General features: G+C 35.1%; 48 protein-coding genes and 4 pseudogenes (1 of these 52 running past the window's edge). 9 read left to right on the top strand and 43 right to left on the bottom strand.

What is annotated here, in order from left to right; translation table 11 throughout:
• Together TX86_RS08335 and TX86_RS08330 are read right to left on the bottom strand one after the other, a co-directional pair.
• A protein-coding gene (locus TX86_RS08335; RefSeq protein ID WP_042347961.1) for a hypothetical protein crosses the window boundary here: on the bottom strand, window positions 1-1,073 show its 5' end (the start). Its footprint begins 1,192 nt before the window's first position; the window shows 1,073 of its 2,265 coding nt (coding positions 1-1,073); it begins with the start codon at window positions 1,071-1,073; its stop codon lies off the left edge, out of view.
• Between the two features lie 392 nt (window positions 1,074-1,465).
• Window positions 1,466-2,350 carry a YwqG family protein gene (locus TX86_RS08330; RefSeq protein WP_042347960.1) on the bottom strand — a complete coding sequence of 295 codons (885 nt, stop codon included), beginning with the start codon at window positions 2,348-2,350 and terminating at the stop codon, window positions 1,466-1,468.
• Window positions 2,351-2,511: 161 nt separating this feature from the next.
• Here TX86_RS08330 and TX86_RS08325 point away from each other — a divergent pair, with 161 nt between their 5' ends.
• Together TX86_RS08325 and TX86_RS08320 are read left to right on the top strand one after the other, a co-directional pair.
• On the top strand, window positions 2,512-2,958 hold the full coding sequence (locus tag TX86_RS08325; RefSeq protein WP_042347958.1) for a hypothetical protein: 447 nt from the start codon (window positions 2,512-2,514) through the stop codon (window positions 2,956-2,958).
• Between the two features lie 457 nt (window positions 2,959-3,415).
• Window positions 3,416-4,486 carry a hypothetical protein gene (locus TX86_RS08320; protein ID WP_042347955.1) on the top strand — a complete coding sequence of 357 codons (1,071 nt, stop codon included), beginning with the start codon at window positions 3,416-3,418 and terminating at the stop codon, window positions 4,484-4,486.
• Window positions 4,487-4,544: 58 nt separating this feature from the next.
• On the opposite strand, the pseudogene TX86_RS08315 reads toward TX86_RS08320, so the two are convergent.
• The 8 genes and pseudogenes from TX86_RS08315 to TX86_RS08285 form a co-directional block, all read right to left on the bottom strand.
• Window positions 4,545-5,299: pseudogene (locus tag TX86_RS08315) on the bottom strand (class I SAM-dependent methyltransferase).
• Between the two features lie 126 nt (window positions 5,300-5,425).
• Window positions 5,426-5,566: pseudogene (locus TX86_RS26645) on the bottom strand (MazG nucleotide pyrophosphohydrolase domain-containing protein); the annotation flags it as partial.
• Between the two features lie 101 nt (window positions 5,567-5,667).
• Window positions 5,668-6,873 carry an MFS transporter gene (locus TX86_RS08310; protein WP_042347952.1) on the bottom strand — a complete coding sequence of 402 codons (1,206 nt, stop codon included), beginning with the start codon at window positions 6,871-6,873 and terminating at the stop codon, window positions 5,668-5,670.
• Window positions 6,874-7,115: 242 nt separating this feature from the next.
• Window positions 7,116-7,577 carry a (2Fe-2S)-binding protein gene (locus TX86_RS08305; protein WP_042347949.1) on the bottom strand — a complete coding sequence of 154 codons (462 nt, stop codon included), beginning with the start codon at window positions 7,575-7,577 and terminating at the stop codon, window positions 7,116-7,118.
• 36 nt (window positions 7,578-7,613) lie between these two features.
• Window positions 7,614-8,465 carry an FAD binding domain-containing protein gene (locus TX86_RS08300; RefSeq protein ID WP_042347947.1) on the bottom strand — a complete coding sequence of 284 codons (852 nt, stop codon included), beginning with the start codon at window positions 8,463-8,465 and terminating at the stop codon, window positions 7,614-7,616.
• Window positions 8,465-10,789 (bottom strand): xanthine dehydrogenase family protein molybdopterin-binding subunit, encoded by a 2,325-nt coding sequence (locus TX86_RS08295; RefSeq protein ID WP_042347944.1) that lies wholly within the window; start codon window positions 10,787-10,789, stop codon window positions 8,465-8,467. Before TX86_RS08295 ends, TX86_RS08300 begins: the two co-directional genes overlap by 1 nt.
• Window positions 10,790-10,907: 118 nt before the next feature.
• Window positions 10,908-11,534 carry a nucleotidyltransferase family protein gene (locus tag TX86_RS08290; protein WP_042347941.1) on the bottom strand — a complete coding sequence of 209 codons (627 nt, stop codon included), beginning with the start codon at window positions 11,532-11,534 and terminating at the stop codon, window positions 10,908-10,910.
• Between the two features lie 7 nt (window positions 11,535-11,541).
• Window positions 11,542-12,525 carry an XdhC family protein gene (locus tag TX86_RS08285; RefSeq protein WP_042347938.1) on the bottom strand — a complete coding sequence of 328 codons (984 nt, stop codon included), beginning with the start codon at window positions 12,523-12,525 and terminating at the stop codon, window positions 11,542-11,544.
• Window positions 12,526-12,794: 269 nt separating this feature from the next.
• Between TX86_RS08285 and TX86_RS08280 the strand changes: the two genes are divergently transcribed.
• Complete coding sequence (locus TX86_RS08280; protein ID WP_052343594.1) at window positions 12,795-13,277, top strand: FUSC family protein; 483 nt, start codon at window positions 12,795-12,797, stop codon at window positions 13,275-13,277.
• A gap of 32 nt (window positions 13,278-13,309) precedes the next feature.
• On the opposite strand, the gene moaA is transcribed toward TX86_RS08280, so the two are convergent.
• From moaA to TX86_RS27200, 4 genes and pseudogenes are all read right to left on the bottom strand, one after another.
• Window positions 13,310-14,326: a GTP 3',8-cyclase MoaA gene (gene moaA, locus TX86_RS08275; RefSeq protein ID WP_042347935.1), complete on the bottom strand. Its 1,017-nt coding sequence runs from the start codon at window positions 14,324-14,326 to the stop codon at window positions 13,310-13,312.
• Entirely contained in the window at window positions 14,327-15,145 is an 819-nt protein-coding gene (gene fdhD / locus TX86_RS08270; RefSeq protein ID WP_042347933.1) for a formate dehydrogenase accessory sulfurtransferase FdhD, read from the bottom strand.
• A 20-nt stretch (window positions 15,146-15,165) separates the two neighbouring features.
• Window positions 15,166-15,423, bottom strand: coding sequence for a Na-translocating system protein MpsC family protein (locus TX86_RS08265; protein WP_230203593.1), 258 nt, complete (start codon window positions 15,421-15,423; stop codon window positions 15,166-15,168).
• Window positions 15,398-15,484, bottom strand: a pseudogene (locus TX86_RS27200) (Na-translocating system protein MpsC family protein); the annotation flags it as partial. The gene TX86_RS08265 and the pseudogene TX86_RS27200, both read right to left, overlap by 26 nt.
• A gap of 560 nt (window positions 15,485-16,044) precedes the next feature.
• Between TX86_RS27200 and fdhF the strand changes: the two are divergent.
• Together fdhF and TX86_RS08255 are read left to right on the top strand one after the other, a co-directional pair.
• Entirely contained in the window at window positions 16,045-18,981 is a 2,937-nt protein-coding gene (fdhF, locus tag TX86_RS08260) for a formate dehydrogenase subunit alpha (RefSeq protein WP_042347931.1), read from the top strand.
• A gap of 4 nt (window positions 18,982-18,985) precedes the next feature.
• The gene (locus tag TX86_RS08255) at window positions 18,986-19,465 is read left to right on the top strand and encodes a helical membrane plugin domain-containing protein (RefSeq protein WP_042347929.1); all 480 of its coding nucleotides are present in this window, start codon (window positions 18,986-18,988) and stop codon (window positions 19,463-19,465) included.
• A 140-nt stretch (window positions 19,466-19,605) separates the two neighbouring features.
• Here the strand turns inward: TX86_RS08255 and TX86_RS08250 are convergent, their stop codons facing one another.
• From TX86_RS08250 to TX86_RS08195, 12 genes are all read right to left on the bottom strand, one after another.
• Complete coding sequence (locus tag TX86_RS08250; RefSeq protein ID WP_042347926.1) at window positions 19,606-20,280, bottom strand: DUF6320 domain-containing protein; 675 nt, start codon at window positions 20,278-20,280, stop codon at window positions 19,606-19,608.
• Window positions 20,277-21,548: a hypothetical protein gene (locus TX86_RS08245; protein WP_042347924.1), complete on the bottom strand. Its 1,272-nt coding sequence runs from the start codon at window positions 21,546-21,548 to the stop codon at window positions 20,277-20,279. Before TX86_RS08245 ends, TX86_RS08250 begins: the two co-directional genes overlap by 4 nt.
• A gap of 23 nt (window positions 21,549-21,571) precedes the next feature.
• The gene (locus TX86_RS08240) at window positions 21,572-22,150 is read right to left on the bottom strand and encodes a TetR/AcrR family transcriptional regulator (protein WP_042347922.1); all 579 of its coding nucleotides are present in this window, start codon (window positions 22,148-22,150) and stop codon (window positions 21,572-21,574) included.
• A gap of 182 nt (window positions 22,151-22,332) precedes the next feature.
• Window positions 22,333-23,436: a glycosyltransferase gene (locus tag TX86_RS08235; protein WP_042347919.1), complete on the bottom strand. Its 1,104-nt coding sequence runs from the start codon at window positions 23,434-23,436 to the stop codon at window positions 22,333-22,335.
• 243 nt (window positions 23,437-23,679) lie between these two features.
• Window positions 23,680-23,871 carry a YfhD family protein gene (locus tag TX86_RS08230; RefSeq protein WP_042347916.1) on the bottom strand — a complete coding sequence of 64 codons (192 nt, stop codon included), beginning with the start codon at window positions 23,869-23,871 and terminating at the stop codon, window positions 23,680-23,682.
• 287 nt (window positions 23,872-24,158) lie between these two features.
• A complete protein-coding gene (locus TX86_RS08225; protein ID WP_042347913.1) occupies window positions 24,159-24,920 on the bottom strand; it encodes an SDR family NAD(P)-dependent oxidoreductase in 762 nt (253 codons plus the stop codon).
• A 57-nt stretch (window positions 24,921-24,977) separates the two neighbouring features.
• On the bottom strand, window positions 24,978-25,304 hold the full coding sequence (locus TX86_RS26200; RefSeq protein WP_230203652.1) for an MFS transporter: 327 nt from the start codon (window positions 25,302-25,304) through the stop codon (window positions 24,978-24,980).
• Window positions 25,295-26,260 (bottom strand): MFS transporter, encoded by a 966-nt coding sequence (locus TX86_RS08215; RefSeq protein WP_042347909.1) that lies wholly within the window; start codon window positions 26,258-26,260, stop codon window positions 25,295-25,297. The genes TX86_RS26200 and TX86_RS08215 overlap by 10 nt, the downstream gene beginning before the upstream one ends.
• 250 nt (window positions 26,261-26,510) lie before the next feature.
• Window positions 26,511-27,929: an NAD-dependent succinate-semialdehyde dehydrogenase gene (locus tag TX86_RS08210; protein WP_042347907.1), complete on the bottom strand. Its 1,419-nt coding sequence runs from the start codon at window positions 27,927-27,929 to the stop codon at window positions 26,511-26,513.
• A 25-nt stretch (window positions 27,930-27,954) separates the two neighbouring features.
• Window positions 27,955-29,595 carry a flavin-containing monooxygenase gene (locus TX86_RS08205; protein ID WP_042347904.1) on the bottom strand — a complete coding sequence of 547 codons (1,641 nt, stop codon included), beginning with the start codon at window positions 29,593-29,595 and terminating at the stop codon, window positions 27,955-27,957.
• A gap of 69 nt (window positions 29,596-29,664) precedes the next feature.
• Window positions 29,665-30,603, bottom strand: a complete 939-nt coding sequence (gene lipP1, locus TX86_RS08200; protein WP_230203592.1) for a LipP1 family hormone-sensitive lipase — start codon at window positions 30,601-30,603, stop codon at window positions 29,665-29,667.
• Between the two features lie 28 nt (window positions 30,604-30,631).
• The gene (locus TX86_RS08195; RefSeq protein WP_230203591.1) at window positions 30,632-31,843 is read right to left on the bottom strand and encodes an iron-containing alcohol dehydrogenase; all 1,212 of its coding nucleotides are present in this window, start codon (window positions 31,841-31,843) and stop codon (window positions 30,632-30,634) included.
• Between the two features lie 232 nt (window positions 31,844-32,075).
• Between TX86_RS08195 and TX86_RS08190 the strand changes: the two genes are divergently transcribed.
• Complete coding sequence (locus TX86_RS08190) at window positions 32,076-32,759, top strand: LuxR C-terminal-related transcriptional regulator (RefSeq protein ID WP_042347899.1); 684 nt, start codon at window positions 32,076-32,078, stop codon at window positions 32,757-32,759.
• Between the two features lie 101 nt (window positions 32,760-32,860).
• Here TX86_RS08190 and TX86_RS08185 read toward each other — a convergent pair whose 3' ends face one another.
• The 3 genes from TX86_RS08185 to TX86_RS08175 form a co-directional block, all read right to left on the bottom strand.
• Entirely contained in the window at window positions 32,861-33,523 is a 663-nt protein-coding gene (locus TX86_RS08185) for a 2OG-Fe(II) oxygenase (RefSeq protein WP_439096760.1), read from the bottom strand.
• A gap of 159 nt (window positions 33,524-33,682) precedes the next feature.
• Window positions 33,683-34,459 (bottom strand): DnaA N-terminal domain-containing protein, encoded by a 777-nt coding sequence (locus TX86_RS08180; RefSeq protein ID WP_042347895.1) that lies wholly within the window; start codon window positions 34,457-34,459, stop codon window positions 33,683-33,685.
• The gene (locus TX86_RS08175; RefSeq protein ID WP_042347893.1) at window positions 34,440-35,078 is read right to left on the bottom strand and encodes a hypothetical protein; all 639 of its coding nucleotides are present in this window, start codon (window positions 35,076-35,078) and stop codon (window positions 34,440-34,442) included. Before TX86_RS08175 ends, TX86_RS08180 begins: the two co-directional genes overlap by 20 nt.
• 537 nt (window positions 35,079-35,615) lie before the next feature.
• Here TX86_RS08175 and TX86_RS08170 point away from each other — a divergent pair.
• Window positions 35,616-35,834, top strand: a complete 219-nt coding sequence (locus TX86_RS08170) for a hypothetical protein (RefSeq protein ID WP_042347891.1) — start codon at window positions 35,616-35,618, stop codon at window positions 35,832-35,834.
• A 133-nt stretch (window positions 35,835-35,967) separates the two neighbouring features.
• Here the strand turns inward: TX86_RS08170 and TX86_RS08165 are convergent, their stop codons facing one another.
• The 5 genes and pseudogenes from TX86_RS08165 to TX86_RS08145 all read right to left on the bottom strand — a co-directional run bounded on the left by TX86_RS08165 (window position 35,968) and on the right by TX86_RS08145 (window position 42,364).
• On the bottom strand, window positions 35,968-36,318 hold the full coding sequence (locus TX86_RS08165; RefSeq protein WP_042347889.1) for a hypothetical protein: 351 nt from the start codon (window positions 36,316-36,318) through the stop codon (window positions 35,968-35,970).
• Window positions 36,319-36,325: 7 nt separating this feature from the next.
• Window positions 36,326-37,714: a class II fumarate hydratase gene (gene fumC / locus TX86_RS08160; protein ID WP_042347887.1), complete on the bottom strand. Its 1,389-nt coding sequence runs from the start codon at window positions 37,712-37,714 to the stop codon at window positions 36,326-36,328.
• A gap of 231 nt (window positions 37,715-37,945) precedes the next feature.
• Window positions 37,946-38,467, bottom strand: a pseudogene (locus TX86_RS27790) (methyl-accepting chemotaxis protein); the annotation flags it as partial.
• 1,770 nt (window positions 38,468-40,237) lie between these two features.
• Complete coding sequence (locus TX86_RS08150) at window positions 40,238-40,687, bottom strand: SRPBCC family protein (RefSeq protein WP_042347884.1); 450 nt, start codon at window positions 40,685-40,687, stop codon at window positions 40,238-40,240.
• A 54-nt stretch (window positions 40,688-40,741) separates the two neighbouring features.
• Window positions 40,742-42,364 carry an FAD-binding protein gene (locus TX86_RS08145; protein WP_042347882.1) on the bottom strand — a complete coding sequence of 541 codons (1,623 nt, stop codon included), beginning with the start codon at window positions 42,362-42,364 and terminating at the stop codon, window positions 40,742-40,744.
• 283 nt (window positions 42,365-42,647) lie between these two features.
• On the opposite strand from TX86_RS08145, the gene TX86_RS08140 reads away from it, so the two are divergent.
• Window positions 42,648-43,286: a TetR/AcrR family transcriptional regulator gene (locus tag TX86_RS08140; RefSeq protein ID WP_042347880.1), complete on the top strand. Its 639-nt coding sequence runs from the start codon at window positions 42,648-42,650 to the stop codon at window positions 43,284-43,286.
• Between the two features lie 54 nt (window positions 43,287-43,340).
• On the opposite strand, the gene TX86_RS08135 is transcribed toward TX86_RS08140, so the two are convergent.
• The 9 genes from TX86_RS08135 to TX86_RS08095 form a co-directional block, all read right to left on the bottom strand.
• Window positions 43,341-44,108: an IclR family transcriptional regulator gene (locus TX86_RS08135; RefSeq protein WP_042350309.1), complete on the bottom strand. Its 768-nt coding sequence runs from the start codon at window positions 44,106-44,108 to the stop codon at window positions 43,341-43,343.
• A 135-nt stretch (window positions 44,109-44,243) separates the two neighbouring features.
• Entirely contained in the window at window positions 44,244-46,424 is a 2,181-nt protein-coding gene (locus TX86_RS08130; RefSeq protein ID WP_042347878.1) for a malate synthase G, read from the bottom strand.
• Window positions 46,425-46,917: 493 nt separating this feature from the next.
• Window positions 46,918-48,171, bottom strand: coding sequence for a coiled-coil domain-containing protein (locus TX86_RS08125; RefSeq protein ID WP_042347876.1), 1,254 nt, complete (start codon window positions 48,169-48,171; stop codon window positions 46,918-46,920).
• A 191-nt stretch (window positions 48,172-48,362) separates the two neighbouring features.
• A complete protein-coding gene (locus tag TX86_RS08120; RefSeq protein WP_042347874.1) occupies window positions 48,363-51,230 on the bottom strand; it encodes an ATP-binding protein in 2,868 nt (955 codons plus the stop codon).
• A complete protein-coding gene (locus tag TX86_RS08115; RefSeq protein WP_042347873.1) occupies window positions 51,223-51,585 on the bottom strand; it encodes a response regulator transcription factor in 363 nt (120 codons plus the stop codon). The genes TX86_RS08120 and TX86_RS08115 overlap by 8 nt, the downstream gene beginning before the upstream one ends.
• A gap of 24 nt (window positions 51,586-51,609) precedes the next feature.
• Window positions 51,610-53,244, bottom strand: coding sequence for a diguanylate cyclase (locus tag TX86_RS08110; RefSeq protein ID WP_042347871.1), 1,635 nt, complete (start codon window positions 53,242-53,244; stop codon window positions 51,610-51,612).
• A 336-nt stretch (window positions 53,245-53,580) separates the two neighbouring features.
• Window positions 53,581-54,966 (bottom strand): M28 family peptidase, encoded by a 1,386-nt coding sequence (locus TX86_RS08105; RefSeq protein ID WP_042347868.1) that lies wholly within the window; start codon window positions 54,964-54,966, stop codon window positions 53,581-53,583.
• 187 nt (window positions 54,967-55,153) lie between these two features.
• A complete protein-coding gene (gene spoIIP / locus TX86_RS08100) occupies window positions 55,154-56,050 on the bottom strand; it encodes a stage II sporulation protein P (RefSeq protein ID WP_042347866.1) in 897 nt (298 codons plus the stop codon).
• On the bottom strand, window positions 56,040-56,579 hold the full coding sequence (locus TX86_RS08095; protein WP_042347865.1) for an RNA polymerase sigma factor: 540 nt from the start codon (window positions 56,577-56,579) through the stop codon (window positions 56,040-56,042). The genes spoIIP and TX86_RS08095 overlap by 11 nt, the downstream gene beginning before the upstream one ends.
• 216 nt (window positions 56,580-56,795) lie before the next feature.
• On the opposite strand from TX86_RS08095, the gene TX86_RS08090 reads away from it, so the two are divergent.
• The gene (locus TX86_RS08090) at window positions 56,796-57,617 is read left to right on the top strand and encodes a Cof-type HAD-IIB family hydrolase (RefSeq protein ID WP_042347864.1); all 822 of its coding nucleotides are present in this window, start codon (window positions 56,796-56,798) and stop codon (window positions 57,615-57,617) included.
• The last annotated feature ends 54 nt before the right edge of the window (window positions 57,618-57,671 follow it).

Genomic DNA, 57,671 nt, shown 5'->3' with positions numbered 1-57,671 from the left:
ACGTTACTACCCAATTGCTTATGGAATTCAGTCTCGCTATTTTTTAGATTCTCGTAAGGCAGCTGCTCCAAAAGAACAGTGGCATCTTGAAATTTACCGGATTTCTCATTGAACACATATCCAATTACAGTTCCTTTTAATTCATCTTCTGCAGTAGATCCGGCGATCAGAACTTCTTCGTCATTCAAAAAGAATACACGGGCTTGATAAACTGGCTTTGGTGTAGGAAGCGCAGTTCCCCAATGCTTCTCATTCGCGTCATAAAATGATGCTTCTTCAGGGTAGTTCCCATTTTCGCGTACCAACTTGGCGTTATTGAAACCGAAGACATTGGAGAAGTGAGCGCCAGCCCGATCCTGTGCTGCAAAAGTCCCTTCATCCTTATTTTGAAGCAGCACAGATAAATCGCCATTTTTGTCTAGTATCCCGCTAACAAATGCAGTTCTATTGTCCTTTAAACTCACCGAAAATACTGGAACTGCCTGGTCGTTCTCAAAACTCCCATGCACTTCATCTATCCGAACAGGTCTGGCAGGAAGTAGACCTTCTTCGGCTAAATTCACTTTATCTAGCTTTCCATCTTTCACCTGCGCTACAAAAAATGCATGTGGCGATTCCCAAGCTACAATGAGTCTGCCACGCCAGGAATTAACCTTTGAACTCCATGCGGATGGAATTTCTATCGTTCCCTGAGCCAACTCTTCAAACTTTCCTGTTGAGTGGAAGTAATTTAATTGCAGCCCATGTGAATCGTCGTAGGTTGGGACGATGATTCCATCCTGCTGATAAGTCGCTGGCCCCAGTCCGGCTTGGAAGTTGGTATGTACAGTATTCTTATTAATTATAGTTTCCGTATCAGTATCAAAAAGATAAACATCATATTGTTCACGAAATCGGTCATCGTTTGAAAAGCCAATCAACTTTTTCCCCTCATCAAGCATATAAGCGCTCTCCAAGGATGGTGTTGAGACATCAATATATCTCATGTAATCTTTCCACATGTAAAAACTCAAAAATATTACCGGAATCAAAAACACCAAATTGCCGAGAGGTATCGCTCGCTTTTTTTTCATCCTGTTCCTCTCCCTTTACATCATATTAGTTCCACACTTTCAATGTAATGTGTTATGTATTGACCATGTTTATCCGATGGTAGGTATCACTTTAGTCTCTGTTCTCTTTCTTCATTACTGTTCCTTCAATTGCATCCTATCCTGTCGTGTTTTCTTCTTTAGTTATCCGCCTCCAACCTACATAGTTTAGAATTAACTAGATTCAATTGTACCAATGTTCATTTATATCTTTGAATTTAGCAAAGTCTTTTCTGTAATGTTCTAAATTGTAAAAGATGTGCACTTCTCACTCTTGCAATCTAATAAATTATACTAAAAATTGAAAGAATTAAAAAAGGCCACTGGTCCTAAAATCAGTGGCTTTTGTATATAACTATAGTACAATAATTGGCTTAACTTGAATACAGGGAGCAATAGGTGTTTGCAAAGTTGCCTGCAAGCAGATCTTCCTTTCGAATATAGAACTGCAATTCCCCAGCGTCCCACCAGCAGAATCCCACATCCTGATCGGAGTCTAGTGCGAGCAACACTAGAGTATCTTGCACTTCCTGCTTCGCTCTATCAGAATCACCTTTGAAATGATCCGTAATTTGCTTTAACGCTGAATCCATTGAATAGTCATACTTTTTGCCTGTCAACAGATGAAGAGCTGCTTCGTATTCACAATCACCATGCTGGGTAGATGGATAACCGAACATTACTGCCAGATTACTTGAGTCCCCTTCATTCAACTCGAAGCATAGCTCTTCATACTGATCATAATCATGCTCATCGTCTTCCACTATATCGTAATCTACATAACCATAATTGGGAATTTCCATCGTTGATCTGCCGCTCAATCGATATCCGGTAAACTCACCCTCAATGGCCGTCACTTCAGGAGAAGGGTAACGTTTAGCTTCCTGAAGCTTGTCTTCTGATAGATATATCACCTTGTGCTCGATTCCATAGGCAGGTTCATCAACTCCTACGAAAAAGTACAATATGCCTTTTACGGGTAGCAGTGCTGCTACATCATGATGTGTCAATTCACTTAAACGCAGCTGGGCCAGGAACGTCATGGAAGTTCCCTCTAAATCCACCGGCCACTCCACACTAGCAGGGAGATCTGGATCGCCTCCTATACGGGATAGGCATATTTCTTTGTATGTTTCGATCTCTTTCTTGGACAAGCGAATACCTTGACGTACAGACTCATTTAAGTAATCCATAATATGTTCGAGTTGATGCTCGCAAACAATTTGCTCGAGCTTATTTTGATTGTTACCACTTAGCAATCGATTCACCTTCCATATATAAAAATACGACGAGATTATAGATTTGCAATATTTAATACTACATAATTGTAACATATGGAAATGTAATGATATCATCTATTTAATGATGTTCATATTTCCTAGCAGTAACATCTTAATCATTGAATAAACGGGAGGAATCCATGACTTTTTTGCTTCTCATAGCAGGAATTGCTGTGAATACCATTCTTTGTGTATTTACGGGGGGGAGTGTTGTTATAGGCCTTGTTTTTTCCCTAATCGGACTGCCACATTCCAATTCCAAAAACAATTGGTTTTCGATGGACACGATTAAATTTGTACTGACCATTCTTTTCACATTGTTGACCTTGATTATATTCATGCTCATTACATATGCGAGTATTCGAACTGCGGGCACACTCGCATTCTCACGACTAGATTTATTTCAAGCCAAGAAGATGTTGCTGTTAGGGTTTATTCAGGGAGTCTTCTCTCTCACAGCATTTAAATGGCCTCTGCCTCGGTTTCTTGGGGCACTGAAATTAGATACTAAGCATAAGTGGGTCATTGCTAGCGGTTCTGTATTGAGTATTACGGGCGGTGGTATTACATGGTTGTACTTAATGTAAGACCATGATCTTACTGAAGAACGATCATTATTCCTAATGATTATGTGAAGGGTGAAATGAAACAAACGCTTATTGAACAACTGAATCAGTGGCATGAAGAAGCTGATCATCAGCAAATCGTAGATGTGCTGACAGCGATCTTAAGCGGAAAAGATCTAAATTAAGGTTCTGATTCCATACATCTCCCTGAGAGTCCACCTTACTTTTTATTGACACTGTTTGATTCGTTTGATCTCAACTTACATCAGCCCCTAACGCTTTAGATACGAAACTTATGGGGACCATTACTCGATTCAGTTATGAGAGTGGAAATGAATCTCTTTCAAAACGAAGCAGGAAATATATTTTATGCTATGTTATGATAAGAAACTCTTCTCTTAACTGATGTATAATTTTAATAGCGTGCTCTTTATTATTGCTTTAAACTACACCACCAATGAATTGAGGGAACAGACCGATGAAGCTTCAGTCGCTGTATGATGACTATTTAAATATAAAATTCAATAGAAAATTAACAACCGTTCAAACGGACAACTTTAAGTATGTATTATGTGAAGATGAAAGTTCAGAACTATTCTTGAATGGCTACGAGAACGAAACATTCAGCGCATGGATCTCTGAATTACAGCCGAGGGACCCCAATTACACGGCAAAGCCTGACTGGAATCCCGTACTTTCGAAGAACTTTACACAGTTAAATGTATACGATGAGTTAATCTTTTACTACCTGTTGTTTACGATTAATGCGACAACCTCAATTATTAAGATCAATCCGTACAATGTTATGAATGATTTCATGAAGGGTTATTCTTTTTTTCAGTTATCCCAACTGCCTAGTGTCACCGCATTAAATGAAAAACAACAAGCGGAGCTTAGAGATTTTTTCTTCTTTTTCTATCTCTATACGCATCCTGTTAACGAGGAAACCCTCCACTCCTTTTCATTCCGTGGGCAAGACTTAGTTCATACTAGAACAGGGATTAGAGTGGAACACTATCTTTCTAAATATCATGATTACTACCGAGACCATTTCGGCAATTATATGAATCAGATAGGTATATCCTCCGATGAAATCGATATGTGCAAGAATTTAACGAAGGAGCTGTTAAGGACAATCGAGGGTAAATCCAAGCTGACCATGCCCCTGGAGGAGGGTTTGGAGGGTCTATTACAGCTTATCAATAATGTTGATCTTTTGTTACATAAGTACCTAGAAAATAAATCAGAGGTTTTTAAAGTAATGGCGGAGTGTTTCACTATTGAGCGTTCAGGCCCTTATCGGGATCACTGCTTCAGAATGTTGCTACAGAATTATGTCACGTATATCCTTTACTTTAACTTTGATGAACTGAATGAGCTAGTGGATTACTTCAGCAATACTCCTTTATGGTGCGAAAAGATCATCAATACGATCTTTACCGATGCCATCTTTATTCAGAAGATTATACGGCAAAATCGTATAGACATAACGAAGTACAAAAATATAACAGATTTTTTCAATGAGAGCGCAAGGAGTATTTATCTTTAGTCAGATAATCTAAAATTCAAATGGAGACTTTAATTACAGCATCTTTATGTTCGGCTGCTTAGACATTGCCTAGATAGCTTCGCGTTATGTTTTGTAGAACAATTTTTCCATTCTTACTGTATTTTTCGAATAACTCTGACAGGAGAAAAACAAACCTTTTATACTCTTCATCATTTTTTTCGGAGCATAGGACGCTGATAAATTCCTTCCCAAAAAAGCATCATAATTAAAAAGTAAATCACTTTGATACTTTTTAAATTCATACTTTCCATCCTTAAAAAAGCTGTTGAATACTTCTGGAGTTTCCTCTATTCCACCGCTAAATCCATTGAAATTTGAACAGGTCTTTTGGCAAATTTCTGCATTCTCTTTAATAATCGGACTAGTTAAATCTCTGCTATTCCATACAAGAGCAACATTTGCCTGTTGTTTCAAAATCCGTTGACATTCGATTTTGAATATTTTTTTATCAAACCAATGAAATGCCTGGGCAACAGTTACTAAATCCACACTATTCCCTTTCAAAGTGGTATTTTCAGCAGTTGCTTTTATTGATTTAAAACGAGAATATAGTTTTAACGATTGCTCAGCCACCTTTCTCATTTCATCATTTGGCTCGACTCCAATAACATTTAAACCTCTTTCAAGCAGCTGGTGGCTAAATATCCCCGTACCTGAACCAATATCGGCCACAATCCGATCCTCTTTCAGTTGGTTAGCTGTAAACAAATAATCAATATATTCATTAGGGTAACTAGGCCGATATTTCGCATATATATCGGCTTTGTCGTTGAAATTTCCTGTTGTTTTCACAGTAATACCTTCTTCCTCACTATATTATGTACAGAAATAGGAACCAAATAGTTATATTTCATAAAATCACCTACTCTTTTAAGCTATTTTAGCATATTTCTTATTGAGCTAACCTACACAGACAGCCATGTTCAGCTCTCTTATTGCGCGAGCAACTTCTCCAGTTTCCTCTGCTAAGAATCCTATATGAATGAAAATATCTAGTTTCGACCATCCTCTCTCTTCATAATAGTCTTTAAACCATCGCTGAAATTCGTTAACGTTCATATCATGATCCCTTTTAGTTTAAAAAAGTTTAAATAATTTGTAATGATCTAGTCATAATAAGAGGGACTTTGTGGTTACAAAGCCCTTCCTTTCTATATTTATTATTCTGTAACATTTCTAACAAACAATTGCTTATTTTTATAAATAATTGTACTTACAATTGCAAGCATTAGCCCTGAAATAGCGAATACAATTCTAATTCCTAACAAATCTGCTAATAGTCCCATAACAAGAGAACCAACACCAAAAATACCCGTTCCAATAGTACCTAATGAGATATAAACAGTTGCCAAGTGTTCTTTTGTTACACTAGTTTGTATAATTGTTTGTTGTGGAATGTTTTTTATTTGTCCAAAAAATCCTATACAAAGAGACAAAAATAAAGCCACAATAGGAATACTATTCAAACTAAACAATATTGAAACTAGACTGCTAACAATTGAGCCATTAAAAATAAAGGTACTTAATTTCTTTTCAATAAAAGAAGAATATTTTATACAATAGATGCTTCCTAAAATCAAACCCAAAAAGAAAGTGCCATTGATAAATCCCCACCATTTTTCATCAACGTTTAAAGCATCGCTGACAAAAACAAGTAAAACAGCTGCAATCCATACCGTTCCTGCAATGGTATCGAAAAATTCTATACAAGCAATCCTTCTCAATACGGGAGTGTTAGATAAAGTTTTCCACCCTTCTTTGATCTGTTCTAGCTTGCCCTTAGGCTCAGTCATTTGATGACTTACATTTTCTAAAAGACATAACAACATACTTGATACAACAAACAAACATCCAACAAACCAAATGAGTTGTTGCGAACTTAAAATAATTAAAAACAAACTACCTACGAACCACATTACAGATTGAATAATTTGTGTAACAGTTTCAGCAATTCCATTAGCTTTTATTAAATATTTTGGCTTAACATAGTACGGAATCAATGCCTGTCTTATTGGATTTGCACAGCCATCAAGAAAGGCAATTAACCCTAAAATAAAAAAGATTAGATAATAGTTAGATACTGTAATGCCAATTAACAAAAAACCTAGAATAACAAGTAAAATTGTTTTTCCAATTTGAGACCAAGCCATTAACCATTTTAAATTTACTTTTCCAATCAAAAGAGGTGTAATTAGGCTAGAAATAAACATTGAAGAAGCAATTGTAAAGGGAACGAAAGCTGATGCAGTTGCAGAACCTGTTAAAACAAAAATAGTACTTATAATACTGACTATATATAATACATCACCTATATTAGCAAGTGACTGACCCCATAGTAATAAAGAAAAATCTCTATTCAATTTCATTATATATCCCCCAATATTTCAATAGAATTTGATTTATCATGGAGATATTAAATTGGACTATTCAATTAATAATTTCCTCCTTTCATATTTCGGATAATCTGGGGGATTTAGAATTATCACATTATTTTATCACCGTATTTGTATATATGAATTTTATTAGATTAAAACACCTAGTTTATTTATATTTGTAATTTAACATGAAGACCGATACGCTCATCCTGAGATTTACTTCTGGATATCAATCATTGCTCATTGTTTTTTAGTACGGATTTAACTGCTGTTTCGATTTCGGCGTACCCTGTACAGCGGCAAATATTCGAACCAAGCCATTCTTTAATTGTTTTATCATCAGCATTTGGATGCTGCTCGATAAGCGAATGACAATTCATAATAAAACCAGGAGTACAGTAACCACACTGAAACGCGAAGTTTTTAACAAACGCCTGCTGAATATCTGTGTTCTTCAACCCCTCAATGGTCGTAATATTTTTTTCAACGGCTTCGACTGCAAGCATCAAACACGATTTCATTGGCCAGCCATCAACATTCACCGTACATGCCCCACAGTCACCGTTTAAACAACCCGGTTTTGCCCCTGTTAAACCAAGCTTTCCTCTTATTACATATAGAAGTGTATCTGCCGACCTGACTATCACTGTGCGAATATCACCATTTATATTTAAAACAATCGTATGGGATTTCATGCTTATGGCACCCTTTCTTCAAACGAGTTCGCTAGTCTAATAAAAAGTGTCAAACTCTTGTGGCATCAAACGCTCTAAGACATCATGTAATAAATTCCGCAACACAAACAGCCTATATTCAGAAGACCCTTCCACATCATTTAAGATTGGACTTGGTAATGCTGCTAAAGCACCATCAATCCTATCTTCAATTGGCCATTCCTGATTATTTAAAGAAGCCTCCATTTTCTTGGATCTGAATGGAAATGGACATAGACCGCTCAAAGCAACACGCACTTCTTCACCTATTTTTAAAGCTGCAATCGTGATTAACGGATAACCAGTGTCCCATTGCTGGCGGTGTTTTATGCTGACAAAAGGGGCATCAATATATCTCTTATTCGTTACTAATTGAACGAGGAACTCGCTATTTTTTAGTTGAAGCGTTTCTTGAAAAATATCATTTATCGGTACCACTTTTATACCTTTAGGACCGGCAATAACCACTTGGCTTTCTGCTAATAAAAATGGTAGTACAGTCTCTCTGTAAAAAATTTGCGCACATATATTGCCACCAAGCGTAATTTTCCCGCGGGAAGTGTGATCGGCCACGCCTCTCGCCGTTTCTGTTAATAATGGAAAACGATTTGCTTCTTCAATTTTTGTAAGACTTAAAGTGCTTCCTAAAACAACAAAATCCCCATCAAACTGCATGACTTTACTTTCGGCAATGTCTTTCAAATCAATAACTGCTTCAGTAAAAGCAAGATTGATTCTTCCAAGGGTGATTAATTCCGTCCCACCCGAAATAAACATCGGCTTTTTCCCATTCATATCCATAGCTTGATAAAGATTCACCGCTTCTTTCAATGTAGCTGGCTTAAAATAATCAAAATCAAAAGCAAGCATTACCTTTTACCCTCCTTTGTTTTCCATATTAATTCTGGAATTAGAGGTAAATGATGAAGCGATACATCAGCAGCAACAGACAGTGCATTCCCTAGTGCACCTGGCATTCCAAGCAATCCGTGCTCTCCCACCCCACGTGCCCCGTATGGTGCTTGAAGGTCAGGAGTAAGAACAAAATCAACAAGATACTCAGGATTTTCACCATAATGAAGAGGTCGATAAGTACGGAGTTGAGGATTCAAAACCCGACCGAACTCATCGAAATAAAATGTTTCTCGTCCGGCAAACGCTAATCCCATACTCATTGCACCCATCACTTGTCCCAACGCGGCTTTTTGATTTAATACAGTACCAATATCAACAACCGTAGCCGCCTTGACTAATCGATACGTATAATCTCGTCGATCAAATTCCACTTCAACCCCGTACGCGGCAACCGTCCATTCTGGTCCAGGCCTCCCAGCTCCTGTCTCAGGATCCAAATGAGTCAAATGTCGTAAAATGAAATTTCCTTTGCCGATGATTTGGCCACCAATTGAGTTACCATTCGGATATTGATATCCATAGCATATATCTTTAAAATGAAGACCTGTGAAGGGGTTGTCACGCAAAAAAACCCGACTATGGGCCACTTCAAGATCTTCTTTTGGCACCCTTAGTACTGTTGAGGCAATTTCTTTTAGTTGATTGATGATATCGTCTGCAGCTTCTAGTAGGGCTCTACCCGCCATGTAGACTCCTCTACTTGCAACAGTCTTCCAATGTTCAGGTGTTGTTTGCGTATCAATCTCCATCCTGACATGAATTTTGTCCACATCTATTTGCAGCCTTTCCGCAAGAATCTGGGCAAGGATGGTTTTTGTCCCTGTTCCAATTTCAATGACACCTGACATTAAATTTATACTTCCATCCAGATTAAAAGTTAAAATCACACCTGAGGTGGCATTAGGATCAATCGTTGACGTTTTCCAGCTACAGCTAATTCCTTTCACCCTTACAAAACGGTCATTAATCTTCTTGATTTGTCCCTCGTCCCAACTAATTAATTCTCTTAATCTCACAATACACTTTTGCAAGTTACCAACATTACTTTTATTCAAAAGCACCCTCGTTGGCGTTGTATTTCCTGGCTTAATAGCATTTCGATAGCGCAGCTTAAGGGGATCAATCTGTAATTTTTGTGCTAGTAAATCCATGGTTCTTTCGATAGCAAATGAAAGTTCTGAATGACTAAAACCGCGATATGGTGCAGAATAAGGATGATTCGTGTACATACAGTACGAATCACACCATACATTTTCAATATTGTAGGGACCAGTGCAGTCAACTGCACCAGCTCTCGTCAAATCAATAGCTTTATCCGAATATGCCCCGCCATCCCATAAATAGCGAATCTCAGCTGCTTTGATTTTCCCAAAGTTGTCAGCACCAAATTTTATTTTTGCATCCAAGCCAATATGGCAAGGAGACATTAGAATATCTTCTTCTCTAGTATTTAATATTTTTACTGGCAACCCACCCACTGCTTTCGAACCTAAATAGGCGAGTATTTCGAGCTGCACAGATGCCTTTCCTCCAAACGCACCACCAACTAGAGGCGTTTCAACAATAATTTTACCAATATCCTCATTAAAATAACTCGCGATTAACTGTTTGACCATAAACGGCGCTTGTGATGATGTTATGATTTTTATGTTTCTATCAGGCGAAATCTCAGCAATGGAACATCTAGTCTCCATTGCGACATGGTCAGATGGAGCGAATGAAAAGTCTGCTTCTACTGTCATTTCACTTTCAGCCCAGCCATTTTCCATGTTGCCTTTACGGATTTTTATATGTGTGGCAATATTTGTTCCTGGGACCGGATAGGCATCTTCTTTTTTTTTATATTCATTTAAGCGTTCATGCACTAATGGTGCGTCCTTTTGAAAAGCTTGTGTCGGAGAATTAACTACCGGTAGCAATTCATAATCGACCATTATCCTGTCAGCAGCTTTTGCTGCTTGGCCTGGTGTATCAGCAACAACAAGGGCAACGGCTTCTCCATGGTAGCGTACCTTATCAACAGCGAGCGGCGGTCTGTCACGAATGTCCTCACCGATTAGCGGAAACTGTCCTCCAGTGAGAATCGCTCTAACCCCAGGCATTTTCTTCGCCTCAGCTGTGTCGATTTTAACAATTTTAGCATGTCCATAAGGGCTTATGACCACTTTTCCTGAGAGCATCGTGACCGAGTGATAATCGTGAGTGTATCTCGCTCTTCCTGTCACTTTATCCTGTGCCTCTTTACGAATGACACTTTTACCAATCACCTCCAAAACCATCCCTCCTTATTTTTTCATAGTTATTTATTAGGATTTGAAGATCTATTCCAATACTCGCGGATATTCCTTATGTTCATAAACAGTTTTAAAGGTTAATTACTAAAATGTAGATTTTACTTCATTGAAGCTTCTTTAAAAGAAAATGGTATTCTTCCTCTGTATCGATATCCAAAAAAGGAAGATCATCTGCAATCTCAATTTGTTTTCCTTGTTCCCTCATTTCTCCGCGTATAATAGCTCGCGCTCCTTGATCACCAGTTAATTTCATTAACATGTGAAATAGACGTCTCGTAAATAGGGCAGGTGGCTTTAAAATTCCATTGTTAGAATAAGAAATATAAGATACATTGTGCGATGATTGAAAATCATCAACTAGTCGATTAATCATTCCGCTTGTCACAAAGGGCTGATCTGCAAGCAAAACAACCACACCTGCTGCACCGATTTCCTCTGCCAGCCTTACACCTGCTTTAAGAGAAGCACTTTGGCCTCGATCTACTTGCGAACATTCCAAACAAATCCAACCTTTTTTATTTAAAAAAGGAGTCAACCACTGAAGTGACTCTCCCTTTCGAGTAACAACGATAATGGTACTAAGTTTTGATTCCAGTGCCGCATGGAAAGCCATACTTCCCAAATATTGATTACCAACTGGTAAATTAAGCTTAGCTCTGCCCATTCTGCTACTTTTTCCTGCTGCAAGGTAAATACCCACTAGTCCGTTCACTAGTCCGTTTTGATCCATAATTACATCACTCTTTCACAAGCAGGCTTTTTCTCCACACTTCAATCATTTCAGCGACCACGCTAATAGCAATTTCGACAGGACCTTTTGCTCCTATCGACTTGCCCACTGGAGAATGTATCCAATTTGGAATGGTTTCTTGCATTAGAAGCCGTTTTGTTCTTTCTTTTGGTCCTAATACTCCTAAGTAACAAATCCTTTTATTAATTAATGACAAGAGAATCTTTTGATCATGTTGAAAATGATGTGTCATAATTAAAACAAAATCATTGTAAGAAAACGAAATGTTTTTCATATAATCCGCTGGGGAACCGACAAAAAGCTGATTTGCTACTGGAAAATTCTTTTTCTGACAGAGCTCTTCACGCCAATCATAAACTGATACAGAAAATCCTGTTTCAGCTGCAAGAGAAACAAGCGGTATAGCATCAGGTCCTGCACCAAATACGATTAAACGTGGTTTCGGCTGATAGGTATGTTGGAAAATCGGATGAGCTCCCATTACTCCGCTTTTCATACTATAATCTATGTCAGGAATTTGTCCTGACCAACGTCCGAATGGTTCACCATCCATGGGAATAAACAAATATTCACCACTTTCATATTTTTTCAACACTGATACAGTTTTATTGGAAGCTAACAATTTCTTTACTAAAATCAAATCTTCATGAAGTTGTTCAGTGACTGGCTCAAGCAAAATATTAATCTTTCCATTACAGCCAGCCCCTTGACCCCATGCTAAGTCGGTTTCCTCGCTCATATCATACTGTAGAGAAATGACCATTTGTTTTTGCAAAACCTCCTGCGCTTGAATTGCCAAATCTATTTCTAAGCAGCCAGCACTTAACATGCCTATTTGTTTCTCATCTTCAAAAAATAGCATCGAAGAACCTTCTTTTTTATAGGCCGAGCCTTCAACATGAATAATGGTGGCTAATACTTTTTTCTTCGGATCTTCAATCACATCTAATATTCGGTAAATATCCTCCATGCCAACACCCCATTTTAAACAGAAGTCCTTTACTTATTTATATTCATGGTCGACCACTTCCTAGAATTGATAATTTTTTTAACAATCTTTTAGTTCATAGAAAAAAGCCAACGATTGCTCGTTGACTTCCATTAATACAAACACTTTTTATTCATCTACTAGGTGAAATTTAATCTAACTTAATTTCAATTAGTTATTGTAACTTCTTCGATAATTACATACATAATTCCATTCATGAGAAGAACAATAAAAAAGAAGCGAGGTTAACTATGATTAAAAATATACTATCTCAGAATGAAACAATGTCTAGCCTAATTTGGAAAATATCAATAGGTTCCGCTTTATCATGGGAATTATCACGACTCTTCGGTTCTGAACATCCTTACTTGGCTCCTTTGTCTGTCATTATATGTATTCAGGCAACGATGGATAAAACCATTTCGATAGGGATTCAGCGTATAATTGGTACAGTTATAGGTATTCCTATAATTGTTATAATTGCCAGCCACTTAAATATAAACGGATGGAATTTAGGGTTGTTGATACTTTTAGGAGGCTATATTTCAAAATGGTTAAAATTAGACCAAGGCACTTTGCATCAGGTTGTAATAACTATCTTATTAGTATTTGTATTCGAGAAACAAACAGAACATTATGCTTTAGATCGTATGAAAGATACTCTTATTGGCGTAATGATTGCCGTTTTTCTTCAATTCATTTGGTTTCCTTTTAAATTAAAGCAAAAACAATAGTATTTAGTTAATTTTCAGATATTCGTCACTTTTCAACCACCAATATGAGACATTTCAATTTTGAATTTTTTTCTTTTAGTCATCGTCTGTTCATTTCGTTCATCGGAATAGCGATCATTTCTACTTTCCCAAATATCTGAAATACGCTGGATGATGGCTGTATCATCCTTTTCTGCCCTTAATAACTCTCTTAAATCGATGCCATCTGTTGCAAATAAGCAAGTGTATAGTTTTCCTTCAGCAGAAAGGCGAACACGTGAGCAAGTTGAGCAGAAAGAATCAGTTACAGAAGATATCACACCAATCTCTCCTTGATCATCTTGATATTGATAACGTGTTGCTACTTCTCCTTTGTAATTAGGGACAATTTGTTGTAGAGGAGAAAGTTGATGGACTGATTCAATGATTTCTTGTTTTGGCACAACATCATTTAACCGCCAGCCATTTGAATTCCCAACATCCATATATTCAATGAAGCGTAAAATGTGCTGTTTTTCTTTAAAAAATTGTGCCATCGACACAATATCTTGGTCATTCTTTCCTTTTTGGACAACCATATTAATTTTTACTTGTAACCCTGCTTCAACGGCTTTTTCAATTCCCTCTAAAACCGTTAAAACCTTACCTCGATGTCCATTCATCTCGAAAAAACGCTCGTCATTAAGTGAATCTAGACTGACTGAGACTCGTGATAAGCCCGCTTTCGCTAGTTTAAGTGCAAATTTTTTTAATAAAGTTCCATTCGTTGTTAAAGCAATATCTTCTACACCAACTATGCGATGAATACGTTCAATTAATTCGGGCAGATTATGACGTAGTAAAGGCTCACCACCCGTAATGCGTACTTTTTTGACACCCAATGAAACGAAAACTTTTACTAATCTTTCAATCTCATCAAAATTCAATATTTTATCAGAGGGTAGAAATGCGTAATCTGGACCAAATATTTCTGCAGGCATGCAATAGCTACAACGAAAATTGCAGCGATCTGTCACTGATATCCTTAAATCCCTTAATGGTCTCTGTAATTGGTCTTGTAGAGTCGTCATTTAAGCTCCTCCTATCGGCATTTTACTTGATGGTAATAAAATTCTTTCTGGATGTGTATAAATATTCAATGTATGTTGTCGAATAAAGCCTACCGTTGTAATACCAAGTTGGTCCGCCAATTGTAATGCTAATTCAGTTGGTGCCGATTTAGATAATACGATTGAACAGCCGATTTTGGACACTTTTAATAAAATCTCCGATGAAATCCGTCCACTAAAAACGATGATTTTGTCCTGAATGTTAATATTATTACGTAGACAATAACCGTAAATTTTATCTAATGCATTATGACGTCCTATATCCATGCGATTTAGGATCATTCCATTTATATCACATAGCGCTGCATTATGTACCCCACCAGTTTGTTTAAATACCTCAGCAGAATCCTGCATAGCGTTCATTAAACGAAAGCAATCTTCGGTAGTAATTTGCACATGAATATTTTCCATTGTTTTTGCTATTAATGCATCATTCGCGAAAACAAAACTTTGTCGACTCATCCCACAGCAAGACGTTATGTAACGTTTGTTTTGTGTTTGTTGATAGTAAGGATTTACATGCTTAGTTTTAATATGAACAAAGCCTTCTTTTTCTTGGTGCCAAATGTCATCAATATCCTCGAAACTGCGTATTACCCGCTCCGAAGCTAAATACCCAATCACCATATCTTCTACATACTCTGGTGTGCAAACCATTGTCACAAATTCTTGCTGATTAATCTTCACTGTAACAGCATACTCTGAGACAACTAGATCATCTAATTTTTTCATTTGCTGACCTTCCACACGCAAAATTCCCCTTGTTATGACCCTATCCATAAGGCATCCCCTTTTCCCTTTTAATCACTTATATTCTTCTCGAAAACAAAAACCGAAATAGCAAAGTCTTCCTCCGTTTTTATATCTGAAAATAAGTGGAGCAATTTACTGCCCATTAATTCTTCCATGCCTTCAGGTGGTGATTTAGCATATAAATCTTGAATCATACTAGTACGTGCAGCGTGAACCATTTTTTTGTCCTTCAGGTGTACTCGCAATGAATTTTTCCGTTGGTGTAATGTTCCCATATAAAGTTGAAACAGCCATGTTCTCGACAAAGACGGTATGAATACGCTCGGGTCCTTTGCCGAATAACTCCTTTCGTAATTTCCGAATCATGTCGTTAAATTCATGTACTTTTTTTGACATATCATCTTTCCCCCATCGTAATTAAAACTTTTTATGCAACCGTTCCATGGTCACCCCTTATAGTTTGTTAATAATATAGCAACTTATAAAAAAATAAAAGAAAATAGCAACTTACCAGAAAACAAAAGTATTAAAGTGCATAAATATTGTTCATTCTGAAGGAAAAGGCTATAATTGTTTTTGAAATAAATGGAGTTAATGTATTATGACTCCTATGTCATGGTTTACACTAGGGGTGAAACCATTTGCATAGTGGTTTTGATATTTGAATTCTATTGATACTAAAATTTAAAAGTAGATTGAGTTTTTAGCAAGGTCTGTTAAGAATTTTATCCACCATGAATCATTAGCATGTCTAGGACGTGCCATTTCATGGTGGATTTTTTAATTTTCTTGGAAACTGAGGCCTGGACTTCTTATTACGATCTAGCAATTTCATTTTGGAATTACGTTAATATAGTTTTTCCTTCTAGTCTTAAGCCGTAATATATTGTCCGATTAGTCTCACAGTTCAAAAGGAGGAAGTCGCCTTGACTCAAATTAAAATTAATGGTGTACCGTATGAAGTAAAAGAAGGGGCTACAATCCTTGAAGTTATTAATCAAAATGACATTGCCCATCCGCAAATTTGTCATGTTCCCGCTGTTGATCCTATTGAAACGTGTGATACATGTATCGTTGAGGTAGATGGTAAACTAATTCGTTCTTGTTCAACAAAAGCAATAGATGGCATGGATGTTTTACTTACTTCTGAGAAAGCAAAAGCGGCGCAAACAGAGGCGATGGATCGTCTACTCGAAAATCACTTATTATACTGTACAGTTTGTGATAATAATAATGGGAATTGTAAATTACACAATACAGCTGAGCTGATGGAAATCGAACATCAAAAATATCCATACAAACCAAAAGTAGAACCCCATGAAGTGGACATGTCACATCCATTTTATCGCTATGATCCTAACCAGTGTATAGCGTGTGGCCAATGTGTGGAGGTTTGTCAAAGTTTACAGGTTAATGAAACAATATCTATAGATTGGGAAGCTGAAAGACCAAGAGTTATTTGGGATAAGGGTGTTGCGATTAATGACTCTTCCTGTGTTAGTTGTGGTCAATGCGTAACCATCTGTCCTTGTAATGCATTAATGGAAAAATCCATGCTTGGAGAGGCTGGGTTTATGACTGGACTTAAACAAGATACGTTAAATCCAATGATTAGCTTGATTAAAGAAGTTGAACCGGGATATAGCGGGATCTTCGCTGTTTCGGAAATTGAAGCAGCAATGCGTAGTAAACGTACTCGAAAAACAAAAACGGTTTGTACTTTCTGTGGTGTAGGTTGCTCTTTTGAAGTGTGGACAAAAGATAGAAAAATATTAAAAGTACAACCTTTCGACGGTCCAGTAAATGCTATTTCTACTTGTGTAAAAGGGAAATTTGGCTGGGACTTCATTAACTCTGAGGAACGTATTACAAAGCCCTTAATTCGCAAAAATAATGAATTTGTTGAATCATCATGGGATGAAGCACTAGATTTAATTACGACAAAGCTTGGTGGTATTCAACAACAGTATGGTTCTGGTTCTGTTGGTTTTATCTCTTCTTCTAAAATTACGAATGAAGAAAATTACTTAATTCAAAAAATGGCCCGTCAATTGTTTGAAACAAATGATGTAGATAATTGTTCACGTTATTGCCAATCACCAGCTACAGACGGCCTTTTACGTACAGTGGGTATGGGTGGTGATGCGGGAACAATTAAAGATATTGCAAAGGCTGGTCTTGTCATCATAATTGGTGCTAACCCCGCTGAAGGGCATCCTGTTTTGGCGACTCGTGTTAAACGTGCGCATAAATTACATGGTCAAAAATTAATTGTTGCCGATATTCGTAAACATGAAATGGCTGAGCGTTCAGATATCTTTATGCGTCCAAAGCAAGGAACTGACCAGGTTTGGTTAATGGCTGTCACGAAATATATGATTGACAAAGGTTGGCATGATGAAGCCTTTATTAAAGAAAATGTTCTTTTCTATGATGAATTTAAACGATTGCTTAAACAATACACACTAGATTATGCGGAAGAAATGACAGGTATTTCTAAAGAAAGATTAATTCAAGTTGCTGAAATGATTCGTGATGCAGACGGTACTTGTATTCTTTGGGGTATGGGCGTTACACAAAACACAGGTGGTTCTTATACATCAGCTGCCATTTCTAATCTTCTTTTAGCGACTGGTAACTATCGTCGTTCAGGCGCTGGTGCCTATCCACTTCGAGGTCATAACAACGTTCAAGGTGCATGTGATATGGGTACTCTCCCTAACCTTTTACCTGGCTATCAAAAAGTGACAGATGATGAGGTACGTGTAAAGTTTGAAAAAGCATACGGTGTAAAAATTCAACCCGAACCCGGTCGTAATAACATGCAAATGTTAGATGCTATTATGGAAGGTAAGATGAAAGCGATGTATTTAGTGGGAGAAGACATGGCTCTAGTTGACTGTAATGCCAACCATGTAGATGAAGTTCTTTCACAATTAGACTTTTTTGTTGTTCAAGATTGTTTCCTATCGCGCACAGCTCAATATGCAGATGTTATTTTACCAGCAGCACCATCTCTTGAAAAAGAAGGTACATTCACTAATACCGAACGACGCGTTCAGCGCCTGTATCAGGTCTTACCAACTCTTGATGAGTCGAAAGCAGATTGGGAAATCCTACAATCGGTTGCTCGTCGTTTAGGAGCAAATTGGAATTATAGCCATCCTAGTGAAATATTCGATGAAATGGCTAGCCTTTCTCCAATTTTCTCACAAGCTAATTATGATGTATTAGAAGGCTGGGGTAGCTTTTGTTGGGGTAGTCTTGATGGTAAAGATACTCCTTTACTTTATGAAGATGGTTTTAACTTTCCAGACAAAAAAGCCCGTTTTGCATTAAATGATTGGATGAAGCCTGTTGAATTTGAGGCACAGTACGATTGTCATATTAATAATGGAAGAATGCTAGAGCACTTCCATGAAGGAAACCTAACAAATAAATCAAAAGGTATTCAATCGAAAGTACCCGATATTTTCGTTGAAGTATCACCAGAATTAGCGAAAGAACGAGCCATTGAAGATGGAGCCTTATTGCGTTTAGTGTCTCCATATGGTGCATTAAAGTTAAATGCCCTCGTAACAGATCGTGTGCAAGGAAATGAATTATTCTTACCAATGAACTCTGTGAGCAAAGATTCAGCCATCAACTTTTTAACAGGACCTGCCGCAGATGTGAATACATCAACACCGGCCTATAAACAAACGAAAGTTCGAGTAGAAGTTTTAAAATCAAAAGGAAAAACACCACTTCCTCGAACAAATCCACGCTATAAACAGCGTCATCCTCAAAACGGTGTTGAGGTACAACGTAAATGGAATCGTCCTGGCTACGTTCCCTTAACGACAATTAACGAAAGAGAGTGAGAGCATGGCTGTACCTATAACAAGCATAAAAAAACAATCTGTAACGGAAGAACAATTAAAGGAACAAAAATTAGATAATCTAAAACAACTACTTTCGGAAAATGAAGAGGCTGTTAATCAAGTGTTTACGATTATGGCAGAATTAAACGATATTGGTGCACTAGAAGCAGCTACTAAACTACTTGAAGCAAAAGAAGAGGTCGCCCATATTGCATTAGGACAGTTAACTCGTAAGCCTGTTACGAATATTATTAATAATTTAATGGGTGTTGCTGGAGCTTTGTCTGAGCTTAATCCAGAAACAACAACGAAGCTAATTGAAAGTTTAAACTCCGGCGTAGATCAAGCCAACAAAACGCTAGAATCTGATGAAAAAGTGAGTGCCTTTAAGCTAGTAAAGATGTTAAATGATCCAGATGTTAATTGTGCTGTTAATTTTGGTATTCATTTCTTAAAAGGGTTTGGGAAAGGCTTAAAAGAGTAAGTTGCTTATACCCTAGCAAAAGAGAATATGTTAAACTCTTCTTTCCCTCTTAGCAAAAGAAAAATCATATCAATAAAACAAAAATCCCTTGTCTAGTTTTACATATGACAAGGGATTTTTAATATTTAACAAGTGTTCTTTTACAAATGAAATCGTTTCTTAATTTCAAAAGTGAATTGTCTATCAAAAAAGATGATCATACCAATAACAGTAATAAAGGAATATACGATACAAATAATACTTGGCCAACTTATAGTAGATAGTTTAAAAATAAAAAAAAGAAAGGGACATATATTAATAAATAGCATGGCTATAATATATCCAATATCATAATGCCAAAGGGATTTTTTTACTAAAGCAAATGTTGTTATAAGAATGGTTGCTCCAATACCTAATAACGGAATAACATAATTTATAGACCATTTATCAAAACCAATAGTTACATCTATTATGAATAAGAAAGCAGATAATGAAAGATATTGAAATAGAATTTTCTTCCCAATATGCGATTGTGAAACTAAAGTGTATTTCATTGAAAAAAAAGCGTAAAGTAAACCTGCTATAACGATAACTGACCAAAATTGCGAGTTAATATGTAAAGTAAGTAAATTAATCGTAAAAGATAAAATGATTGAGGTTAACGTTAAAAATGTATATAGTTTTTTAAAAGTAAAAACTTGATTATTCTGATAAAGTTTTAAATAGGATGGATATTTGGAAATACTAACCCCATCATTATTTAATGATTTAGTACATAATGGGCATATACTATGCTGACTATCGATAAATATATTGCAATACGTACATTTAATCATTGTACTATACCCCATTCATTAGAATATACGCATACATCAAGATTTGTGTCTTCAGCTAGAAATGTAAAAAAGTGTTGTAATATATCTGTTTCAATGATGTTTCTTGCAAAGGTAATTGTGAGCTTATCATTTACTGAGCAAATTCCACAACTAATAGGGCTTTTTGCTGATGGATAAACAACAGCTTCTATATGTTCAATATATTCATACATCTTCGTTGGTAGATTTATATTTCCTAAATTTGATAAGGTCATCGTTCTTTTATTCTCGCCTAATTTAGTAAATCCTAGTTGTACGAACCATTTTTTAATTATTAATGGTATAAATGGTGCAGCTTTTTTCTGTTCCATATTAACATTGTTATAAATAATATTTTGTAAGTTTTCTTTACTTGTTTTATATTTAAGCATTTCTGTTAGTTGGAGTGAAAGTCTTGAAATATCAGTCTTTTCATCTATTTTTGCGCCTAAGTTTACTACCCCGAAAAAATTACGTAATGTTCTCGAAGGAAATCTTTGACGTAAATTGACCGGTACTGAAACGACAATAGCTTCATTTTTCTTTTCATGTTTAACCCTTGAATGATAAATAGAATAGATCAATATTGCAGTTAAATAAGAAGTAATCGTTGCACCATGATTTTTTGCTATTTTATTTAATTTTGAAGCACTAACTATTCCATGTATTACATTATTTCCATATTGTTCAAATGGGGTGCCCTTAATTTGATACGACTTATCACTATGTAATGACTCAACATAACAATCTTTGTGATATTTTAGAAAACTATCCTCTAATTCGTACTTACCAACAACAGTATCGCCTAAAATGATTTTTTCTTCATGCTCAAGTGAATGTTCGTGATGTTTTAAATAATAATATAAAAGTGATTTTAGAAACTCTATAGCACCACTACCATCAGTAATCGAATGAAAAACCTCTATAGAAATACGATTTTCATAATAAAGTACTTTAAACAGGCTCTCTTTACCTGATTGAAAGTTTATAGCCTTACATGGATAATCTTGTTCTTCTTCAACTTCAATTATTTCATCACAAGAATCAAAATAGTTCCAAAAGACTCCTCTTCTTAAACTTACAGTAAACATTGGAAATCTTTCATAAATGCTATTTATTGATTGTTGTAAAATTACTTCATCCACTTTATCTTTTAACAGTACTGAAATACGAAAGACAGCCGAATATTTAAAATTAGTTACGGAAGGAAATAGTTTTGCAGCATTATCGAGCTTATACCATTTTTTCATATTCACACCTCAAGCTCGCTCTATTATTCGAAAATCTCGCCTATAACCTGATCTACTAAAAAGTCAAACACTTGAAAATGACCATAATGAACATTTTCTTTGTTTGAAATCGTTGATAAAAGTGTTCCAATAATAGCTTTGGCTTTATCTTCTTCGATTTTTAGTTGTAAATAAGGTCTAAAAATTGAAATACTTGCACCTTTAAGACTGTTCGATTTTAATTGATTCATTTGTTCTTTCGATAATTTATTTGTAAAAGCTATAAAATCTACATTGTTGCTATCATATAAAAATATACTTTTGTCGTATTCTCTATAAATCAATTTTAAAGCTTGAGCAACTCCGTCTTTGGTTGGGCTCTTTTCTAATGTATCTTCTATTAGTTGATAAAGCTTATTTTGAACCATTAGTAAGGTATCACAGAACAACTCTTCTTTAGACTGGAAAAACATATAAAATGCTCCTTTGGAAATCCCAGCACTTGTACATAAATCACTGATATTCGTTTTTTTATATCCATATTTAGACCAACTTAATTCACAAGCCTTCAAAAGATTCTCTCTAATATTGATTTTTTCATCATCAGTAAAACTTTTTGCCATTTCCTTCTCCTTTAGACTATATGACTTAAAAAACTTTTCCAGTCATAAGATAGCATGAATTTTTTAAAAATTCAATATTATAAATAAATACAACCTTCCTATTTCTTTCTTTGCAACAACAGAAAACCCCGAGTTAAATGTATTCAACATTTTTCCTTGGGGTTTTCTCTTATTTATAGATATTATATATTCTTTTTGTTTTGCTGAATTAGATTTTCTAATACTTTCAAATTGGTGTGTACATCTTGATCCTCTGGTTTGTACCGTAATACTTCTTGATTATGTTTATAAGATTGTTCATACTCTCCTAAAAAATAGTAGCACATCGCTAATTGTTTATGTGGTAGCCAAGTTTGAAAAATTTGTTGAGAAACAGACCATTCATAACGCTTTGGCAGCTCAACTGTAAGCGCTAATTTATACCAGAAAATAGCTTGTTCATATTGTTGATTTTTAATAAAAGATTCCCCCATTCTACAACAAAACACTGGCTGAGGGATATCGATTAAAAACGATTGTAATGTGATTTCCTGTTCTTTCTCAGGACGATTCGACATAGCGTAGCATGTAGCTAGTTGATGATAAATAAAGATTTGATTTTCTAGTGAAAGTTCTTTAGTATTTTTGAGACATAATTGATACATGTCAATTGCCTCTCTATATTTTTTATGAACTGTAAGTTCTCTGGCGTAATTAAAACGATCTTGTGTAGTTAAAAGGCGCCCTTTCTTCATAGCACGTTTATAAATTTCAATGTTCCGGGTAGAATTGGTAGGATTTTGCTTTGTATGTGTTACTATAATGTCACTCGTTTGATGTGAAAAAGACGATGAACACTTTAAGTCCTCATGAACGATTCCTTCCCACTTGAAACATTTATCACGTTTCACAAGCCTAATTCGTCTTACACTAGAAATGACCTGATGGTTTGAATCAAATAAGACATGGTACATCATAGAAACTGCATCCATAGATGAGGATAAATCCTTTTTTAAACTCATCAATTTATTCGCTTCATCTGGTTGTAATATATCGTCTGCATCTAACCATAAAATATATTCTTGCGTAGCATAGCGAAATGATTCATTTCGAGCGGCGGAAAAATCATCGATCCACGGAAAAGAATATACATGGTCCGTCCACTGTTTTGCAATTTCAACTGTTCTATCGGTTGAACCCGTATCAATCAAAATGATTTCATCGGGTATACCTTTTATAGATTGTAAACACTTCTCCAGTGTCTTTTCTTCATTTTTCACAATCATACATAAACTTATGGTAATCATCTACATTCACCACCTTCTCATCATTTCATGATATGCACAAAATGATAAATGTGCACGTCGTTATTTTTATCCAACTAACATAGGCACAGCGGGTGATTTTTAACATTATTTTTGGAATAGAAGGTGGACGGTACTACCAGGATGAAGAGGATTATCTTACATAAATATGTAAATTAAATATTAAAGCACAGTACGCTGATTGTTAAGCATACTGTGCTTTACTAAAAGAAATACTCCTGATTTTTATTCTTTTCTTCTTGCTTTTGCTCTTTGATCTGCTGCCTTTGAACGTTCTTGAGCAACTAGATCATCATGATCAGCTACTTCTTGTGAGAATTCAACATCTCGACCGTCTGATTGAGTAGCACCAGATTGAAAAGCTCCAGCTGTATTCGTAATTTGATCATTATTCTCGTTATTTATGTTTTGTGACATCTTAAAAAAACCTCCAATTGAAATATAGTACTCATATAGAATGTGTAATTTTGATTATGTTCATTCATTTTTTTGTTTAAGGGACATATATGTTCTTTACAAATTTACAATTTACCACGGGTAACACAAAAAGAACGCTATCCAAAAAGGATGGCGCACTTTTTGTGAAATATTTAGATTTACCTTACATCAAATTCTCATTATGTTCTTTTTTTATTGAATTCAAATAAAGAGAATGAATCGAAATATCCCCATTCATTATCATTTAATTTCTGTTTCAGGTGATCTTATGCCAAAATTCCACCATCAATCCCATAGTGACTCCCTGTAATGAATGATGCATTATTAGAAGCTAAAAACAAAACAAGATTTGCAACTTCTTTTGGTAGAGCATAGCGGCCCATCGGCACGCTTTCCATAGCCTTTTCTCTTGCTATCCTGCCTTGATTTGGTGCTTTTCCCTCCTCGATTTTCTTCATCATTTGTGTATCAACATAGCCGGGACAGATTGCATTTACGCGAATACCCATATTAGCTGTTTCTAAGGCCGCTGTTTTGGTCAATCCTAGCACCGCATGTTTAGAAGCGGAATAAGGAGCTAAGCCGATTGAGCCTCTTAACCCCGTAATGGATGCTGAATTGATGATACTGCCCGATTTTTGTTCCATCATAATAGCCATAACATGCTTTAGACCATAAAAGACACCTTTTATATTGACATTAAGGACTTTTTCTAAGTCCTCGGAAGTAGTCTCTATAATTGAAGCAACCTTCCCTTCTATTCCTGCATTATTAAAGAAAACGTCAATTCTACCGTACTTTGCCTTAGTTTGCTGTACAAAACTCTTTACTTGATCTTCGCTTGTCACATCGGCACTGTAAAGTAGATAATCCTCTAAATCTAGTTCTTTAGCAAGTGACGTTAATGCTTGGTAATCTAAATCAACTAACGCAAGCTTCGCTCCTTTGTTGGCAAATAAACGAGCAGTCTCCTTTCCAATTCCTCCTGTAGCGCCTGTGATTAATACAACTTTCCCTGTAAAATCCACCTTTGTTCCTCCTATTCCAAAGTTATTTATTTTCTCAAATATCGATTCTGTATTTCTTTAGATGCTATTTGGTGCTTTTTCTAAATTTGATATATCAAGTTTCTCCTTCTTCTTATCTGGATGAACAAAGAGTATAAATAGCACCGCAACTATCATAATAATGCCTGAAATCATCAAAAATGAATAATTAAATCCTTGAAGCACATTTTCTTTACCTTCATTTTGAATAATAATTCCTGTCGCAATCGGACTAATCATTGCTGCTACATTCTGAAAGGCAACAATTACCCCAGAAAGTGTCGACATCCGTTCAGGAAGTTGATGGCTTAAAATAATATGAGAGTTTGAAAGAACTAGAAATGATAGCCCATATGCTAAAGTAATCGCGATGATTGACCAGACTTGTGAGTGAATGACGCTAAGAGAGCCAAAAATAATGAACCAACCGCCATTCCAACTCCTGTTACGCCTACTCGTGCTATGCGATGATTCTGTGTTTTCTTAAATATACGGTCTGAAATGGTTGCCATTATAAATGAGATAACAACTGAAGATCCCCCAATAATCAATATAGAATTAGCCATTTGCATGTCAGAAATTTTGACTACCTGTACGAAGTAAACGGGCATCCATACTTGCATCCATGCGGAGAGGAAGAGGAAACCAAAAGTAGAGAATAAGGTGAAGATACAAGTCTTTGACATTAACACGGGATAGATCTCTGCCCAAGTAAGTTTTGGTTTTGGAGTAGTAACGGATTCTTGTTTTTGGATGTCTTGTGGCTCCGGGTTTTTCTTAGGAACGAAAATCCCCCATAAAACTAACAGTATTAAACTGAAGAGTCCCATAATAGCAAACGTATGTCTCCAGCCTAACAAGTGGATTAGGTATACAACAAAAGGGGCAACTGCATAAGCTCCTACTGTTGAACCAGCAGTGAATATAGTCGTCACTCGAGCTCGCATATGGAGAGGGAAATAAGAATACAATAGTCTAAGTGATGCTGGTGCAAATCCTCCTTCAAAAATACCGAGCAAAATACGGTAAAAAAGAAGCAAAGTAAATCCAGAAATCACATACCCCCCAATAATTTGAAGGATTGACCATGCCAAAAGCATAACACTGATCATTTTCTTAGGACTGAATTTATCCGTAAGAGTCCCTACAAAGATTGCTGCTACGGGGAAAATCCAGAAAAAACTACTCCCGATAATTCCCCACTGTGAATAGGATAAATTCAATTCTTCCATTATTGGACCAGCACCAAGACCAACAACACTCTTGTCAGCAAAGTTAAGTAAAAATCCTAAAAACAAGATAACTAGAATAAACCATCGCATTATCATTTCCCCCTAATCGATGAATAACATCGTTACATAATTGGTTGATTTTGTTTCTAAATTTGATGAAATTTAAGTGGAGACTAATTCTAAATATATATTTTTGTTTTCATTTGATTTTTAAGAAAAAGGCAAGCATTTGTAATGTATATTTACAAATGCTTTGCCAGCAAAAAAGTTAATACCACTATAAAGAGTAACTACAAATTATTTTTTCCACTTCTAATCAGGAGTTAATACGAAATGATATTTAAATCTGCACAGAAATCATTTTTATATCTAAATAGTCGTCCAAGCCATACTTTCCACCTTCACGTCCCATTCCGCTCTCTTTAACACCACCGAATGGCACTTGAACTCCAAAAGGAATCGCATCATTTACTCCTACCATTCCGTAATCCAGTTGTTCAGAAACCCGGTACTTACGAGAAAGGTCATTCGTAAAGAAATACGATGCAAGTCCAAATTCAATGTCATTTGCTCTTGTAATCACTTCTTCTTCACTTTGGAATTTTAAAAGTGGAATGACAGGTCCAAATGTTTCTTCTTTTGTAATTAGCATTTCATCTGTTACATTAGACAATATAGTTGGTTCATAAAAATACCCATTGGAGTATGTGCCATCTGACAACCTTTTCCCTCCATTAAGGATACATGCTCCTAGATGTACAGCATTCTTAACATGCTCTTGGACTTTTTCGATAGCTTCTTCATTTGTTAATGGTCCCATTTCATTTTGTTCATCTAATCCATTGCCTACTTTGATGCTTTGAACCTTTTCTTTCAACTTTTCGGCAAATTCCTCGTATATGCCTTCCTGAACATAAATCCGATTTGGGCATACACATTGTTGTCCATTGGAGCCAATTTTACTTTTTACCAAGCCTTCAACAGCTAAGTTAATATCCGCATCATCAAAAACGATAAAAGGAGCATGTCCACCTAATTCCATCGAGACACGTTTAACTGTTTGTGCAGATTGTGAAATAAGAATTTTCCCCACCTCTGTAGAACCGGTAAAGGAAATTTTTTTCACAACTTTACTGTTCATAAGCGCATTGGCTATGGGACCAGAACTTCCGATGACGAGATTAGCGACTCCTTTAGGCAAACCTATTTCATCAAAGATTTTAAATAACGCAACCGAAGATAGCGGGGCTTCTTTAGAAGGCTTTAGAATTACAGTACAGCCAGTAGCTAAAGCTGGTCCCAACTTTCTAGCTGCCATGGACAACGGAAAATTCCAAGGAGTAATTGCTCCTATAACACCTACAGGCTGTCGTATAGCTTGGATTCGTTTGTTAGCTGCAGAAGGAGGAATAACATCTCCATAAACTCTACGTGCCTCTTCGGCATACCATTGAAAGAAGGAGATGGCCGACCCTACCTCTTGACGGGCATGGTGAATTGTTTTCCCCATTTCTTTTGTAATGATTTGAGCTAATTCTTCCTTCTTTTCTTTTAGCTTTTCAACTATTCTCCATAAATAGAAGCTTCGTTGTTCTGCTGTGAAAGAAGCCCATTGAGGGAAAGCCTCCTTTGCAGCCTCAATAGCCCAGTTAGTCTGTTCTTCACCCACAAAATAAACAGTATCCACCTTTTCACCTGTAGCAGGATTATTCACTTCGAATTCTTGTTTAGTCCGTATCCATTCTCCATTAATATACATCCACAACACATCCTCTGAAAGTTTATTAGGCAGTCGTTATTTTTTTGTTCGTAAATATTAAAGAAAATCCTTCATAACCTTTAGCTGCTACATCATCACAGATTTTACGGTATTGACCCACACCACCAACATAGATTAGGAATCCACGTGGTTTATCTTTAATATTTGCACCAGTGTACCAAGAGTCAACCTTTGTAAGAAGAGTTGATTCAGCCAACTCTCTGCAATGTTTACTCCAAGCTTCTTCTGCATCTAAGTTTGCCTCTATCGTTTCAATTTCATTGTTACGAAGATATTCAATACAATCACCAATCCATTCCACATGCTGTTCTATTGACACAGGTACATTGGACAGTACTGAAGGGCTTTCGGGACCAGTAATCATAAACATATTTGGGAAGCCGGCATTAGCGATACCGAGGTACGTTCTCGTTTGAGTTCCATCAGCCCATTTATCTTTTAATGAAACTCCTTCTTTACCGCGGATATCTATTTTAAACAACGGTCCTGTCATAGCATCATAACCAGTAGCAAAAACAATTACATCAAGTTCATGTTCCGCTTCAGAGGTTTTCAGACCTTTAGGGGTAATTTCCACAATCGGAGCAGCCTTTACATCCACTAATGTCACGTTATTACGATTAAACGTTTCATAATAATTTGTGTCTAGTACTGGTCGTTTTGCTGAATAGTAGTAACTTGGTTTTAACTTTTTGGCTATATTTGAATCTTTGATAATTTCATCTATCTTAGAGCGGATAAATTCACTAGCTGTTTCATTCGATTCACCATTAACTAACAGATCATTGTATGTTTGGCTAAAACCTAGCCCACCTTTTTCCCAGACCTTTTCATATTCTTGCTGACGTTCTTCAGGTGTATCCTCTAAGGCTGATCGATTATTTATGACTTTATGAAGATAGCCCATTTTGGACCAACGTATTTGTTGTCTAATTTCTTCATAGTTTGCTTTAGTTTGACGTATAAACTCAGGGTCATATCGATAGTTTCTTGCAGGAGTACTGTATGCTGGAGTCCGCTGAAAGACAGTAAGATGACCCGCTTCTTCTGCAATAACAGGGATAGCTTGTATACCGCTTGAACCCGTACCAATCAAACCGACACGCTTTCCACTGAAGTCAACCTTTTCATGAGGCCAATGCCCAGTATGATATGCTTCTCCTTTGAAACTAGTTAAACCCTTAAAGTTAGGTATATTAGAGGCAGATAGGCAACCTACTCCGGTAATGAAATACTTGGCAATATAAGCAGTTCCATCGTCCGCTTCAATCTTCCAATTTTTATTTTCTTCGTCATAATGAGCGGCTGAAATACGTGTGTTAAATTGGATATCTCGACGCAAGTCAAGTCGATCTGTTACAAAATTAAGGTAGTTTAATATTTCTGCCTGTTCTGGAAACCTAGAAGTCCATGTCCATTCCTGAAGTAGTTCATTAGAAAAAGTATAATTATAGATGATACTTTCTGAGTCGCATTTTGCACCAGGGTATCGATTCGCATACCAAACGCCACCGACATCAGTAGCCGCTTCAAAGACACGTGTGGAAAAACCAGCCTCCCTTAAGCGATATAGCATATATAATCCAGAAAATCCTGCTCCGACAACAACTGCATCTAATTTTAGGCTTTGATTTGTTTGGACCATTGTTCTCTCCCCTTAATAAAAATTAATAGTTGTCTATGAAATTATTTATCAATAAAATTAACGATTGCCTTAATTTATTGATAATTGTTTATGGAAGGATGTATGTAAATAGCGAGCCACTTGTTCAATTGCTAGTTTACCTTTATCCATAATTCCTGCCATCCAGAAGAAGCCATGAATCATGCCTTCATAACAAGTGGATTCTACTTCAACTCCTGCTGATTGTAATCTGTTGGAATAGGCTAAACCTTCGTCGCGAAGCGGATCATATTCTGCCGTAATGACTAATGCAGGTGGAAGTTTACTAAGACTTTCAGCTAGCAAAGGTGCTGCATAGGTATGTAGTTTGTCTTCAATCTTAGTAAGATAATGTTCAGTAAAGTACACCATGTTAGCATATGTTAGAAAGTATCCTTCTCCATTCTCTTTGTACGATGGTGTATTAAAAGAAAAATCCATTACGGGATAAATCAAAACTTGTGAAACAAAAGTGGGCCCTCCCTGATTTCTTGCTTTCATGGTGACGGCTGCAGCGAGATTTCCGCCGGCACTATCCCCACCGATAGCGATTCTTGTTGGATCTCCATTCCATTCTCTTGCGTAATCGGCAACCCATGTTGCTGCTTCATAACAATCTTCAAGAGGGATTGGAAACTTATTTTCGGGAGCTAAGCGATAATCTACTGATACCACGATACATTTCGCTAGATTTGCTATGTTGCGGCATGGTGAATCTACTGTATCAAGATCTCCCATAACCCAACCGCCACCATGAAGATAGATAAAAATTGGCAATAATCCTTGTCCTTCCGGGGTATATATTCTTGCTTTAATTTCTCCATTTTTTACTGGAATCATAAATTCTTCTATATTGGCTACCGATTCTGGTGGACCTGCCAGTTTTCGAAGCTCTGCAGATCTGGCACGATTTTCTTCAGGCGTCATAGCTGAGGTCGGTTCTCTATCTTTCAACATATTCAGTAAGGATTTAGCTTGAGGATCTAACATAATTGGATTGTTTCCTCCTTCTATTAAGCTATTTTTTTACGTTGCTTAGAGTAAGTCCGGTAACTTCCTCTGTCACTTGAGTAATAATGTCCGCCGGGATAAGGAATTTTCCGGAGGCAGGATCACTTTGGACATCAGCCACGATAGATTGTAGTGCATTGGCATCAAGATGAAATTCAGCAAAAGAAGCAGGTAACATAATTTCATGGCGTAGACTTCGAATAAAGTTAATTACATCGGCTAAGCATTCCTCTGGATGAGAATATGACGTATCAATACCTAATGCTTTAGCAAATTGCTTGATTTTTGGAAAATAGAAGGTCGGCAATGCAGCCATGACATTTGGTAGAAGTACTGCATTGGCTAGACCATGCGGAATTCTAAACTTGGCCCCGAATACATGTGCCATATTATGCACGGGAACTCCATTGTTGCCGAAACCGAAGGCTGTGATTGCCATTGCACTTGCCATTAACATATTACCTCTTGCTTCTAAATCAGTTCCTTTGTTGACTGCGATAGGTAGGTTCTCTGCAATTAATTGAGCGGCATACAGAGCGTAAGCATCCGTAAATGGCGTTGCTGTTGTTGAAAAGAAACCTTCCACCGCATGTGTCAACGCATCCATTCCTGTAAAGGCTGTTATTCTAGGTGGTAATCCTACTGTTAACTCGGGATCTAAAATGGCCATATCAGCACTGAGGAATGGAGTCCTTAATACAACTTTCAATGTTTGCTTTTCGTTAAAAATGACAGCCATTGGTGATACTTCTGCACCTGTTCCTGCTGTAGTTGGAATCGCTACATGAGGGATACCTGTAGGTTGCGCCTCTGGTAGGAATTCTCGGATACTGGTGTGCAGGACTCCTTCCGTATCACTATATCCTTTGTTTAGCATCCACTTAATGCCCTTTACAGCATCTAAAACACTTCCACCGCCAAGAGCAATCAGTGAATCTGCCTTCTGCTCTTTAAAAAAATGGACAGCCTTAGTAACATTTTCTGCTTTTGCATCCTGCTCAATCTCGTCAAAAATCCCCACTATCTCTACAGATTCATTTGTACTCTTAAACAAGTCAATAACTTGATCGACAACACCCGCTTCGGTTAATCCTTTGTCTGTAAATAGGATAGCCCGTTTTCCACCTAACCCCTGAATCATTTGTGGAAGTAGACTTCTTGATCCAGCTCCACTGGATATAGAAGTTCTCAAATGAAATTCAGAAAAAAAACTGTTCATTTCCATCACCTGCTTTTCATAATAATCTTTCAATAATGTAATGCCATTAAACATTTTTAATCGTACATAGTGTTTTATTGTTGTGTAATCGTTTACAAATTTAATGATAGTGTTTATATTGAATAATATAAATCCCCAAAAATTAGGGGGTTATTTCTTCGTAAAAAGTCTAACTGCCACTTCCAGTTGATTGTTGTAGAAACATTTAAATTTCTTTGATGGAGGAAAAACTATGCTCATTTCTACCATAAAAAAGACAATTCAATCCATATCATTAGCCCCTTCCCATGATGAAAAACAAATTCTTGCCGTTCGTGGCTTTATGGATCTTTTTCATTTTTCTCGTGTTGGACTCTATTTCTATTCAACTTTAAGTAAAATAGGTGAAGGTATATTGCGAATCGATAATCAAGGAATATCTTGCTTGAGGGACTGGAGAGAAGATGTTCGGAAAATGCCACCTATATATTCCGCCATTCAACAGAGAAAGCCTAAACATATTGATTCTCCATTAATTCACCAATTACCAATTAAATACACGGAGGGCAGGTCAACGGAACTTTTGGTAGTTCCACTTAGCTATAGTTCACAAGTCGTTGGCTATGCCTGTATGGGAAGCACAGATTCCTTCACTGTAAAAGATAGCCTTCTACACTCTCTAGGTGTATATGGAGAACATTTGGGGCAAATATTCGGACAAGACGACTTCTGCAGCAATCCAAAAAAACTTAGCAGAAGAGAAATTGAAGTATTGCAGAAAATGTCTTGGGGTGAGAGTACAAAGGAAATGGCTGTATCTCTCGGTATTAGTGAGTTTACAGTTCAAGATTATGTTCGATCAGCTATTCGAAAACTCGAGGTGCTCAACCGTGTACAAGGAGTAGCCGAAGCTATACGTAGAGGCATTATTCAATAAAAATACTTCATAAAAAACCTCCTTGCACTGAAGGAGAGTCTTTTGTTCCAATGTAAATTATTTTTAGAATTGGTTCATTTAGAAACTTGTGATTTTTTAGATTATCTTATTCTCTGCTTTCTCATCCATTGTGTTGCAATCCATTTCTCACCTTTGATGACAGGTAAACCTGCGTGTAAAGTACTTTCATTTAACTCTGAATCTTGATAAAAGTATTCAAAATAAACTGCCATTCCTTTTGTTGGAGAAATGGATAGATTAAGTTTAGGAAAGTATGTCTCCCCTCCTTCTTCGACATCATTTAAATAGATGACAAGTGTACTTATGCGGTTGTTATTGGCCGCTTTACTTGTTGGTGAAAAATAATCGAAATGAGCTTTATACTCTTGGCTAGGTGTATAACGCAAAATGTGAAGACCTTCCCCATGTTCAATGGGAATATTCATGATGGTAGCGATGCGTTTTTCAATGGTGGAAATCAGAGGATGTTCATATTCTTCTAAGAAGGCGCCGCTGCTTGTGCGGATATCATTCACTTCTCGTGTCGCCCCAATTTTGGATCTTTGTAACTTATCCTTAGAAAACTGAATTAATTCCTTACACTCATGTTCGCTCAACATATTGCCTAAAATTACTATGAGCGGTTCTTCGAAGCGAGCGATAATTTGTACTTCTCGGTCAATTGTTGTAATGTTGTTTCCCGAGTGGTGAAAGATAGTTGATTCTTTGATCTTTGTTTTTGAACTGTTCAAGGTCAACTTCATCCTTCCATTTGTACTTTTTGATAATTTTTTTATCATTTTATCAAATAATTAGAATTAAATGTATAATGTTGTGCTGTATACATGTGAAAAGATTTCATTATTTAAAGAAAAAATACCGAGCTTATCTCGATTGAGAAAGTGTCGGTAACATAAAGATATCTATTTATTCTCCACCACAAAAACGGGTTTCATTTCTTTTCCAGTGATATATTCTAAAACTGAACAAATTAAATAATCATATCTAACTTCTAACCACTCTTTATCAAATTCTTTGGCTACGCTTATGTATAAAACATTCCCTTCTAATTTAATTCCATGTGTACATGATAACCAAGTTTCATAAGAAGGTTTACTTAGTCTGTTTTGTAATTCGCACAATCCTTTTTTCCATAATAGAGCCGCATCTTGAGTGTATATTGATTCACCTTTCATTTTTTGTTTATCTTCATCAGAACTAGCGAGTATCTTATCAGTAATTTTTCTAGCTCTATCAAAACAATCTATTACTTGATTGTACCGCTTCTCATAGGTACTAAAATAAAAGGAAAATTGAATGGCTGCGATGAGCTGTGATAATGATTTGATATGTAGTCTGTTATGTTGTGCAATAAAATCCTTCTTAATCAATAGTTCGTCATTTTCGGGATTACCGATTACCATTTTATATTTATTAGACTCTTCGCTTTCTTGAGAATTGTAGTTGAATTGAAATACAGGATACATAGGAGTTTGATCAACTAGCCTTTTATATAGAGTATATTGATAGGTATTAATCGTTTGGTCTGGATTATATACTTCTTCAATCTCTAAAAATTCCTCGCGATGATTAAAAAGGATTCTTTTGTTGATTTTAAAACGTGTTGTGTTTAAATTAATGACATTATAAATAGTATCCGCAAAATCATCGATTAGTGTGTTAAAGTTTGTTTTGTTCATCTGTATACATCCTCCATAAGCCAATGAAATAGTTCCAAGCATCTAGGTCTTTCTTTTCTTCAGAATTCAATGATTTATCTCGAAGTACTTCGTCTAGTTTTCCGTTATATTTGGTTTCCAAAACTTCTAATTCAACTTGGATTTCCATAATAGTATCTTCATGGGAAAGTTCAGGCGGTAGCTTATTATGTTTATAATTTTCTACGATATCTTGAATTGAGAATTGAGTATCCTCACTTTGTATCCAAAGAACATCTTGTGCAATTTGAGTATATTCATCAAAGTCTGGACCAACACCTATAAAACGCCCATCTTTAATCCACTTTTCAATGGTTTGAATGCTTGCTTGAAAATAGTCACTTAAAGCATCAATTGAATAGCTATCTTCTTCAATTTCATCTGTAAAAAGTGCTTCTTTCTCCAAAAGCACTTCAATTAGCTTTGACCAGGCTTGAATATTATCCTCAACTGTGAATATATCATCCATTTCACTAGTTTCTATGTCTACATGATTGATAATTAACTTTAACAATGAATGGCTTAATTCTTTTCGTTGCAATATATGTTCAATATCGTATTTGTTACTTAAAAGACTCTGTTTCTCTTCATTTGTAAGCATTTATTTTCACCTCTTCGTTTTAATAAAAGTGGAGTTCTGAAATATAAATAAGGAGCAAAAAAGACAAGCCAAATGCTTGCCTGTCGTTATATAAAATGGTGAATTGTATTTGTGTTTTATGGGATACTTTACGTATTTTAAGTTGAGCTAAAGTTTTTTGCAAGCAAATAAACTTTACTAAATTGTCAATACATATGATTTTGATAGAAAATATGCAAGAATTGAATTGTTCGTTTTTTAAGGAAAACGTTTTTATTTGTCCGGTGAGGATTGGCCGTTTATTAGGTTTAAACGCGAAATTTACCTTTCGTTTTGTTTGTAATGTTCGTTTTTTATTCCAATTAAGCAATGATAACAATTTATAACAAGTAAGCATAAAATATATTTATTACAAGTCAGGATGTCATACCCGATGTTATAACTCTTTAGAAATATTAAAGGCACATATAATTGCAATCTTTTTCAATTAATGATTCACATTTAAAGAATATCATCCTCGTTTTTGTATAAATTCAAACAATAAGGAGAGACAAAAAGATGATTGCAATTCATTTTTTTGAAAATAAAACATTAGTATTTAGTAAACTTGCACAAAGCATTCCTACTGTTGATGAGCAAATTAAAATAAAAGGACGTAAGTGCAAAGTTTTAAGTATTAAAGAGATTGAAGATAACGTCACACATGTCCATGTATGCTTTGAGCCTGTTATTAAAATTAAGCCAAATTTAAAAGAGCTTAATAAGAGAAGAAGATAATGGATTTTTATCAATTTACGTGAGTTTTACTAAGGTAATAAAAAAGATAACTAACCTATTGGCTAGTTATCTTTTTTAATTAAATTGCTGAATTTTTTCGTTAATGTACAACTATTAATAAAAATATCCGCTATTACTGTATTTCTTCAGAAAAACTTGTATCAATGTATTCTCTATGGTCAGGATTTTCAAAAGCTGGTAATGAAAATATATCTTGAAAGCATGCGATACCTTGACAGTGAAAGTTAACTGTACATTTTTCTTTCTTCATTACTTCTTTTGATTGCTTGCAAAAATGTCTAATTTCATTAAGCAATCTTTCATAATCTTCAATGTGATGTAAATAGGACATACATATTTGAACATAGATATTTAGGTGATCATCATGTTTTTTCATTAATAAAGTGGCAGTCCAAGCATCATGAATATTCGGTTCTGCATTAAAAATATATGTTTCATCAGAGATTTGCGTTATTTTACTCATTTTATTGTCACTCCTTTGGTTGAATCATGTTTTCAGGTTGAACAATTTCATCAAATTGCTCAGCTGATAATAGATTTAATTGGAGTGCCGCTTCTTTTAAAGTAAGCCCTTCTTTATGAGCAAGTTTTGCTATTGATGCTGCATTTTCATAACCGATATGTGGATTTAGTGCTGTAACTAGCATTAACGAATTTTCTAGATTGCGTTGAATTACCTCTAAGTTAGCTTGAATGCCTATTGCACAGTTATCATTAAATGAAACCATAGCATCAGCAAGTAATCTGACTGATTGAAGGAAGTTATAAATGATAACTGGTTTGAATACATTTAACTCAAAATTTCCTTGGCTTGAAGCCATAGCAATTGTCATATCATTTCCCATTACCTGACAGACAACCATAGTTAATGCCTCGTTTTGAGTAGGATTTACCTTACCTGGCATAATGGAACTTCCTGGTTCATTTGCAGGAATTGTTAGTTCACCAATTCCACAGCGGGGACCGCTAGCTAACCATCTAATATCATTTGCTATTTTCATTAAATCAGCAGCTAATGCTTTCAATGCGCCATGAGTATAGACAATTTCATCATGACTAGTTAATGCATGGAATTTATTTGGAGCTGAAGTGAAAGTTCTTTCGGTAAGTTCGCTTATTTGTTTGGCAGTCAATTCCCCATATTGCGGATGAGCATTAATTCCAGTACCTACAGCTGTTCCGCCAATAGCAAGCTCTTTCATAGATTCAACGCTTTCTTTTATCATACTCTCTGTCTTTTCAAGCATTCGAACCCATCCGCTTATTTCTTGACCTAATGTTAGTGGAGTTGCGTCCTGTAAGTGTGTTCTACCTATTTTAATAATAGAAGAAAAAGCTTTTGATTTTTGTTTTAGAGTGTGTTTCAATTTATGTAAAGCAGGTAAAAGATGATCTTCAATTGCTAACACACCTGCTATATGCATAGCTGTAGGAAAAGTATCATTTGAACTTTGTGACTTATTTACATCATCATTTGGATGTATTGTCAAATTGGTATCATCATTTGATAATAGTTGATTCGCACGATGTGCAATGACTTCGTTTACATTCATATTGGATTGAGTACCGCTTCCAGTTTGCCAAACAACTAACGGGAAATGACTATCTAATTTTCCTTCCAAAATCTCATCGGCTGCTTGTACAATTGCTTTAGCTTTCACAGAATCTAATTTATTAAGCTTTTCATTTACTAAGGCCGCACTTTTTTTTAAGATTGCAAATGCATTAATAACTTCCTTTGGCATCTTTTCTGTACCAATTTTAAAGTTTTCACTACTTCTCTGTGTTTGAGCTCCCCAAAGTTTTTCGGATGGAACTTTAATTTCACCCATTGAATCTTTTTCAATTCTGTATCCCATGTCAAAACACCCCTTTTGTCAATATTGCTATCAATTGATAACAATTATCAGTTAATCACTATACTGAATATTCTAATTGATAATAATTATCATTGTCAATTATTAATGAACTTCAAACACTTACTATTTTTTTATGCTGATTGTTACATAAGAAAAGAGCCTAGTTTCACTAATGAAATCAGGCTCGATACTCTTTGTTACTATATTAGTCTTATTGGATTGCTTTTAGAATTAGAAAATATTTTCAAGCTTGCGTGTAGTATTCGTTAAACTTTCTAGTAGTATGTTTAATTGATGTATAGAACTTGATACTTCTTTAATCATTGATAATAACTCTTTACTATTTGCAGCGTTGGATTGAATTTGTACATATAACTCATTGAATACTACATTTTCTTTATGACTTTCTTGTTGCAATCCTTCAACTAGGTCACCTAATTGTTTAATCTTATTACGAGATTGTTCTGTATTCTCAATTAGTTTTCCTATTGAAGTCTTTGCCTCATTCATATCGTTCTTACTTGCTTCAATGGTATTGATTTGCTGATCATTGCTTTCTTTAGCGAGTTGTATTTCTTTTTGTAAATCCGTTAAGATGCTACTGATTTTATTTGTTGCATCGCTACTTTGCTCAGCCAACTTTCTTACTTCGTCGGCTACTACGGCAAATCCTTTGCCTTGTTCACCAGCACGTGCTGCTTCAATAGATGCGTTTAATGATAATAAATTAGTCTGTTCTGCAATTCCTCTAATTAAGTTAATAATTTCACTAATTTGTGTTGAACTTTCAAGTAACACGTTAACACGTTCTCCGTTATATGTAACTTCATGAGAAATATTTTCGATTACTTTTGATAATGTATTAATCCCTTTAATACTTAATTCTGTTGAACTTTGTGCTTGATCGGAGAGCTTCTCTAATTGATCTGTTTGATTGAAAACATTTACTAAAGTAGCCGCTGTTTTTTCAACAATCTTTTCTGCTTCTGCTACTTGCTCTGATTGAGCTTGATTAATCTCCGCAGTTGAATGGACAGCTTTCGTAACGTCTTTTAATATTTCTGTCGTTATGTTCATTTCTTCATGATACTTCCGTTGCATATTCGATACAGTAGCGGCATTTTCCTGTATGGAAAGTAGTACCTTCTGATAATGTTCAGTAACACTATTAACAGATTCCTGAATAGCTAATAATTCTGCTTCTTTTACAGTGAATTGATTGTCAGTTGTATGATGACTAGAGCCTAAAGTGCGTAATTTTGTAGCAAATAATTCTAGAGGCTTTAACATCTTTTTAATGACTATAGATAGAATAATTAATAATAAGATTGTTACTATGATACTCACAAAAACGACTTTAATAATGGAGCTATGGATTGCTTTATTTGTATTTGCTAGTGCATCATTTGTATAGTTAGCTGATTTAAAGTATGGAACCATATCAATCGAAGCATATAATGCATAGCGAATTTCATTGTTGTAATAGATTGGAGCATAAATTTCAGCAATATTTCCGTTTAAAGTGATAGATGTTTTTCCTGTTTTGAATATACCTGAAATATTAGGATCCTTTACCGTTTTTGCTTTTGTAAATTTAGACTGTAAACCTTTTATTTTATTTTCCGTTAGGACTAAATTAGCATTGTCGAATAGATATAAGCTTTGTAATCCATAATCTTGTTCAAAGAGTGTCGTTAATACCTTTTCAATCGCATCTGCGGCTAGAGCGGATTGTATAATACCGTTTCCATTTGCACGAGGAATCGCAGTGAATTTAAAAATTCCACCTGTCTCTACTTTTATTTTCATGTTAGATGGTAAGTAATCAGACTCCCCATTTACTAACATACGATATCCATCCCAAATATCAAATAAGCTCATACCAACTGCTTCTTTTTCGGTTGTTGTAATAAAAACACCATCTAAATCTGTTATGTAAAAATCACTCATTCCAGTACTGCTTTTTATTGTTTCTAAATCCTTTACTGATACTTCTTTGTTTTTGTCCATTTCCTTTAAAGTTAATGCTGCATTAAGCATGGAATGATCAATTTCATTTTCCATTGTCGTTACTTGATTGGCAATTAATGCTGTTAATCTTTCTAAATCCTTCGTTACTTGTAAATTTGCTTGTTGTTTTAATTCTTGATTAGTTTTCTGAGTTTGTTGATCTATGTTTTTCTTTTCATATAATAGCAGTGAAACAATTACTAATACTAAAATACTAGAGAATATAAAGAAAAAACCTATAACTTTATTCCTTATAGACAATTGAGAGAACCCTCCTTTATTCCTGACTTTTTTGTAAAAAAACAAAAATTAGTTCATTAGAATGCTACTTTAGTATTGTATCATATTATTTTCAATTACTTGGAAAACGAGTAAATATTTGTGTAGTTTGTTGTGGTGACGTTCTAAAAAAATACACAATTGAGAGATGTTAGGAAGGTTTTTGAGAGTAAAGCAGAAAAAAAGAAGAGCCGCTATAGTTGGTCAGCAGCTCTTCTTTTTTTATAATTTTTATTAGACTGCGGCAACTTCTTTAATTTTGTTTGCTACAGCTTCTGTTAATTCTTGTGCTGTTTTTGGAACAAAGTTTTTCAGGATTGTATTTACCATAGGTCCCATTGCGCCACCTGCATTAATATCAAGATTACCTGTCATTTTTGTAGTGTTAGCATCGATTACTTCAGCTTCGAAGTAACCGCCACCTTTGAAGTTATCTGATAAACCTTTAAGATTAAATGTTACAGTTGTTGGTTCTTTCCATTCGATAATATCAATTTTAAGTTTAACAGTTTTTTTCATGAAGCCAAGGTCACCCTTGAAAGCCCAAGTTGATTCTCTGTCGTTAATAATTTCATGTTCGATATAACCTGGTACAAGTGGTGCCCACTTATCCATGTCACTTACGAAAGTCCAAATTTCTTCAATTCCTACTGGTAATTCTACTGAATGTGTTCCTGCTGGCATATTAATACACGTCCCTTTGTTGTAATTTATTTTATAGTGAATCTATCAATCTTTTTATTTACCAATTGCTAAGCCGGCTAAGTAACCGAATGTCATTGCTGGTCCGATTGTTCCGCCAGCACTTAAATATGATTGACCGAAAATACCCATTGCTGCGTTACCTGCTGCGTATAATCCCTTAATTTTTCCGCCACGTAGGTTCAGTACTTGTCCATTTTCGTCAATACGTGGTCCACCATTTGTTCCAAGAGCACCGTAGTATACTGGTACTGCATAGAATGGTCCTTTTTCAATTTTTCCAAGGTTTCGTTCAATAGTTCCTCCGCCGATTTCAAGACCTTCGAAGAATGTTGTACCACGATGGAAGTCAGTATCTTCTCCTGCTTCAACTTGATCATTCCAACGGTTCACTGTTGCTTCTAAAGCATCTGGATCTAAGCCGATTTTTTCTGCAAGCTCTTTAATACTATCTGCTTGAGGTACCCAATCAGGAGCATCTTCACCAGGCATCATTGTAATGATCATTGTACGATCTTTTAACTGTTGGTCAAATACCATCCAATTATTTTTTTCGTTTGGCCAATCAACAGCTACTGGATCATAATGATGGAATGCTTTTGGAAGATCATTATAAGTCGTACCTTCATGTACAAAACGTTTTGCTTTGCTGTTAACGATAATACTGTTAGGGCCGAAACGTCCGCTACCACCTAATTGATTCATGACACGATCTTCGTATTCGAAAGTTGGGTCTTGATATGCTGGGTACCACCATGCTTCACTCATGTTAGCTAGTGATGCACCAGCCTCCATTGCCATGATTAGACCATCACCTTCATTACCCCATGGAGAAAGTGGATGTGTAATTTCACCTTTTAAGAATGTCTTAACTAATTCTTTATTCCACTCGTATCCACCTGAGCCCAAAATAACACCTTTTGAAGTACCAATGTAAAGTTTTTCACCATTTTGTTCAGCTACAAGACCAATAACATCGCCATTGTCATCTAAAACAAGTTCTTTACCTGGTGTTTCCATAACAATTTCAATTCCACGATCTAAACAACCTTTTACTAATGCAGCTGTTAATGAACGACCCATTGTTACAATATTGTTTTCCATTCGTTCAGCAACTTTCATGAAATCGATACCGCCCTTAGCGCCACCTTCTTCAAGTGTTAATGGTGGGAAAGTTGGGTTATTACGAATTAAATCACCATACTCGCCGATTTCTTTCATATCGTATGGCAGTGGATCGATTGAACGACCTGGTGTTGTACCTTCAAAATATCCATAATATTCTGGATAATTTTCTGGCACTTTAAAGCGTACAGGTGTGTTTTCATGTAAGTAATCAATCATTTTGTATGCGTTATCAACGTAAACCTCTAATAATTTTGGATCAGGTACTTTATCTCCAGTAACACGATGAATATACTTTAAGGCAGCTTCGCGTGTATCTTCAATTCCTGCATCTTTCATGTATCGATTTAATGGAATCCATGGAACACCGCCAGAGAAAGCTGTTGTACCACCGATTTGATGTGTTTTTTCAATTACTAATACTTTTGACCCTTGGTCATGTGCTGTAATAGCAGCAACTAATGCAGCTCCACCAGTTCCCATTACCACTACATCAACTTCACGGTCCCATTGTGCTGGTTTTTTTGCAGGCATAATAATTTCTCCTCCTGTTTGTAAAATATTATCACGACTATTTCTCCTGCATTTGGGTAAATGCATAAGTATGTAAGAAAAGCGTGTAGGAAAATTTTGATAGTTGGACTATCATTTCTATACTTTTATACTACCAAACTATATTGTTTTTTGTAAATAATTTAGATTCATAGTATTTACTATTTTCTGAAATTGATTTGTGATAAAGTGGTATTAACAAAGGTAGAAGCAATTATTTATGGCAATAAAATTTTTTATTTTTTACTACACGGGGATGAAAAGAATGAACGGAATTAGTACGAGGGAATTATCGAAACAAAGGAAGAAAGAGACGATTTTAACGAAAGCTGAAGAGTTATTTTTAAAAAAAGGTATTGATAATACGAAAATGAATGATATTGCCGAAGAAGCGGGCATCGGGGTTGCAACATTATTTCGCTATTTTCCAAAAAAGGAGAAAATCATTCTTACTATAGCAACAGCAAAAATTCAGATTATGTTGGAGGCTTTTCGAATTATTGAAGAGAAGCCTATTTCTTGTATAGATAAAATTACTTTCGTATTAGATTTTTTTATCGAGCAAATGAAAGAAAACAATGCATCGCTTCCAAAATTACTAGATCATTTTATTAACTATACAGCGATTGCTGGTGATTCTTTAGAAGATATGGAAATGTATATTAGTGCACGGGAAGAAATTTTTACAGTTTTTGCTCGTATGGTAGAAGAAGGAAAAACAGATGGGACAATTCGTGGTGATATAAAGACGTCCCAAATACTGCCGACTATGATTGGCAATTTCGCGGTATTTGCTTTAAAACTTTCCTTAAAAGGTACAGCGAATCTAATAAAACCGGATTTAGCTGCGGAAGTTCAATTGAAAATAATGAAAGAAATTTTTCTAGATTATTTAAAATCATAATAAATTTATTTAATAAATGAACAAAAATAAGAGAGGCTATTGCCTCTCTTATTTTTATAGTCCGTACCCTAAACGAGTTGAAATTTGTTTACCTGCTGCAATAATATGAGGCTGTAGTTGTGCCAATCGTTCGTTCTTCATACGAATAGTTGATCCTGATATACTTACTGCTGCAATTACTTGGCCGGCATGATCAAAAATAGGTGCAGCAATGCAGGTTATACCATATTCATTTTCCTCTAAATCATAGGCAAAACCACATTCTTTAACTTTAGCTAATTCTTGTAGCAATTCATCTTTATCAACAATTGAATACTTTGTATGTGAGGGCATACCTCTTGTCTCCAAAATGGATAATACTACATTTGTAGGCAAATTAGCAAGAATCGTTTTTCCGACAGATGTACAATGCATAGGTGCTCGTTTACCTACGCGTGAATGCATTCGTAAAAGCTCGTTTCCTTCAAGTTTTTCTATGTAGACAACTTCACCTTGGTCATACACAACAAGATGTATCACTTCGTTTGTTTCGTTTTCTAATTCTTTTAAAAAGGGTTGGGCTTCCGTACGTAAATCAATTGATTCTAATAGCTTTGAGCTAATTTCAAGAAATTTATACCCTAGCTTATAACGTCCCGTATCAGCATCTTGTTCAACATAGCCATACTGAACTAACGTTGAAAGTATTCGATAAACCGAGCTTTTATTGATATCTATTTGATTAGCAATCTCAGTCACACCGAGACCACCTTTTTTTAAGCTTAATATTGTGATAATATCTAGTGCTCTACTTACTGATTTTACCATATTTTCTCTTTCCATCATTCATCACCTCCATACATTATATCAGTTTCTAAATTTCTTTTTTAATTTTCTGTATCCTTGTCTTGTTAAAAACAGAGGGTGCCCAAAAGTCGAGCTTTTGTTGGACACCCTCTGTATAGATTACTTATAGATTTATTGTTTTACGGCAAATTTTTCTTTAGCTTCAAGACGACGGCGATGTAAAATTGGCTCTGTGTAACCATTTGGTTGTTCATAGCCTAAGAATATTAAATCACATGCTGCTTGGAATGCAACAGAGTTATCATAATCTGGGCTCATTGGACGATAAAGGGTATCTCCCTCATTTTGTTGATCAACTAATTTTGCCATACGTTGTAATGTTTCTAAAACTTGTTCTTTCGTAACAATACCATGATGTAACCAGTTTGCTACATGCTGGCTTGAAATACGAAGTGTTGCACGATCTTCCATTAAGCCAACATTGTACAAATCAGGAACCTTCGAACATCCAACACCTTGCTCAACCCAACGTACTACATAGCCAAGAATGCCTTGCGCATTATTATCCAGCTCTTCTTGAATTTCTTGTTCACTCCATTCAGGGTTTTCTGCTAATGGGAGAACCAAAATATCATCTCTTAAATTTGTAGCTTGTTTCATTAATTCGTTTTGTACTTCTCGAACGTCTACTTGATGATAGTGTAAGGCGTGCAATGTAGCCGCCGTTGGAGAAGGAACCCAAGCAGTACTAGCTCCTGCGTTTAAATGGCCAATTTTTTGTTTAATCATTTCTGCCATTAAATCAGGCATCGCCCACATACCTTTACCTACTTGAGCACGTCCTTGCAATCCTGCTCCTAATCCAATAAATACATTTGATTTTTCATAGCTTTGTAGCCATGTTGAAGATTTCATATCGTTTTTACGAATCATAGGACCAGCTTCCATTGATGTATGCATTTCATCACCAGTACGATCGAGGAATCCAGTATTAATGAATACTACACGATCTTTTACTTCAGCGATACAATTTTTTAAGTTCAAGCTTGTTCGGCGTTCTTCATCCATAACTCCGATTTTCAATGTGTGGCGTTCTAAGCCAAGCATATCTTCGATTCTATTAAATAATGTATTTGCAAAGGCTACTTCTTTAGAGCCGTGCATTTTTGGTTTAACGATATAAATAGAACCTTCAGCTGTATTTTTGAATTTACCGTTTCCTAGTAAAGTATGCTTCGCAATTAAACTAGTAATGACACCATCGATGATTCCTTCAAATACTTCATTTCCATCTTTGTCTAGAATAGCATTGATTGTCATTAAATGACCTACATTACGAACGAATAATAGAGAACGCCCATTTAGTGAGATTTCTGCACCTTCAGGTGATGTATAGTAACGATCATCATTCATTTTTCGTGTTAATGTTTTGTTTCCTTTTTGGAAAGATGCTTCTAAATCACCTTTCATTAAACCTAACCAATTGCTGTATACTAAAGTTTTATCTTCAGCATCTACAGCAGCAATTGAATCTTCACAATCCATGATTGTTGTTATAGCAGCTTCAATTAGCAAATCTTTCACACCAGCACTATCGTCTTTTCCGATAGGATGATTACGGTCAACTTGAATTTCGAAATGCAAGCCATTATTTTTAATTAAAATAGCAGAAGGAGCTAGAGCTTCACCTTGATAACCTTTGAATTTACCTTCATCTACTAAGCTAGTTAGCTGATTATTAGATAGGACGATTACTAATTTACCTTCTTCTATACGGTATTCAGTCGCATCAGTATGAGAAGCGTCTTTTAATGGTACTGCTTGATCAAGGAAGCTCTTAGCAAATTCAATAACTTTAGCTCCACGAATAGGATTATAACTTCCACCTTTTTCTGCACCATTTTCTTCACTAATGGCATCAGTTCCATATAAAGCATCGTATAAACTTCCCCAACGCGCATTTGCTGCGTTAATAGCATAGCGAGCATTATTTACGGGTACTACTAATTGTGGACCTGCTTGAATTGCAATTTCCCCATCTACATTAGTTGTTCCAATTTGGAAGTTTGCCACTTCATCTTCTAAATAACCAATTTCTTGTAAGAAAGCTTTGTATTCATTGCTATTAAAGCATTCTTTGTTATTTATATGCCATTCATTAATTTTATTTTGAAGCTCATCACGTTGAGCTAATAATTGTTTGTTTTCTGGAGTTAAATCAGTGATGATTCTTTCGAAATCATTCCAGAATTGTTCAGCATTCAAACCACTTCCTGGAATTGCTTCATTGTTAACGAAATCATATAATTCTTTTCCTACTTGTAAGCTTCCAACTTTCACATAATTAGTCATTGTAAATCCCCCTAATATTCGATTGTTTCTTATTACGAAACAACGTTTTGAATTTAGTATAAAAAAATAAAAACAGTACTTTTGTAATTTCTTGGATGCCGTTGCGTATTACAAAACGATGTTTCTAATTATATTCAAAACTGAATTACAAATCTTTACATGTATTTAATCATGTCTAAATGGGATTTTCAATATATTTTTGTAAAATTCAAGAAAAATATCCAAATTTAATCTCTATGTAATGATGAATAATCGTTTTTTGTTTGGGATTTTGCTTCTTTAGTAACAATGTTTGCTGTTTTGTTAGTATTATTATAAATTCAAAAATTTTGATGTGAATTATGCTAGCTGTAGCTATTGGCTATACAATAACGCCATTCGTTCGACGTGTGATTCAATTAAAATAGCTAGATGAATTATATAATAGAATAGCGAAACAAATTGATTTGAATAAAAATAAAATGAGCTGCCCATATTCAGACAGCTCATTTTATTATATAGCTACACCCATCTTACCTAAATAAGTATATACATTTTGTACCCATTGTGAATTTAGATTATTAGGGTCAGTATCTGCTCCGACTGGTGAGTATTTAGTATGAATAGCTTCAACTGTATATAGCCCATCTTGCAGGTATAAACGAGTAAAAAGTGAACCCATATATTTGATACTATCGTTTATTGAGCTAAATGACATTGGTCCACCATTACTAATAAATCCACCGACATTATTGTATTTTTTCAACCAGTTACTATTTCCACCGGTTTCAGCCATGGCAACTGCTGCTAAGAATGCTGGATCTATTCCATATGAATGCCCGACTTCATAGAATGTAGAGCCATATCCGCTTAAACTTCCAGACAGGGCACCATTAATAGTTGCTGCGGATACATTGGAAATGTTTCTCACATCATAGCCTCTACTGTTTGAAGTACTAGATTCTACTTTATTATTCTCTTTATTTTGATTAGCTTCTTGTTGTTTCTTCTGTTCGATTTGTCCCGCTAGGTTACTTGATTTCTGTTGTAGTTGTTTTTGTTCAACTTGTAATGTCTTAATGCTATCTATGGTCCAACCATATTGTTTTTCTAAGTTTTTCATTAATGCATTTTTCTTTTGCTGCTGAACCTCTAAATCGTATTTTGATTGATTTAATGCAGCTTGTACTTTTTTCATTTTCTCAAATTCGATTTCAGCTGAATGCTTTAAATTGTTGTAGTTTTCCATTTCTTTCTCATATGAATCTATGAGGTCTTTATCAGCACTCATTAAATAGGAGACTGTCATTGCCCTATTAAGAAAGTCTCCTAAGCTTTCAGAATCTAGAAGAACAGATAAAATATTAAAATTAGAGTCTTGTTCCTGCAAAGAGATTAGTCGTTTTGAAACAACATCATATCTTTTATCTAATTGTTTCTTTGATTCCTGGGCTTTCGTTTCTAACTCAGAAATCCGGCTTTTTGTTTGCAATAATTCAGAAGTTTGTTCATAAATTTTCACTTCTAAATCTGCTACCGCTAATGAAATTCTTTTCCACTCATTATAAGCTTGCTCTTTCTGATTCGTTATTTCTTTTGCTGCTTCGGTTTTGTTTTTTATTTCTTTCTGTACTGATGAAGCCTCTTTATTCACTGAGTTTAATTGATCAGATAACGATTGATCGCTAGGTGCTGCTTGAGCAGATAACGAAAATGAAAGAGTGATTAATAATGAGCTGCTAAGAATAAATATTTTTTTTGAACTCAAAATCTTCACATCCTAATATATTATGACTTACCTAGTTGAATTCATATGGACTATTACATAGAATACATGAACTAAGTGCCAAAATAAAGAAATATATAATCTTTTTAATATTTGTTACAATAGCGTAATATTGTTTTTTGTAGCAAATTTACCAATTAGGATGTGAAAATTTTTAATAAACTCTATATAATCTACACTTTTTCTTCTTCTTCCGTTTTTGGAAAGATTACATTACCATGACGTGATTCGGACACTAGGAAACTAGTTAAAACATTAGAAAGCTCTTCAGGTGGATAAGGCTTTGTTAAATACTTCTCAATTTTATATTTTTCCATTTTATCTTTTGATTTATCGAAGGCTGATGAAATAATAATGGGAATATCGTTCGTTTGCTCGGTTTCTTTTAATTTTTGAACTAAATCCCAACCATTCATTTCTTCTCCTAACATAAGGTCTATGATGATACCAAGCAGCGGTATGTGAAGAGCATCTTCGAAAGCACGCTGAGGATGATAATGATGTATTACTGTATAACCTTTACTTTTTAATTCCTCAGATAAAAGCAATGCTAAACTTAAATCATCCTCAACAATCATGACATTCAAGCCGTTCTGTTGATTAGATAAATTATCTAATTTACCACCTTGTTCATTAAGAATGCTGTTTATAAGCGGTAAAGTGAAGTAAACTGTAGTTCCATGACCTTCTTCCGATTCAATCCAAATCTCTCCACCATGTTTTGCGATAATTTCTTTACTAATGGCTAAACCTAGGCCCGTACCACCAATTTTTCTTCGAGAACTATTATCAATTCTCTTGAATTTCTGGAATAAATTCGATACATCATTTGCTGGAATGCCAATTCCTTTATCTTTAATGCTTATTTGAAGTGTATCTTTATTGTTTTCAAGAGAAATAACTACATCTCCACCCGCTGGTGAAAACTTAATGGCATTTCCAATTAAGTTCATAAATACTTGCACGATGCGCTCTTGATCTGCTTTTACAGCAACATATCTCGCTTTGTCAATCAAGTGAACACTATGGTTCCTTTCATGTCTAAAACGATTAACAATGTCTATTGCTAGCTCATCAAATGCGAGTTTTTGAAGGTTGTATTCTTGCTTACCAGATTCCATTCGTTGCAAATCAAGAAAATCATTAATTAAATTCGTAAGACGTTTCGCTTCTTTATGAATGGTTTCAATATATTTCTTTTGTCGTTCAGGCTTTAAGCTCTTTGTAAGTAAAAGTTCCGTAAAACCAAGTACACTAGATAGTGGCGTACGTAGTTCATGACTGACAGTACTTACTAGCTCGGATTTCATTTGATCGACTTCATATTCTCTTGTTATATCCCGATGTACAAATATCGTGCCAACTTTCTCATTATTTTCGAATACGCTAGTTGCATATACTTCGACGAATAGAGTGTATTCACGGGAAATAGAATAACGGGTTTTTCTTGTTTCTTCGAATTTATCTGAAATGGCATTTTTGAAAAAAGTAGTTAACTCTTCTGTTTGACCTCCAATAGTGATGAAGTGATTTAACCATGCTTCCTTTTGAATTGTATGTCCAGATAGCCAATTATCACAACGAACGAGATTGCAAAGTGAATTATTGACTTGTATAATATCACCTGTTTTAGATACGAGCTGAATTCCTTCATTTACATTATCGATAATATCCTGATTTAGTTGACGCGAACGTTCAACCTCTTCATACATTAAAATACGTTCAAACGCTAGAGATACCCGATTCATTAAACCGTTTATTTCATCAAGCTCCTGTAGCGTAATGGTACGTCCTTCTTTCGTACCCATCAAAACTGCAACTAGCTTTCCTTTCGAATTTAATACAGAAGCATATAGGTCATAGCAAAAATAGGATTCATTAGCTATTCCTTGTGCTATAGGTGTTACTTCCCGCTTTATCACAAAAGATTTCTCTTCCTCCAGTCGTGCACGTTTATCGTCATCTAAATGACCAACAAGTTGTTGTGTCGTTTTCTCCGATAGCCCTTTCGAATCATAAACATTTGTTTCTAATAGATACATAATACTTGAATCAAAATTATTGATTTCATTTAAATATTTGTGAACTTCACTAACCAATTTCTTTTTACTTAGTGTAAACGTTAATGCATGATTTAGCTGATTGTATTTCTCTAATCGATTAAGTGAATTCTGTAACTGCTCTTGATTATCTTGAAGTTCAGATTGCTGAGCAGTAAGTTCTTCGTTTTGAGCCATAAGTACTTCTTCTTTTTCTTGTATTGACTTCGACATAGATTGAAAGGAGTGCGATAAAATACCTATTTCGTCCTCTCGATTAACAAATGTACCAAGTTCAAAAGGCTCACCACTTTGAATGGCTTTAGTAGCAGATGTTAAAAACTCGACTGGACGAATAAGATTATGAAGAACTCGCCACATTATGATAGAAATTAATATTAGGATGAGCCCGCTTATCATTAAAGCGAGTAATGTAAATTGCTGCGCTTTTTCTATTGTTGTAACGGTTATTTGGTTTAATTCATCATCAGTTTTGTTTTTATAGTTCTTGGCATAAGCTACAAAGTTATTGACAAGTGTATTCGTTCCGCTACTAGAAAGCTTGCGTAAACCTTCATAGTCATTATTATTGATATAGTCAATTGCCTTTGGAAGAATATTATTCTTATAATCTGAATGGAAATTAACAAGGCTATTATATAGAGTCAGTTCTTCACTGGTCATTTTTAGTTTAGAAAACTTGCTTAATTGCTTATCGAATTTTTCTAAATTATCGTAGAGTAGTTTAAGCTCTTGTTTATCTTGAAATGCGTAATATCCTCTTGCTCGAAAGAAAATACCATTAAAGCTATCTTCTAAATCAGCTACAATCTTAGCTTTGTCACGGACTAATTCTCGCTCTTTCTTTAGATTTTCATTAATCGAATCTACATAAAGAAAAAAAGCAAGTAAAACAATAAAGATTACAACCGTCAAAGACAGAATCGTTTTTAAAAATGTATTACGGATGCTTTTAGTGAACAGTGGTAGGGGTTTACGCATTCATAATTTCCTCTACTACTTTCACTAAATCGACAGGACTAAAAGGCTTTGACATGAAATAATCAGCGCCTTTATCTAAAACCGCTTGGCGGTCTGCTTCTTGCGCTTTTGCAGTAAGCATTAGGATGGGCATGATTTGTTTTATTTCAGCAGGTATCCTTTCGATTACTTCAATCCCCGTTAAGTTAGGCATCATATAATCTAAAATTAATAAGTCATATTTTGTTTGACTGATTTTTGTCAGTGCCTCTTCTCCCATTTCAGCTTCGTCAATTTCGTATCCTAAGTCTTCTAACGTATCACAAATGAGCATACGCAAGATTTCTTCATCGTCTACTACTAATAATCGTTTCATTTATCTTTCCCCTTTTTTGTTTCATTAAATAAAAACTCGCTTAATAATGCGTATTAGTCGATCTGATAAATCTTGAATGTCAAAAGGTTTTGCAATATAATCATCAGCTCCATACTCCAATGCTTGAATAACGTGCTTTTCACTTTTTCGACTAGTTAGCATTGAAATGAAAACTTGATCGGAAGAATATTTATTTCTTAATATAGTTAGAACATCAAAGCCATTTAAATGAGGCATCATAACATCCAGCAAAATAATATATTTTGTTTCTGGGTTATACCAATTCGATTTTAAGAAACTTTGCCCATCACTGAATTCGAGCAATTCGATATCATATTTGTCTATTGGCTTCCATAAAGAGAAATGTTTGATAATCATTTCTCGAACAATAAACACATCATCGACTATTATGATTTTAATCTTGCTGCGTTGAGTTACTTCTTTCAAATCTGATTTATAAATAATCGTTTTATTTCTACCGTATTGTTTCGCAGTATAAAGTGCTTGATCGGCCTCTTCTAATAGTTTTTCTGAATGAAGATTGTTTCTATTTGCTCCTACAACTCCAGCCGAAAAGGTTACCTGAAAGTTAATATCATTTGCGGAAAAATATTTTGAAACCAAGTTTTCACGAACTCGTTCAAGGAATATATAGGCATGACGCTCTGTACTATTAGGTAGTAAAATGACAAATTCTTCTCCACCATAACGACAGGCTATATCTTGGTCTCGCTTAATCTTCTTGATTAAACTTGCAAAACCTTGTAGTACATCATCCCCTACTAGATGGCCATACGTATCATTTATTTTTTTGAAATAATCTAAATCAACAATGGCGACTGCAAATGATTCATTTTTTCTACTATACTGTTGGATTAATTGATGAAGACGAGCATTCATGTATTTACGATTAAACATTTGCGTTAATTCATCGATAATAATGGATTGCTCAATATCGTTTTTATTATTAATTCGATTTGTTACGTATGAAATTAATACATCTTTATCAATGGGTTTTGTAATGAAATCAGTTGCACCAGAATTATAAGCTCGAATGACGTTTTGTTTACTATTGTCAGCACTAATCATTGTAACTACAATATGCTCTTTTTTTATTTTTTTGATAATATCTTCTAAAATGGTGAATCCGTTTATATCTGGTAATAACACATCAATAAATACAATAGCAGGCTTTAATTCATATATAAACTCAAGTCCTCGTTTTCCATTATTTGCAATAATAACAGAGAATCCTTCTTTTTCTAATAGTTCTTTAATAAATGTAATAAATACGATATCATCATCGATAACAAGGATAAAATCTTGTTCTAATTCATTTTCAATAAGATGTGCTTCGATTAATGGTTCATTAGATATATCTGCATTTCTTATATAAAAATCACTTCCTTCAATTAAGGGAGCGAGGTAACTTTTCCATTTTGATTTTTCCCATTGTTTCTGTTCATTTTCTTGTAATGGTGTTATTTTTTGAGTTGAAATAGTAGAAAGTTCATTTAAACCAATTGATCCAGCAGTCCCTTTTAAACTATGCAGGAACACGTATAGTTCTTGTTCAGTAATAAACTGTTGATTTTCCCATTGTTGAAACTTTTCTTGCATTTGCTTATAAAACATTTTCTGATATTTTGCTGTTTCCATATTTACTCCCTCCATTTTATATAAGTAACAATGAGTCACATCTCCTTACTTTGTTGTACAAGATTTTGGGAAAAGTATATATAATGTATATTTTGTTTATGTTACCATAATCCGTAAATTCTGAATAACCGTTTAATTTTTATAGTATAAAATAATCATTCTTTTGATAAGTGAAAAGCATTATATTTTTATATGAATTTAGGTTTCTAGAACAGGGACTTCTTATGAATCCTTCTCTTTTTCTTTGTCACTCTTTAGTTTTTGTGGTAGCTTATACAATTTATATAAATAAAAAACCCATTAAGATAAATAATTCTTAATGGGTCAGAATTTCTATTAATCTATTGGTCGGTTTTCAAAAGAATAATCTACTAGTTCTTGAGCGACTGTTGCGTTGACTAATGCTGGTGTATCAGGGCGAGCAATTTGATATACAGATGCACCAATGACCTCAGCAACTTGTTGTAGTTTTTCTTTGCTGATTTTATCTAGTGTATCAGTAGGTTTGTGATACGCAGCTTCTAAAGGTGCATGGGTAAATACAGCTGAAGGGATACCTAATTCATGGAAAGGTTGATGGTCACTGCGACCTACTTGTCCATAAGAAATGTTTTCTGATCGAATTCTTACGGCTGCGGCTGCACCTAAATCGGTTACCAGGTTTTTCTTACCATCAAGTGTATACATGATGAATCCGCCGAAAGGATTATCTCCTCCTGCATCTTTACTACCAACCATATCCATTTGGAAATGGGCTTGAATACGAGGTACTTCATCTTTTGAAAGGGAATTAGCATAATAGTATGATCCAAGCAATCCTCTTTCTTCAGCACCGAAAGTGACGAAACGTATTTCTGTATCAACAGGAGTTTTGGATAAAATTCTTGCTAGTTCAAGAACGACTGATACTCCTGAGGCATCATCATTTGCTCCAGGACCTACTGGTACAGAATCGTGATGTGCACCAACCATTACGATTTGTCCCGTATCTTTGTTTTTATTTGGTTTCAGTGAAGCAATAACGTTATAAGATGTTTTTTCTATTTTTTCGATATCAACATCTAACGTAGCTACAACTTCTGTTGTTTTTAGTTGTTCAACTAACTGTAATCCAGTAGCTCTTGTAATAGCTACTGCAGGGATATTTTGTCCGTCTTGAACTTGTCCAGAAAAATTACCTGATGAGCTGTTGTTGTACATTAAGACACCAACGGCACCTTTATCTAAGGCATTTTGTACTTTTTCAGTAAATGTGATATTGCCACGTTCAATGAGTGCGATTTTTCCTGTTAAATCACCAATTTCTTCTGGAAACGCTTTTCCTATATTAACGAGTGGTGCTGTTACTTGTTTGCTTATACTACCACTAAATGGGTTTGGCTTTTCCTTTATATCAGTGCCATTTATTTTGACAATGACATGATTGATTTGTGTATCATATATTGGGAACGGCTGAATAGTAGTTTCTAACCCGAAACTCTTAAACTGGTTTTCTATATATTTTACAGCTTTATATTCTCCTTCCGTTCCTGCTGCTCTAGGTTGCTCTGATAAATAAGCAATCGTGTTGTACATATTGTCTGCATTAATTTTTTTGATAACTTTATTATCAAATGCTACAGCTGAATGCTCGTTAGGAGCACTTTTTACTTGTGCGTAGGCCGATCCTGATGATAGAACTAATCCAAGTGCTAATATTGCTGATATGGATTTACGATACATATTCTTCCTCCTCTATTTGGTAATCTCTCTATTAATATTAAATTATCAGAAAATTTTGTAAATAGTTCTATCTAAATATATATCAATAGGACAAATGAATTAATAGAATAAGTTGTAATCAAAAAAATAGCGCTAAAAACACGTGTTTCCTCTTATTTTTAGCGCTATAAAAGAATCTAAAAAATCATCACTTAATAAGTGTTTCGATATTTTCACTAATGATATCTGCTAAGGCATCTACCGTTCGGTAAGTCTCTTCAAATGTATTATTTTGCCCACCAATGTTTAACAAAAGAGTTTTGCTCATCAAATCTTGGTTGTATATCCCTTCATGACCGTTTCCTTTAGAAAGACTTTCAACACCACGTGATAATCCAGGGTATTTTTCTTCTATTTTCTTGTGTAGAAACTTAGCTAACTTATAATTTTCCTTATAATCGTGAGTTGATTTAGAAACGGTGAAGAAAATCTTTGCGTATTCTTTTCCATTTATTCGAACGGCTGTGTTATCCCTTTCTCCTGAATCACGATGAATATCAAATGCCATTTTAATGCTGGGATTATCCTTTATTGTTTGTGTGAAAGATTCTCTTGAAATGGTATACATATCTTTAAAAACTAGATTTCGTTCTTTTACTATTGCCGTTATATCACTTTGATCCTGTATGGAATTGATATTTCGTTGTTTTAAAGCCAGGCTGAAGTACTTTCCTACCAATGTAATGTTCTTTTGATTATGAGAAGCGTTAAATGGTTTTTGTTCATCTAATTCTGGTAGGAAGGATTCAGTATTGTGTGTGTGATAAATATAAATGATTGGGTTTGGACCAGTAGCTGTGGATGATATATAATTTGCGTTCGAATTGAATACATCTTGGCCACTAAAAAAGAAAAACCATGAAATAACCAACGCAGTTAGAAGGAATGTACTTGAAGTGATTGTAAACCTTTTAATCTTTCTTTTCTTATTCATTTTCCGAGCAGATTCTCGAAGTATAGCTTCAGTTGATGAAATAAATTCATTACTTGGATTAAGAGGATAGCTTTCTTTCATACAATTATGTAAATCTTGATCAGTTAGCATTGCTTATTACCCCCTCTGCATCAATATTTATTTTTCTTTTCAACTCTTTTAATGCTCGGTGATAAGTCACCTTTACCTTAGATTCACTACATTGAAGGATTCTTGAGGTTTCCTTTATAGAAAACTCATTGATTCCGCGAAGAATGACAATTATTCGATAATGTGGTTTTAGTTTGGCTATGGCTTCATGTACAAGATTTTTGATTTCATTTTGTTCAATCACTTCATTTGGATCTAACTCAATCGCTTTCATTTGATTGAAAAATCCTTTTTTCAAAATAGAAACCAATCGATTCTTTCTATAATGGTCGATTGCTACATGTTTTGCTATGGAAAAAACCCATGTTTTAAGGTTTTGGCTAGAATTATAGTTAGATAAATTATTAAGTACACGGATGAATACCTCCTGTGTCATATCCTCAGCATCATTTTGGTTACCAGAGAAACAAATGAGAAATCTGTAAACATCTTTATAGTAGCTGTTATAAATCCTGATAATGCTGTTTTCCAAGTTATCTAAATCAACCAATTCTTTCCCTCCTTGTTAGAGTGCTTAACTATTATTCGTTTGAGTCGTAAATAAAGTTACATGAATTTAGTAAGATATAAACTATTTCTAATAAACATGGAAAAACTCCTACACTGTAACCATTATCTAGCAAGAAAATAATTTGTTTTTCGCATCCATTTCTTTGTACTTTATAGTAGGATTAAATATATTGTGCAATAAGAAAGGAACGACAACATGACTTACAAAATGATAGTTTTAGATTTAGACGATACATTACTTCGCGATGACCAAACAATCTCACCTCGTACAAAGCAAGCGCTTATGGATGCACAGGAAATAGGTGTTAAGGTTGTACTCGCATCAGGTCGCCCAACATACGGAATGAAGCATATTGCTGAAGAACTTTCACTTTCGAAATATGGAAGCTATATTCTTTCTTTTAACGGAGGTAAAATTATAAATTGTCAAACTACTGAAGAAATCTTTAGCAGCACTTTATCATGTGAGAATGTTCACAACCTGTATGAAATAAGTCGCCGTGAGGATGTATTTATTCATACATACGTAGGTGATGAAATTATTACAGAAGACGAAAATCCATTTACAACGATTGAATCTGAACTTACTGGTTTACCAATTACGTTGGTAGAACAATTTAAAGAGGCTGTATATGAGCCAGTTGTTAAGGCTTTAATGGTAGATGAGCCGGAAAAACTTAAAGTAGTAGAAACAAAGCTTCAAGAGGAATTGAGTCATAAGTTTAGTGTTATGCGCTCGAAACCATATTTCCTAGAGTTTACTGAGCAAGGAGTAACAAAAGGTACAAGTTTAAATCATTTAATACAGGTTTGTGGAATTAAACGTGAAGAAGTAATTGCCATTGGTGATAGTTATAATGATTTAGCGATGATTGAATTTGCTGGTCTTGGTGTTGCTATGGGCAATGCACCTGACGATATTAAAGCAGTAGCGAATTATGTAACTGATTCAAACATGAATGATGGTGTTGCAAAGGTTGTAGATGAGTTTGTATTGAAACAATTAGTTACAGCATAAATTTCATATAACGTAAAAAAACAGTGAGTATATTTAATGCTCACTGTTTTTTAT

Source organism: Bacillus massiliigorillae, from assembly GCF_000380245.2.
Classification (GTDB): Bacteria; Bacillota; Bacilli; order Bacillales; family DSM-1321; genus Bacillus_AD; species Bacillus_AD massiliigorillae.
Note: the sequence above shows the minus strand (reverse complement) of the source record. Positions and strands in the feature narration are given on the sequence as shown.

What these genes read in the sequence shown, in the direction of transcription:
- TX86_RS08325 (WP_042347958.1), top strand. Translation starts at nt 2,512, where the DNA reads ATGACTTTTTTGCTTCTCATAGCAGGAATTGCTGTGAATACCATTCTT.
- TX86_RS08320 (WP_042347955.1), top strand. Translation starts at nt 3,416, where the DNA reads ATGAAGCTTCAGTCGCTGTATGATGACTATTTAAATATAAAATTCAAT.
- TX86_RS08310 (WP_042347952.1), bottom strand. Translation starts at nt 6,873, where the DNA reads ATGAAATTGAATAGAGATTTTTCTTTATTACTATGGGGTCAGTCACTT.
- TX86_RS08305 (WP_042347949.1), bottom strand. Translation starts at nt 7,577, where the DNA reads ATGAAATCCCATACGATTGTTTTAAATATAAATGGTGATATTCGCACA.
- TX86_RS08300 (WP_042347947.1), bottom strand. Translation starts at nt 8,465, where the DNA reads ATGCTTGCTTTTGATTTTGATTATTTTAAGCCAGCTACATTGAAAGAA.
- TX86_RS08295 (WP_042347944.1), bottom strand. Translation starts at nt 10,789, where the DNA reads ATGGTTTTGGAGGTGATTGGTAAAAGTGTCATTCGTAAAGAGGCACAG.
- TX86_RS08290 (WP_042347941.1), bottom strand. Translation starts at nt 11,534, where the DNA reads ATGGATCAAAACGGACTAGTGAACGGACTAGTGGGTATTTACCTTGCA.
- TX86_RS08285 (WP_042347938.1), bottom strand. Translation starts at nt 12,525, where the DNA reads ATGGAGGATATTTACCGAATATTAGATGTGATTGAAGATCCGAAGAAA.
- TX86_RS08280 (WP_052343594.1), top strand. Translation starts at nt 12,795, where the DNA reads ATGATTAAAAATATACTATCTCAGAATGAAACAATGTCTAGCCTAATT.
- moaA (WP_042347935.1), bottom strand. Translation starts at nt 14,326, where the DNA reads ATGACGACTCTACAAGACCAATTACAGAGACCATTAAGGGATTTAAGG.
- fdhD (WP_042347933.1), bottom strand. Translation starts at nt 15,145, where the DNA reads ATGGATAGGGTCATAACAAGGGGAATTTTGCGTGTGGAAGGTCAGCAA.
- TX86_RS08255 (WP_042347929.1), top strand. Translation starts at nt 18,986, where the DNA reads ATGGCTGTACCTATAACAAGCATAAAAAAACAATCTGTAACGGAAGAA.
- TX86_RS08250 (WP_042347926.1), bottom strand. Translation starts at nt 20,280, where the DNA reads ATGATTAAATGTACGTATTGCAATATATTTATCGATAGTCAGCATAGT.
- TX86_RS08245 (WP_042347924.1), bottom strand. Translation starts at nt 21,548, where the DNA reads ATGAAAAAATGGTATAAGCTCGATAATGCTGCAAAACTATTTCCTTCC.
- TX86_RS08240 (WP_042347922.1), bottom strand. Translation starts at nt 22,150, where the DNA reads ATGGCAAAAAGTTTTACTGATGATGAAAAAATCAATATTAGAGAGAAT.
- TX86_RS08235 (WP_042347919.1), bottom strand. Translation starts at nt 23,436, where the DNA reads ATGATTACCATAAGTTTATGTATGATTGTGAAAAATGAAGAAAAGACA.
- TX86_RS08230 (WP_042347916.1), bottom strand. Translation starts at nt 23,871, where the DNA reads ATGTCACAAAACATAAATAACGAGAATAATGATCAAATTACGAATACA.
- TX86_RS08215 (WP_042347909.1), bottom strand. Translation starts at nt 26,260, where the DNA reads ATGCGATGGTTTATTCTAGTTATCTTGTTTTTAGGATTTTTACTTAAC.
- TX86_RS08210 (WP_042347907.1), bottom strand. Translation starts at nt 27,929, where the DNA reads ATGTATATTAATGGAGAATGGATACGGACTAAACAAGAATTCGAAGTG.
- TX86_RS08205 (WP_042347904.1), bottom strand. Translation starts at nt 29,595, where the DNA reads ATGGTCCAAACAAATCAAAGCCTAAAATTAGATGCAGTTGTTGTCGGA.
- lipP1 (WP_230203592.1), bottom strand. Translation starts at nt 30,603, where the DNA reads ATGTTAGATCCTCAAGCTAAATCCTTACTGAATATGTTGAAAGATAGA.
- TX86_RS08195 (WP_230203591.1), bottom strand. Translation starts at nt 31,843, where the DNA reads ATGAACAGTTTTTTTTCTGAATTTCATTTGAGAACTTCTATATCCAGT.
- TX86_RS08190 (WP_042347899.1), top strand. Translation starts at nt 32,076, where the DNA reads ATGCTCATTTCTACCATAAAAAAGACAATTCAATCCATATCATTAGCC.
- TX86_RS08185 (WP_439096760.1), bottom strand. Translation starts at nt 33,523, where the DNA reads ATGAAGTTGACCTTGAACAGTTCAAAAACAAAGATCAAAGAATCAACT.
- TX86_RS08180 (WP_042347895.1), bottom strand. Translation starts at nt 34,459, where the DNA reads ATGAACAAAACAAACTTTAACACACTAATCGATGATTTTGCGGATACT.
- TX86_RS08175 (WP_042347893.1), bottom strand. Translation starts at nt 35,078, where the DNA reads ATGCTTACAAATGAAGAGAAACAGAGTCTTTTAAGTAACAAATACGAT.
- TX86_RS08170 (WP_042347891.1), top strand. Translation starts at nt 35,616, where the DNA reads ATGATTGCAATTCATTTTTTTGAAAATAAAACATTAGTATTTAGTAAA.
- TX86_RS08165 (WP_042347889.1), bottom strand. Translation starts at nt 36,318, where the DNA reads ATGAGTAAAATAACGCAAATCTCTGATGAAACATATATTTTTAATGCA.
- fumC (WP_042347887.1), bottom strand. Translation starts at nt 37,714, where the DNA reads ATGGGATACAGAATTGAAAAAGATTCAATGGGTGAAATTAAAGTTCCA.
- TX86_RS08150 (WP_042347884.1), bottom strand. Translation starts at nt 40,687, where the DNA reads ATGCCAGCAGGAACACATTCAGTAGAATTACCAGTAGGAATTGAAGAA.
- TX86_RS08145 (WP_042347882.1), bottom strand. Translation starts at nt 42,364, where the DNA reads ATGCCTGCAAAAAAACCAGCACAATGGGACCGTGAAGTTGATGTAGTG.
- TX86_RS08140 (WP_042347880.1), top strand. Translation starts at nt 42,648, where the DNA reads ATGAACGGAATTAGTACGAGGGAATTATCGAAACAAAGGAAGAAAGAG.
- TX86_RS08135 (WP_042350309.1), bottom strand. Translation starts at nt 44,108, where the DNA reads ATGGAAAGAGAAAATATGGTAAAATCAGTAAGTAGAGCACTAGATATT.
- TX86_RS08130 (WP_042347878.1), bottom strand. Translation starts at nt 46,424, where the DNA reads ATGACTAATTATGTGAAAGTTGGAAGCTTACAAGTAGGAAAAGAATTA.
- TX86_RS08120 (WP_042347874.1), bottom strand. Translation starts at nt 51,230, where the DNA reads ATGCGTAAACCCCTACCACTGTTCACTAAAAGCATCCGTAATACATTT.
- TX86_RS08115 (WP_042347873.1), bottom strand. Translation starts at nt 51,585, where the DNA reads ATGAAACGATTATTAGTAGTAGACGATGAAGAAATCTTGCGTATGCTC.
- TX86_RS08110 (WP_042347871.1), bottom strand. Translation starts at nt 53,244, where the DNA reads ATGGAAACAGCAAAATATCAGAAAATGTTTTATAAGCAAATGCAAGAA.
- TX86_RS08105 (WP_042347868.1), bottom strand. Translation starts at nt 54,966, where the DNA reads ATGTATCGTAAATCCATATCAGCAATATTAGCACTTGGATTAGTTCTA.
- spoIIP (WP_042347866.1), bottom strand. Translation starts at nt 56,050, where the DNA reads ATGCTAACTGATCAAGATTTACATAATTGTATGAAAGAAAGCTATCCT.
- TX86_RS08090 (WP_042347864.1), top strand. Translation starts at nt 56,796, where the DNA reads ATGACTTACAAAATGATAGTTTTAGATTTAGACGATACATTACTTCGC.